Origin of the sequence: Natronococcus occultus SP4 (genome assembly GCF_000328685.1) — an archaeon.
GTDB lineage: Archaea > Halobacteriota > Halobacteria > Halobacteriales > Natrialbaceae > Natronococcus > Natronococcus occultus.
The window spans coordinates 334,199-389,250 of record NC_019974.1; the positions used below are offsets into that span (position 1 = coordinate 334,199).

54 protein-coding genes and 1 tRNA gene (2 of these 55 running past the window's edge) are annotated in these 55,052 nt (G+C 67.1%); 28 read left to right on the plus strand and 27 right to left on the minus strand.

The window, feature by feature from the left end; genetic code table 11:
* Positions 1-83: the 3' end of a peptide-methionine (S)-S-oxide reductase MsrA gene (locus NATOC_RS01605; RefSeq protein WP_015319664.1), read on the plus strand. Its footprint begins 583 nt before the window's first position; the window shows 83 of its 666 coding nt (coding positions 584-666); its start codon lies beyond the left edge, outside the window; its stop codon occupies positions 81-83.
* A gap of 60 nt (positions 84-143) precedes the next feature.
* Positions 144-821 (plus strand): DUF502 domain-containing protein, encoded by a 678-nt coding sequence (locus NATOC_RS01610; RefSeq protein WP_015319665.1) that lies wholly within the window; start codon positions 144-146, stop codon positions 819-821.
* A gap of 28 nt (positions 822-849) precedes the next feature.
* On the opposite strand, the gene NATOC_RS01615 is transcribed toward NATOC_RS01610, so the two are convergent.
* Complete coding sequence (locus tag NATOC_RS01615) at positions 850-1,191, minus strand: hypothetical protein (protein ID WP_015319666.1); 342 nt, start codon at positions 1,189-1,191, stop codon at positions 850-852.
* 419 nt (positions 1,192-1,610) lie between these two features.
* Here NATOC_RS01615 and rdfA point away from each other — a divergent pair, with 419 nt between their 5' ends.
* Together rdfA and NATOC_RS01625 are read left to right on the plus strand one after the other, a co-directional pair.
* Complete coding sequence (gene rdfA, locus NATOC_RS01620) at positions 1,611-2,231, plus strand: rod-determining factor RdfA (protein ID WP_015319667.1); 621 nt, start codon at positions 1,611-1,613, stop codon at positions 2,229-2,231.
* A 66-nt stretch (positions 2,232-2,297) separates the two neighbouring features.
* On the plus strand, positions 2,298-4,262 hold the full coding sequence (locus NATOC_RS01625; protein ID WP_015319668.1) for an archaea-specific SMC-related protein: 1,965 nt from the start codon (positions 2,298-2,300) through the stop codon (positions 4,260-4,262).
* Positions 4,263-4,305: 43 nt separating this feature from the next.
* Here the strand turns inward: NATOC_RS01625 and NATOC_RS01630 are convergent, their stop codons facing one another.
* Complete coding sequence (locus NATOC_RS01630; RefSeq protein WP_015319669.1) at positions 4,306-5,475, minus strand: acyl-CoA dehydrogenase family protein; 1,170 nt, start codon at positions 5,473-5,475, stop codon at positions 4,306-4,308.
* 171 nt (positions 5,476-5,646) lie between these two features.
* On the opposite strand from NATOC_RS01630, the gene NATOC_RS01635 reads away from it, so the two are divergent.
* The 4 genes from NATOC_RS01635 to NATOC_RS01650 all read left to right on the plus strand — a co-directional run bounded on the left by NATOC_RS01635 (position 5,647) and on the right by NATOC_RS01650 (position 12,196).
* Positions 5,647-6,786, plus strand: coding sequence for an acyl-CoA dehydrogenase family protein (locus NATOC_RS01635; RefSeq protein WP_015319670.1), 1,140 nt, complete (start codon positions 5,647-5,649; stop codon positions 6,784-6,786).
* A 631-nt stretch (positions 6,787-7,417) separates the two neighbouring features.
* Positions 7,418-10,495, plus strand: coding sequence for an FAD-binding and (Fe-S)-binding domain-containing protein (locus NATOC_RS01640; RefSeq protein ID WP_015319671.1), 3,078 nt, complete (start codon positions 7,418-7,420; stop codon positions 10,493-10,495).
* Positions 10,496-10,550: 55 nt separating this feature from the next.
* Complete coding sequence (locus NATOC_RS01645; protein WP_015319672.1) at positions 10,551-10,985, plus strand: universal stress protein; 435 nt, start codon at positions 10,551-10,553, stop codon at positions 10,983-10,985.
* A 143-nt stretch (positions 10,986-11,128) separates the two neighbouring features.
* The gene (locus tag NATOC_RS01650; protein WP_015319673.1) at positions 11,129-12,196 is read left to right on the plus strand and encodes an anthranilate phosphoribosyltransferase; all 1,068 of its coding nucleotides are present in this window, start codon (positions 11,129-11,131) and stop codon (positions 12,194-12,196) included.
* Between the two features lie 56 nt (positions 12,197-12,252).
* On the opposite strand, the gene NATOC_RS01655 is transcribed toward NATOC_RS01650, so the two are convergent.
* Positions 12,253-13,764, minus strand: coding sequence for a hypothetical protein (locus tag NATOC_RS01655; protein WP_015319674.1), 1,512 nt, complete (start codon positions 13,762-13,764; stop codon positions 12,253-12,255).
* A gap of 194 nt (positions 13,765-13,958) precedes the next feature.
* Between NATOC_RS01655 and NATOC_RS01660 the strand changes: the two genes are divergently transcribed.
* Together NATOC_RS01660 and NATOC_RS01665 are read left to right on the plus strand one after the other, a co-directional pair.
* Positions 13,959-14,720 carry an SDR family NAD(P)-dependent oxidoreductase gene (locus NATOC_RS01660; protein ID WP_015319675.1) on the plus strand — a complete coding sequence of 254 codons (762 nt, stop codon included), beginning with the start codon at positions 13,959-13,961 and terminating at the stop codon, positions 14,718-14,720.
* 104 nt (positions 14,721-14,824) lie between these two features.
* On the plus strand, positions 14,825-15,325 hold the full coding sequence (locus NATOC_RS01665) for a small multi-drug export protein (protein ID WP_015319676.1): 501 nt from the start codon (positions 14,825-14,827) through the stop codon (positions 15,323-15,325).
* A gap of 3 nt (positions 15,326-15,328) precedes the next feature.
* On the opposite strand, the gene NATOC_RS01670 is transcribed toward NATOC_RS01665, so the two are convergent.
* Positions 15,329-16,300 carry a succinylglutamate desuccinylase/aspartoacylase family protein gene (locus NATOC_RS01670; RefSeq protein ID WP_015319677.1) on the minus strand — a complete coding sequence of 324 codons (972 nt, stop codon included), beginning with the start codon at positions 16,298-16,300 and terminating at the stop codon, positions 15,329-15,331.
* Positions 16,301-16,399: 99 nt separating this feature from the next.
* Between NATOC_RS01670 and NATOC_RS01675 the strand changes: the two genes are divergently transcribed.
* The 4 genes from NATOC_RS01675 to NATOC_RS01690 all read left to right on the plus strand — a co-directional run bounded on the left by NATOC_RS01675 (position 16,400) and on the right by NATOC_RS01690 (position 20,584).
* Complete coding sequence (locus NATOC_RS01675; protein WP_015319678.1) at positions 16,400-16,918, plus strand: peptidylprolyl isomerase; 519 nt, start codon at positions 16,400-16,402, stop codon at positions 16,916-16,918.
* Between the two features lie 168 nt (positions 16,919-17,086).
* Positions 17,087-19,150 carry a bifunctional metallophosphatase/5'-nucleotidase gene (locus NATOC_RS01680; protein WP_015319679.1) on the plus strand — a complete coding sequence of 688 codons (2,064 nt, stop codon included), beginning with the start codon at positions 17,087-17,089 and terminating at the stop codon, positions 19,148-19,150.
* 74 nt (positions 19,151-19,224) lie between these two features.
* The gene (locus NATOC_RS01685) at positions 19,225-20,178 is read left to right on the plus strand and encodes an oxidoreductase (RefSeq protein ID WP_015319680.1); all 954 of its coding nucleotides are present in this window, start codon (positions 19,225-19,227) and stop codon (positions 20,176-20,178) included.
* Positions 20,179-20,242: 64 nt separating this feature from the next.
* Positions 20,243-20,584 (plus strand): hypothetical protein, encoded by a 342-nt coding sequence (locus tag NATOC_RS01690; RefSeq protein ID WP_015319681.1) that lies wholly within the window; start codon positions 20,243-20,245, stop codon positions 20,582-20,584.
* 60 nt (positions 20,585-20,644) lie between these two features.
* Here the strand turns inward: NATOC_RS01690 and NATOC_RS01695 are convergent, their stop codons facing one another.
* Positions 20,645-21,172, minus strand: a complete 528-nt coding sequence (locus tag NATOC_RS01695) for an OsmC family protein (RefSeq protein ID WP_015319682.1) — start codon at positions 21,170-21,172, stop codon at positions 20,645-20,647.
* Between the two features lie 157 nt (positions 21,173-21,329).
* Between NATOC_RS01695 and NATOC_RS01700 the strand changes: the two genes are divergently transcribed.
* Positions 21,330-21,413: transfer RNA gene (locus NATOC_RS01700), tRNA-Leu, on the plus strand.
* A gap of 382 nt (positions 21,414-21,795) precedes the next feature.
* Here the strand turns inward: NATOC_RS01700 and NATOC_RS01705 are convergent.
* From NATOC_RS01705 to NATOC_RS01755, 11 genes are all read right to left on the minus strand, one after another.
* Positions 21,796-24,870: a PAS domain-containing sensor histidine kinase gene (locus NATOC_RS01705; RefSeq protein WP_015319683.1), complete on the minus strand. Its 3,075-nt coding sequence runs from the start codon at positions 24,868-24,870 to the stop codon at positions 21,796-21,798.
* Between the two features lie 242 nt (positions 24,871-25,112).
* On the minus strand, positions 25,113-25,781 hold the full coding sequence (locus NATOC_RS01710; RefSeq protein ID WP_015319684.1) for an RNA 2'-phosphotransferase: 669 nt from the start codon (positions 25,779-25,781) through the stop codon (positions 25,113-25,115).
* A 53-nt stretch (positions 25,782-25,834) separates the two neighbouring features.
* Entirely contained in the window at positions 25,835-26,650 is an 816-nt protein-coding gene (gene nadC / locus NATOC_RS01715; protein WP_015319685.1) for a carboxylating nicotinate-nucleotide diphosphorylase, read from the minus strand.
* Complete coding sequence (locus tag NATOC_RS01720) at positions 26,647-28,212, minus strand: L-aspartate oxidase (RefSeq protein ID WP_015319686.1); 1,566 nt, start codon at positions 28,210-28,212, stop codon at positions 26,647-26,649. Before NATOC_RS01720 ends, nadC begins: the two co-directional genes overlap by 4 nt.
* Positions 28,213-28,218: 6 nt before the next feature.
* Positions 28,219-29,352, minus strand: coding sequence for a quinolinate synthase NadA (gene nadA / locus NATOC_RS01725; RefSeq protein WP_049888620.1), 1,134 nt, complete (start codon positions 29,350-29,352; stop codon positions 28,219-28,221).
* Between the two features lie 323 nt (positions 29,353-29,675).
* Entirely contained in the window at positions 29,676-30,131 is a 456-nt protein-coding gene (locus NATOC_RS01730) for a DUF2267 domain-containing protein (protein WP_015319688.1), read from the minus strand.
* Positions 30,132-30,201: 70 nt separating this feature from the next.
* Positions 30,202-31,176 carry an LLM class flavin-dependent oxidoreductase gene (locus NATOC_RS01735; RefSeq protein ID WP_015319689.1) on the minus strand — a complete coding sequence of 325 codons (975 nt, stop codon included), beginning with the start codon at positions 31,174-31,176 and terminating at the stop codon, positions 30,202-30,204.
* Between the two features lie 82 nt (positions 31,177-31,258).
* A complete protein-coding gene (locus NATOC_RS01740) occupies positions 31,259-32,020 on the minus strand; it encodes a GIDE domain-containing protein (RefSeq protein ID WP_015319690.1) in 762 nt (253 codons plus the stop codon).
* Between the two features lie 67 nt (positions 32,021-32,087).
* Positions 32,088-33,311: an ABC transporter permease gene (locus NATOC_RS01745; protein WP_015319691.1), complete on the minus strand. Its 1,224-nt coding sequence runs from the start codon at positions 33,309-33,311 to the stop codon at positions 32,088-32,090.
* On the minus strand, positions 33,308-34,093 hold the full coding sequence (locus NATOC_RS01750) for an ABC transporter ATP-binding protein (RefSeq protein ID WP_015319692.1): 786 nt from the start codon (positions 34,091-34,093) through the stop codon (positions 33,308-33,310). Before NATOC_RS01750 ends, NATOC_RS01745 begins: the two co-directional genes overlap by 4 nt.
* A gap of 145 nt (positions 34,094-34,238) precedes the next feature.
* Positions 34,239-35,813, minus strand: a complete 1,575-nt coding sequence (locus NATOC_RS01755; protein WP_015319693.1) for an amidohydrolase — start codon at positions 35,811-35,813, stop codon at positions 34,239-34,241.
* A gap of 116 nt (positions 35,814-35,929) precedes the next feature.
* Here NATOC_RS01755 and NATOC_RS01760 point away from each other — a divergent pair, with 116 nt between their 5' ends.
* The 3 genes from NATOC_RS01760 (at position 35,930) to NATOC_RS01770 (ending at position 38,370) form a co-directional block, all read left to right on the plus strand.
* On the plus strand, positions 35,930-36,334 hold the full coding sequence (locus NATOC_RS01760; protein ID WP_015319694.1) for a hypothetical protein: 405 nt from the start codon (positions 35,930-35,932) through the stop codon (positions 36,332-36,334).
* Positions 36,335-36,376: 42 nt separating this feature from the next.
* Positions 36,377-37,591, plus strand: a complete 1,215-nt coding sequence (gene hmgA, locus NATOC_RS01765) for a hydroxymethylglutaryl-CoA reductase (NADPH) (protein ID WP_015319695.1) — start codon at positions 36,377-36,379, stop codon at positions 37,589-37,591.
* Between the two features lie 98 nt (positions 37,592-37,689).
* Entirely contained in the window at positions 37,690-38,370 is a 681-nt protein-coding gene (locus NATOC_RS01770; RefSeq protein WP_015319696.1) for a potassium channel family protein, read from the plus strand.
* 24 nt (positions 38,371-38,394) lie between these two features.
* Here NATOC_RS01770 and NATOC_RS01775 read toward each other — a convergent pair whose 3' ends face one another.
* The gene (locus NATOC_RS01775; protein ID WP_015319697.1) at positions 38,395-38,745 is read right to left on the minus strand and encodes a hypothetical protein; all 351 of its coding nucleotides are present in this window, start codon (positions 38,743-38,745) and stop codon (positions 38,395-38,397) included.
* Between the two features lie 75 nt (positions 38,746-38,820).
* Positions 38,821-39,345: a DUF5817 family protein gene (locus tag NATOC_RS01780; RefSeq protein ID WP_015319698.1), complete on the minus strand. Its 525-nt coding sequence runs from the start codon at positions 39,343-39,345 to the stop codon at positions 38,821-38,823.
* A gap of 105 nt (positions 39,346-39,450) precedes the next feature.
* On the opposite strand from NATOC_RS01780, the gene NATOC_RS01785 reads away from it, so the two are divergent.
* Both NATOC_RS01785 and NATOC_RS01790 read left to right on the plus strand, forming a co-directional pair.
* Positions 39,451-39,789, plus strand: coding sequence for a cupin domain-containing protein (locus tag NATOC_RS01785; protein ID WP_015319699.1), 339 nt, complete (start codon positions 39,451-39,453; stop codon positions 39,787-39,789).
* 161 nt (positions 39,790-39,950) lie between these two features.
* Positions 39,951-41,330 (plus strand): NRAMP family divalent metal transporter, encoded by a 1,380-nt coding sequence (locus NATOC_RS01790; RefSeq protein WP_015319700.1) that lies wholly within the window; start codon positions 39,951-39,953, stop codon positions 41,328-41,330.
* Positions 41,331-41,348: 18 nt separating this feature from the next.
* On the opposite strand, the gene NATOC_RS01795 is transcribed toward NATOC_RS01790, so the two are convergent.
* The 5 genes from NATOC_RS01795 to NATOC_RS01815 all read right to left on the minus strand — a co-directional run bounded on the left by NATOC_RS01795 (position 41,349) and on the right by NATOC_RS01815 (position 46,384).
* Positions 41,349-41,777 (minus strand): GNAT family N-acetyltransferase, encoded by a 429-nt coding sequence (locus NATOC_RS01795; RefSeq protein ID WP_015319701.1) that lies wholly within the window; start codon positions 41,775-41,777, stop codon positions 41,349-41,351.
* A gap of 82 nt (positions 41,778-41,859) precedes the next feature.
* Positions 41,860-42,930, minus strand: coding sequence for a polysaccharide deacetylase family protein (locus NATOC_RS01800; RefSeq protein ID WP_015319702.1), 1,071 nt, complete (start codon positions 42,928-42,930; stop codon positions 41,860-41,862).
* Positions 42,931-43,148: 218 nt separating this feature from the next.
* Positions 43,149-44,225, minus strand: coding sequence for a polysaccharide deacetylase family protein (locus NATOC_RS01805; protein ID WP_015319703.1), 1,077 nt, complete (start codon positions 44,223-44,225; stop codon positions 43,149-43,151).
* A 420-nt stretch (positions 44,226-44,645) separates the two neighbouring features.
* Positions 44,646-45,908 carry an isocitrate dehydrogenase (NADP(+)) gene (gene icd / locus NATOC_RS01810; RefSeq protein WP_015319704.1) on the minus strand — a complete coding sequence of 421 codons (1,263 nt, stop codon included), beginning with the start codon at positions 45,906-45,908 and terminating at the stop codon, positions 44,646-44,648.
* Between the two features lie 200 nt (positions 45,909-46,108).
* Positions 46,109-46,384: a hypothetical protein gene (locus tag NATOC_RS01815; protein ID WP_015319705.1), complete on the minus strand. Its 276-nt coding sequence runs from the start codon at positions 46,382-46,384 to the stop codon at positions 46,109-46,111.
* Positions 46,385-46,477: 93 nt separating this feature from the next.
* Between NATOC_RS01815 and NATOC_RS01820 the strand changes: the two genes are divergently transcribed.
* From NATOC_RS01820 to map, 3 genes are read left to right on the plus strand one after another with little or no spacing between them, the layout of a single operon-like run.
* Positions 46,478-47,398 carry an isoaspartyl peptidase/L-asparaginase gene (locus NATOC_RS01820; RefSeq protein WP_015319706.1) on the plus strand — a complete coding sequence of 307 codons (921 nt, stop codon included), beginning with the start codon at positions 46,478-46,480 and terminating at the stop codon, positions 47,396-47,398.
* Positions 47,395-47,565 carry a hypothetical protein gene (locus NATOC_RS21665; protein ID WP_157224578.1) on the plus strand — a complete coding sequence of 57 codons (171 nt, stop codon included), beginning with the start codon at positions 47,395-47,397 and terminating at the stop codon, positions 47,563-47,565. Before NATOC_RS01820 ends, NATOC_RS21665 begins: the two co-directional genes overlap by 4 nt.
* 41 nt (positions 47,566-47,606) lie before the next feature.
* Entirely contained in the window at positions 47,607-48,503 is an 897-nt protein-coding gene (gene map / locus NATOC_RS01825) for a type II methionyl aminopeptidase (RefSeq protein ID WP_015319707.1), read from the plus strand.
* Between the two features lie 3 nt (positions 48,504-48,506).
* Here map and NATOC_RS01830 read toward each other — a convergent pair whose 3' ends face one another.
* Positions 48,507-48,707 (minus strand): DUF7835 family putative zinc beta-ribbon protein, encoded by a 201-nt coding sequence (locus NATOC_RS01830; RefSeq protein ID WP_015319708.1) that lies wholly within the window; start codon positions 48,705-48,707, stop codon positions 48,507-48,509.
* Positions 48,708-48,960: 253 nt separating this feature from the next.
* On the opposite strand from NATOC_RS01830, the gene NATOC_RS01835 reads away from it, so the two are divergent.
* From NATOC_RS01835 to NATOC_RS01845, 3 genes are all read left to right on the plus strand, one after another.
* Complete coding sequence (locus tag NATOC_RS01835; protein WP_015319709.1) at positions 48,961-49,497, plus strand: HIT family protein; 537 nt, start codon at positions 48,961-48,963, stop codon at positions 49,495-49,497.
* Between the two features lie 78 nt (positions 49,498-49,575).
* A complete protein-coding gene (locus tag NATOC_RS01840) occupies positions 49,576-50,451 on the plus strand; it encodes a mechanosensitive ion channel family protein (RefSeq protein WP_086009771.1) in 876 nt (291 codons plus the stop codon).
* Between the two features lie 105 nt (positions 50,452-50,556).
* Positions 50,557-50,967: a cupin domain-containing protein gene (locus NATOC_RS01845; protein WP_015319711.1), complete on the plus strand. Its 411-nt coding sequence runs from the start codon at positions 50,557-50,559 to the stop codon at positions 50,965-50,967.
* Between the two features lie 23 nt (positions 50,968-50,990).
* Here the strand turns inward: NATOC_RS01845 and NATOC_RS01850 are convergent, their stop codons facing one another.
* Positions 50,991-51,227, minus strand: coding sequence for a glutathione S-transferase N-terminal domain-containing protein (locus NATOC_RS01850; RefSeq protein WP_015319712.1), 237 nt, complete (start codon positions 51,225-51,227; stop codon positions 50,991-50,993).
* A gap of 260 nt (positions 51,228-51,487) precedes the next feature.
* Here NATOC_RS01850 and NATOC_RS01855 point away from each other — a divergent pair, with 260 nt between their 5' ends.
* On the plus strand, positions 51,488-51,892 hold the full coding sequence (locus NATOC_RS01855) for a hypothetical protein (RefSeq protein ID WP_015319713.1): 405 nt from the start codon (positions 51,488-51,490) through the stop codon (positions 51,890-51,892).
* A gap of 49 nt (positions 51,893-51,941) precedes the next feature.
* On the opposite strand, the gene NATOC_RS01860 is transcribed toward NATOC_RS01855, so the two are convergent.
* Entirely contained in the window at positions 51,942-53,204 is a 1,263-nt protein-coding gene (locus tag NATOC_RS01860) for a tRNA (N(6)-L-threonylcarbamoyladenosine(37)-C(2))-methylthiotransferase (RefSeq protein WP_015319714.1), read from the minus strand.
* Between the two features lie 148 nt (positions 53,205-53,352).
* Between NATOC_RS01860 and NATOC_RS01865 the strand changes: the two genes are divergently transcribed.
* Complete coding sequence (locus NATOC_RS01865) at positions 53,353-54,402, plus strand: SDR family oxidoreductase (RefSeq protein ID WP_015319715.1); 1,050 nt, start codon at positions 53,353-53,355, stop codon at positions 54,400-54,402.
* 88 nt (positions 54,403-54,490) lie between these two features.
* Here NATOC_RS01865 and NATOC_RS01870 read toward each other — a convergent pair whose 3' ends face one another.
* Positions 54,491-55,052 carry the 3' portion of an AI-2E family transporter gene (locus tag NATOC_RS01870; protein WP_015319716.1) on the minus strand. The gene runs 458 nt beyond the window's last position, so only the last 562 of its 1,020 coding nucleotides appear in the window; its start codon lies off the right edge, out of view — the gene reads right to left on this strand; it ends in the stop codon at positions 54,491-54,493.

Below are 55,052 nucleotides of genomic sequence, written 5' to 3' on the forward strand. Positions count from 1 at the left end.
GTGATCGGAGCCGATACGACGCGTTGCTGGCCGCTCTCGATCTCCCGGCGCCGCTCGTCGCTGAACTCCAGCGGTGGCGCTGAATCCGTTGCCCTCGAAGCCGATCTAAACCTATTCATAGGGTGAGGCGTCTACCCGTGTGTGTGGAACGAACGGATCCGAGTTCGTGGCAGCGGGATTTCGGACGAGGACTCGTCGTCATCGTTCCGATTCTCATCACGGCGTTTCTGCTCTACGTGCTCTACTCGTTCGTCTCGACGTTCGTACCGACGATGATGCTCGACGGGGCAGCGCTCGAGCCGTTCCTCCCTGGCGTCGGCGATCGCGCCCGCGAAATCGTGGCGGGGCTGTTGCGGATCGTCGTCGTGCTCTCGATCGGCTGTGCGCTGATGTACCTGCTGGGCTACCTCGCCCGAACGACGGCCGGAGAGCTGTTCGAGGCCTGGCTCGATCGAGCTGCGAACCGCGTTCCGGGGCTGCGGCTCGTTTACAACGCCTCGAAGACGACGACCGAGGTGACGGTCGGCTCCGAGTCAGTGCAGGGACCGGTCAAACTCGAGATCTGGCGCGGAATCCGGATGACTGCGTTCAAGACCGGCCAACAGGCCGCAGACGAGCGGGTCCTGCTGTTCCTGCCGACAGCCCCGAACATCTCGACCGGGTTCGTCCTCGAGGTCGATCCCGAGGACGTCACCGAACTCGAGGAAAGCACCGAGTCGGCGCTGACGCGGATCATCAGCGCCGGGTTCGGCGGGGAGGAGGAAGCCGAGACCGGCCGCCACGGGGATGGAAGCCGGTCGAAGCGCCGTCCGGACCCCTAACGCGATCGGTCACCGGCGACGTCGACCGTCAGGGTCGTCCGGTGCTCTCGGGCTTTTCGGGGAGGTGTCGGTACTGCGCCAGTTCTCCGTCCTCGACGAGGACGAGGAGCACGTCCCGCTCTGTGACCTCGTCGAACTCGGCGACGTCGACGACGAGCTGATCGACCACCCGGTTGTCTTCCTCGAGCAGGAGCACGACGTGGCGCCCGTCCACGATACGGTCGACGACGCCGACGTACTGCTCGACGCCTTCGTTTGCGGTGGAAGTCGATCGCGCGCCGACAGTGTTCGCTCCGACGATCGAGGCAGCCGTGAGTCCGCCCATCGCTTTGAGTGCGGTTCGTCGTGACAGGGATCGGTCAACTGTCATACCCCGGTTGGCCGCGGTTTCGTATATAAGTTCACGGACCGTCGTGAACGGGATCCGAGGCGAGACGAACCGATTCGAGCACCTTTGATTACCTATATATGTTTGAAGTGATATTATTCACTTACGCTCGGATACTCTATATCAGGATGGGTATCGGGAAGGAGAAGAATCAACCGAATATATTTATTGTGGCTTTTTTCCACCAATACCATCGGAATTGAGCTTATTTTCGTTGTATACTACTTGGACTGCCAGCAACAATTCGCTCGCAACATACACCTGGTATAACCATCAGACTGGATACTATCATACCCAACTGATATTTACTGACCTTCGCCCGAGGGTGATTACGGACATACTTATGTAAATAGTGGCCGCTCTCGGAACCCTTTTTGCCGGGTACGCCTATCGCTGTAGCAATGGCTGACCGTAAGACGGAGCGGGACGAGACGTGTTGCAAGCTCGGACGGGTCGCCGAGAAGTACGAGCTCACCGGACTCGACGAGGACCTCGTCGCCTCCTGGACCGGCGAGGGCGACGAACAGTACAGTACGCGAGAACTCGCGACGATCGTCAACCAGCGCGTCCTCGAGGCGGCCTTCGAGACGGCCGGCGTCTCGTACAAGGACGGCGAGATCGAGAACACCTACCGGCTGCTCAGCGACGACGACGTTACGAGCGGGACGCGAGTCCAGACGCGCAACGAACTCGAGCGCGACGGCATCCCCGTCGAGGACGTCGAGTCGGACTTCGTCTCCCACCAGACCGTCTACAACCACCTCACCAAGTGTCTCGAGGCCGAACTTGCGACCCCGAGCGCCGAGGAGCGTCTCGAGCGTGCCGAGGAGAAGCTGGGCGCGCTCCAGAACCGGACCGAAGCGGTAACGGGCGATACGATCGCACAGCTTCGTCGCAACGACGCCCTCGAGATCGGTGCGTACGACGTCCTCGTTTCCGTGACGGTGACCTGCGAGGAGTGCCAACAGCAGTATACGGTGCGCGAACTTCTCGAGGAACGTACCTGCGGCTGTTCGGGCTGACGAAGGAACCGACAGCTGGGAGGTGAATGGACAATACCTATCTGTCCGGCCGCGCTATCCGGCTGTATGAAGACGAGCCAGAACGTATCGGAGCGGGAGACCCCGGACCGGGCGACGCTTTCGGTGAGCAACATCGGCGGGATCGAGGAGACGACCGTCTCGTTCCAGCAGGGAATCACCGTCCTCTCCGGCCGAAACGCGACCAACAGAACGTCACTACTCCAGGGGATCATGGCTGCGCTCGGCAGCGACCGGGCAAGTCTCAAGGCCGACGCGACAGAAGGCGAAGCCGTCCTCGAGTTCGGTGACGAGCGCTACCGTCAAACTCTCCACCGTCGAAACGGAACCGTCGTCACCGACGGCGACCCCTACCTCGAGGACCCGGAGATCGCGGATCTGTTCGCGTTCCTGCTCGAGTCCAACGAGGCTCGCCGAGCCGTTGCCCGCGGCGACGAGCTTCGTGATCTCATTATGCGACCCGTCGACACCGAGGCGATCAAGGCGGAGATCCAGCAGCTCGAGCAGCGAAAGCAACGCATCGACGACGAGCTCGCCGAGCTCGACGAACTCGAGAACCGATTGCCCGATCTCGAGGCGAAACGGAAGCGAGTCAGCGACGAGATCGACTCGCTTCGCGAGGAGCTCGAGGACGCCGAGGAACGGCTCGAGGAAACGAACGTCGACGTCGAGACGCGCCGCGAGGAGCGCTCCGAACTCGAGACGAAACTCGACGAACTGCGCGAGACGCGGTCGGAGCTCGAGCGCACCCGGGACCGGATCGACACCGAGCGCGAGAGTATCGAGGCCCTCGAGGACGAACGTGAGGAGGTCGAGGCCCAGCTCGAGGAGCTCTCGACGGGTGAGGACGTTGATCTCGGCCGCCTGGAGGCCGAGATCGACTCCCTGCAGGCCCAGAAGGACGACCTCAACGAGGAGATCTCGCAGCTCCAGCGGACGATCCAGTTTAACGAGCGGCTGCTCGAGGAGGCCGGGGAGTTCCTCGGGACCGACGACCACCGGACCGACGGTGACATCACCGATCAGCTGCTGGCCGACGACGATTCGGAGACGGTCACCTGCTGGACCTGTGGCTCGTCGGTCGCCACCGATCAGATCGAGACCACGCTCGACCAGCTCCGGTCGGTCCACCAGGACCGACTCGAGGAGCGGTCGTCGATCGACGACGAACTCGACGAGAAGCGGGCGACCCGCACGGAAATCGAGGAGAACCGGACCGAGTACGAGCAGGCGAACCGCCGTCTCGACTCGATCGACGACGAGATCGAGCGCCGACGGGACCGCATCGAGGAGCTCACCGACGAGCGCGAGTCGCTGACCGAGGAGGTCGACGACCTCGAAACCGAGATCGACGACCTCGAGAGCGACGGCTCCGAGGACATCCTCGAACAGCACCGCGAGGTCAACCAGCTCGAGTTCGAGCTCGAGCGCAAGGAACGCAAGCGCGACGAGATCGAGGATGAGATCGCCGAGATTGAGGAGCGGCTCGATGAGCGCGACGGGCTCGAGAGCCGCCGCGAGGAGACGACCGAGGAGCTAACCGACCTGCGGACCCGGATCGACCGCATCGAGGAAGACGCCGTCGAGGCGTTCAACGAACACATGGAGAACCTCCTCGAGACGCTCGGCTACGGGAATCTCGACCGGATCTGGATCGACCGTACGACCCGGGAGATTCGAGAAGGACGCCGAAAGGTCACCCAGTCATCGTTCGACCTGAAGATCGTCCGCAGCACCGACGACGGTGCGGCCTACGAGGACGCGATCGAACACTTAAGCGAGAGCGAACGTGAGGTGACGGGGCTGGTCTTCGCGCTGGCGGGCTATCTCGTCCACGACGTCTACGAGACGGTGCCGTTCATGCTGCTTGACTCCCTCGAGGCGATCGACGCCGAGCGGATCACGGCGCTGGTCGAGTACTTCGAGTCGTACGCTCCCTACCTCGTCGTCGCCCTGCTCGACGAGGACGCCGAACAGCTCGCACAGAGCCACGACGTCGTTTCCGAGATCTAGCCTCGGCCGTCGTCGGAAACGGGGACGACGTCCCCGCGGATCGTCACTGCTGTGTGAACGCCTGCAAGCCCGTCAGCTCCTCGCCGAGGACGAGCGTGTGGATGTCGTGGGTCCCCTCGTAGGTGTAGACGGTTTCCATATTTGCCATGTGGCGCATCGGCGAGTAGTCGGTCGTGATCCCGTTCCCGCCCAGTATCTCGCGGGCGACCTTCGACTGTTCGCGGGCCGTCCGGACGTTGTTGCGCTTTGCCATCGAGACGTGCTGGGGGCGCATCTCGCCGCGTTCCTTGAGGTCGGCCAGGCGGTAGGCCAGCAGCTGGGCCAGGGTGATCTGGGTGGCCATCTCGGCGAGCTTCTCCTGCTGGAGCTGGAACCGTCCGATCGGGCCGCCGAACTGCTCGCGCTCGGTGGCGTAGGCACGGGCCTCCTCGAAACAGTCGCGGGCGGCCCCGACCGCGCCCCAGGCGATCCCGTACCGGGCCTGCGTGAGACAGGAGAGTGGCCCTTTCATCCCCGAGACGCCGGGCAGGACGTTCTCCTCGGGGACGTGTACGTCGTTCAGTCCGATCTCGCCGGTAATCGAGGCCCGCAGGGAGAGCTTCTCGGTGATTTTGTTCGTCGAAACGCCGTCCCGATCGGTCTCGACCAGGAACCCACGGACCGGGGCGTCCTCGCTCGAGCGATCGCGCGCCCAGACGACGGCGACGTCGGCGATCGGCGAGTTCGTGATCCAGGTCTTCGAGCCGTTCAGGACGTAGCCGTCGCCGTCTCGCTCCGCGTGTGTCTCCATCGCGGAGGGGTTCGATCCGTGCTCCGGTTCGGTCAGGCCGAAACAGCCCACGGCCTCGCCCTCCCCCAGCGCGGGCAGCCACTCCTCCTTCTGGGCCTCGCTCCCGTAGGCGCGGATCGGGTACATCACGAGCGCCCCCTGGACCGAGGCCATCGAGCGCAGTCCCGAGTCGCCCGCCTCGAGCTCCTGCATGAGGAGTCCGTACGCCGTCTCGGAGACGTTCGGCGAGCCGTACCCCTCGAGGTTCGGCGCGTAGAAGCCGAGCTCTCCCATCTTCGGGATCAGCTCCGTCGGGAAGGTTCCGTCCTCGAAGTGGTCGCCGATGTCGGGTTTGACGTGTTCCGCGACGAACTCCCGGGCCGTATCCCGGATCATTCGTTCCTCCTGATCGAGATCGGCCTCGAGCTGCACGAAATCCAGCATATCCGTTACTACGCGAACACCGCATTAGGTATTGCGGTACGCATGCTATCCCATACCAGGACAAGGATGGTAATTGCCCACTGGAATTACATCGGTCAAAATAACACTCCAGAACCGTACGATGGTTACTATAGGCGAAGATATTTTGTACGAGGATTGCGAGAACAGGGTATGGCATTCGCCCTGTCCGACGAGCACCGTGCGATTCGGGACGCCGTCCGTGAGTTCGGCGCAAACGAGATCGAACCGGTCGCCGAGGAGTACGACCGAAACGGCACCTACCCCGAGGAGATCCGCCGCGAGGCCGCGGCGTACGACTTCGTTGCACCGGGGATCCCCACCGAGTACGACGGCGCCGGGATGGACAAGCTCGCGTCGACGATCGTCACCGAGGAGCTGTGGCGAGCCGATCCCGGTATCGGCTCGGCGGTCGGCTCCGCCGGGTTCGGGACTGACATGATCCTCGAGTTCGGCGACGAGTGGATGAAAGCGGAGTGGCTCCCGAAGATCGCCAGCGGCGAGACCGCGTCCTGTTCGATGATCTCCGAACCCGCACACGGGTCGGACGTCGCCGGGATCGAGACGGTTGCCGAGAAGGATGGCACTGAGTACGTGCTCAACGGGAACAAGATGTGGATCACCAACGGCACCGTCGCCGACGTCGGCGTTCTGATGGCCAAGACCAGTCCCGGCGAGAGCCACCGCGGCATCACCGCCTTCCTCGTCGAGATGGACGCCGACGGGATCCGAACGGAGAAGATCGACAACAAGCTCGGGATCCGGGCGTCGGACCTTGCAGAAGTCGTCGTCGACGACGTCCGCGTCCCCGAGGACAACGTCATCGGCGAGGTCGATCAGGGGTTCTACCAGCTGATGGAGTTTTTCGCCTCCGGGCGCACCAGCGTCGCCGCCCAGGCCGTCGGCGCCGCCCAGGGCGCGCTGGACGCGGCGCTCGACTACGCCTCCGAGCGCGAACAGTTCGGACAGCGGATCGGCGAGTTCCAGGCGATCCGGCACAAGCTCGCGGAGATGGCGACGAACGTCGAGGCCGCCCGGTCGCTGACCTATCGCGCCGCGACGCAGGTCGAGGACGGCAACCAGGAGATCGCCGCCAGGTTCTCGAGCATGGCGAAGCTGTTCGCCTCCGAGCACGCCGTCGACGTCGCCGACGAGGCCGTCCAGGTCCACGGCGGTGCCGGCTACGTCACCGACTACCCCGCAGAGCGGTACTACCGCGACGCCCGCATCACGAAGATCTACGAGGGAACCAGCGAGATCCAGAAGAACGTCATCGCCGACCGCCTGCTGTAGGCGTCCTCGCCGCGAGGACTCGATCTGAATGGGTTCGGAACGTCCTCGACGGCGATCGTGATTCGTTTCCAGTGGTTCGAGGTAGAATCCCGATACTATATCATCGGTTGAAAGACAGCTAATACAAACGTTACTTCTCTTCACCTATACTGTATAAGATACTTCTTCTCCGCGTGAACCAGCGGAAATCAGAGCTTCGATATTCGGTTCTTCACATCCTGACAATCGAGTCAACTACTCGGAACGGCGCTCGATTCGTCGACCGGAGATCAGCTAACACCTCTATTTCTTTTCACATACTTTATCAGGTAATTCAACACTACTAAGTGGTATCGGGGAGTCGAGAGTTCCGATCGAACTGCGGGCTCGCGCTCGACCGAACTCTCGACGTCCTCGCGGGGGGTGTCGTCGCCGAGGACGTCCCGGCTGATCCGTCGCGATCCCGTTCCAGGGTCCCGCGGGCGAAACACCGTCCTCTAGCCCAGCAACTATATGTGGGGTCCACTCATGGACGGATGATGGCCGTTCGATCCTCCCTCGAGCGCGGCGGTGACCGCCCCCGTACGGTTCTGGGCGGTCGGTCGGGTATCGCGACAGGAACGCCCAGTGCGGACGAGCCCCGGATCGCGCTATGACGACGACGCCACCCTCCCGGCCGGATCCGGCCGACGATCCGAGAGCCGACTACGACTACCGGAGCGACGACGTCGATCGGCCGGCGCTGGTCGAGGATATCGGTCGGCTGATCGAGGGCGACGTCCGTGCGGACTCCTACTCCCGGGAGCTGTACGCGACCGACGCGAGCATCTACGAGGTCACGCCCGTCGCAGTCGTCTTCCCGCACTCGACCGCGGACGTCGCGGCTACCGTCGAGTACTGCGCCGAGCGGGGGATCCCGGTGTTACCCCGCGGCGGCGGAACGAGCCTCGCGGGCCAGACGGTCAACGAGGCCGTCGTCCTGGATTTCACGCTGTCCATGGACGGCGTCGTCGACGTCGACCCCGACGCCCGCCGGGCGACCGCCCAGCCCGGGATCTACCTCGAGACGCTCAACGAGACCCTCGAGCCCCACGACCTGAAGTTCGCGCCCGACCCCGCCTGGGGCGACAAGAGCGCCCTCGGGGGCGCGATCGGGAACAACTCCACGGGTGCTCACTCCCTGCAGTACGGCAAAACGGACGCCTACGTCGAGTCCTGTGAGGTCGTCCTTGCCGACGGCACCCGCACGCGGTTCGGCGAGGTCGCCCTCGAGGACCTGCCCGAGCTGGCGGCCGGCGACGACCTCGAGGCGGCGATCTACGCCGAGGTCGCGCGGATCCTCGAGGAGCGGGGCGAGCTGATCGAGGACACGTACCCCGACCTCAAGCGCAACGTCTCCGGCTACAACCTGGACTGGTTACTCGAGGACGCCCGCGGCGCCGAGCGCGGTATCGGCGAACCCGACGCCGAGGGCGGGACGGTGAACCTCGCGAAGCTGCTCTGTGGCAGCGAGGGGACCCTCGCGATCGTCACCGAGGCGACCGTCTCACTCGAGCCGATCCCCGCCGAGAAGAGCATGGCCCTGCTCGCCTACGACAGCGTCCTCGACGCGATGGACGACGTGGCGGCGATCGTTGACCACGACGCGGCCGCGGTCGAGGTCATCGACGACGTGCTGATCGACCTCGCGCGGGGTACCGCCGAGTTCGCCCCCGTCACCGAGATGTTGCCGGAGGGAACCGGCGCCGTCCTCATCGTCGAGTTCTACGCCGAGGACGCGGCCGACGGCGAACGCCGGGTCGCGAACCTGCTGGCCGACCGCTGTCCGTCGGTCGATCCCGTCGGCGAGGTCGATCCGCCCGAGGAGCGGGTTGTCACCGACGAGGCGGTCCACGCGTTCGACGCGATCGAGGCCCACGACGCCGAGAGCCGGAGCCAGATCTGGAAGCTGCGCAAGTCCGGACTCCCGATCTTGCTCTCGCGGACGACCGACGAGAAGCACATCGCGTTCCTCGAGGACACCGCGGTCCCGCCCGAGAACCTCCCGGCGTTCGTCGCGGACTTCCAGGCGGTGCTGGAGGATCACGACACTTACGCCAGCTTCTACGCCCACGCGGGGCCCGGCGTCCTCCACATCCGCCCGCTGATCGACACGAAGACTGAGGCGGGGCTCGAGGAGATGGCGTCGATCGCCGACGCGGTGACGGACCTCGTCGTCGAGTACGACGGCTCGGTCTCGGGCGAGCACGGCGACGGCCGCGCCCGAACGCAGTGGAACCGCAAGCTGTACGGCGAGGAGCTGTGGGAGACCTTCCAGGAGCTGAAGACGGCGTTCGATCCCGACTGGCTGCTCAATCCCGGCCAGGTCGTCTTCCGCGATGAGGATCCGACCGATATGACCGAGCACCACCGGTTCGGCCCCGACTACTCGTTCGAACCGGGGTTCGAACCTACCCTCGAGTGGGACAACGACAACGGCTTCCAGGGGATGGTCGAACTCTGTCACGGCTGTGGCGGCTGTCGGGGCGAGCAGTCTACGACGGGCGGCGTGATGTGTCCGACCTACCGGGCGAGCGAGGAGGAGATTACGAGCACCCGCGGGCGGGCGAACGCGCTCCGACAGGCGATGAGCGGCGACCTCGACCCTGACGAGGCCTTCTCCGACGAGTTCGTCGAGGAGGTGATGGACCTCTGTATCGGCTGCAAGGGGTGTGCGATCGACTGTCCGAGCGAGGTCGACATGGCGAAACTCAAAGCGGAGGTGACCCACGAGTACCACCAGCGCAACGGCTCGTCGCTGCGGGATCGTCTCTTCGCGAACGTCGCCACCCTCTCGCGGTGGGGGTCGAAGCTCCCGCTGCTCTCGACGGCGGCCCCGAAGCTCCCGGGCGCCCGAATGCTCCTGGAGGCGACCATCGGGATCGACGCCGATCGGCCGCTACCGTCGTTCCGTCCGATGACGTTTCGGGACTGGTTCGAGGAGCGAGGCGGCACGCGCGTTCCCGAGCGCGGCGCCGACCGGAAGGCGATCATCTACCCCGATCCCTACACCAACTACAGCCATCCCGAGGCGGGGAAAGCCGCCGTGCGGGTCCTCGAAGCCGCGGGCGTCCCCGTCAAGGTGCCCGACGAGCTCGACGACACGGGTCGGCCCGCGTTCTCGAAGGGCTTCCTCGAGCAGGCCGAGGCGACCGCTCGCGAGAACGTCCGGTCGCTGGCGCCGCTCGTCGAGGACGGCTGGGACGTCGTCGTAATCGAGCCCTCCGACGCGGTGATGCTCCAGTCGGACTACCTCGATCTGCTCTCCGACGAGGAGGCCCGAACGCTCGCGAACGCGAGCTACGGGATCTGCGAGTATCTCGACACGTTCCGGCTCGACGACCGGCTTGCCTTCGATGGCGTCGAGGCGTCGCTGACCTACCACGGCCACTGCCACCAGAAGGCGACGGCCAAGGACCACCACGCGGTCGGCGTCCTCCGGCGGGCCGGCTACGCCGTCGACCCGCTCGACTCGGGCTGTTGTGGGATGGCCGGCAGCTTCGGTTACGAGGCCGAACACGGCTCGCTGAGCGACGCGATCGCGTCGATCCTCTACGACCAGGTCGAGGCGAGCCCCGGCGAGCGGGTGGTCGCACCTGGCGCCTCCTGTCGCACCCAGCTGCAGAACCGCGACGGCGACGTCGAGGAGCCGCCGACACCGATCGAACTCGTCGACGCCGCGCTCGAGTAGTTCGGTCGACAGTCGAGGACATCGATTTATTGTCTCGTTGCTCGTAGGGACGCCCATGACATCCACCGTCCTCGTTCCGATCGACGACTCGGAGCGGTCGAGCGACGCTCTCGAGCACGCTCTCGAGACGCATCCGGACGCGACGATCACGGCGATACACGTCGTCGATCCGCGGAAGTTCTACACTGGAACCGGAATCGAGGGGAGCATCACGGCAGACTACGAGCGGATCCGGGAGGGGTACGAACAGCAGGCGCAGGCGCTGCTCGAGGACGCCCGCGAAGCGGCCACCGAGCACGGCGTCGAGATCGAGACGGAGTACGTCACCGGCGCGGTCGCCCGGTCGATCGTCGACTACACGGCCGACCACGACGTCGACCAGATCGTCATGGGGAGCCACGGCCGCTCGGGTGCGAGCCGGATCCTGCTCGGTAGCGTCGCCGAGGCCGTCGCCCGTCGTTCTCCGGTACCCGTCACGATCGTCCGCTGAGGGGGGTTCTCGGTGTCGTTCCACACCCACATGGGGACGTCGTGACCGACAGGCGGTCGTCCCGCGTCGCCCGATGTCGGAGACGGTCCCGCAAAAGCGCCGGAAACGGGAGCCTTTTGCGCTCGCTTTGCCAACGACGACCTATGACTCAGACATCCGGCACGTTCGGCGAGTGGCCGCTCAAGCGGCTGCTGACCGAGGTCGTCGGTTCGGGGCCGAAGTCGGCCGACGATATGAGCCGCGACCAGGCCCGCGAAGCCCTGCAGCGGATCCTCGCGGGCGAGCCCGAGGAGACGACGCTGGGCGCGTTCTGGCTGGCGAACCGCTGGAAGCGAAACACGCCCGCGGAGCTGGCGGCCTACACCGACGTCATGCGCGAGGAGTCGGTCGTCACCGCCGCGCCCGACGCCGACCCGGTCGACTGCGGCGCGAACTACGACGGCAAACACACCTCCGCGCTGCTGGGCGTCGGCGCCGGCGTCGTCGCCGCCGCGGCCGGAACGCCCGTCGTCGTCCACTCCGGGGACGGGGTGCCGACTCAGAAGGAAACGGCGTACAAACACGTCCTCGACGAACTGGGCATTCGGACCGAACTCGAGCCCGAGGAAAGCGCCGCGATGGCCGACGAGACCGGGTTCGGCTTCTACTACCAGCCCGCGTTCAACCCCGGGATCGACGCCCTCTTCGAGCGACGCGACGAGATGGGCGTCCGCACGTTCGTCAACACGATCGAGACGGTCGCCAACCCCGCCGAGGCCGACGTCCACCTCGGCTCGTTCTACCACCTCGCGTTCGCGAAGAAGCTGTCCGACCTGATCGAAGGAAGCGAGCAACTCGACTTCTCGCGGGCGATCTTCTTCCAGGGGATGGAAGGCTACGACGATATCCGTCCCGGCTACACGAAGGTCGCCGAGTGGAACGCAGGCGAGGACCTGACCGACTACGAGATCGAGACCGCCGAGTACGGCATGGAGATAGAAAGCGAGGACCTCGCGGTCGGCGACGTCCGGGCCGACTCCGCGGCGATCACCGAGGACGTCCTGGCCGGCGAACGCGACGACCAGTTCGCCGACGCTGTCGCCCTCAACGGCGCGTTCCGCATGTACGCCCGCCAGGACGTCGCGACTCTCGAGGAGGGCCTCGAAGCGGCCCGCGACGCGATCGCCGACGGCAGCGCCGCGGCGGTGCTCGAAGAGCTGCGCGAGTACTGACGGCTATCAGCCCATCGGACAGCTTTTGTGAGGCCCCGTGGCCTGACGGATCGAGATCAGGACCACTCCACGATCGGCTCCCCGGCGCCCGACCGCCGGACGTACTCGGTTTGCATCTCGTGGACGGCGTCCTCGAAGTCGGCGCCGCCGTCGAGGTGGTCGCGAACGCGGGCCAGCTTCCACCGGCTCGGCGTCGTCCGATCGGTCCAGCGGGCCTCGATCGGGGCGAGGAACGTCTCGACCGTCTCCGGAGGGACGCCCTGCTCGCGGAGGCCGCGGCGGGCGAACGCGAAGAGTTCGTCGTAGATCACGTCCGGATCGGTCGTCCGATCGCCGTCGGCGGTGATCCACGCGAGGTCGGCGTCGAGTCCGTCCTCGACCGCGCCGTAGAAGCTCCGTTCGGTCGCCTCCCGGTCGAGCGTTGCGAGGGGATGGTCGGCCGCACACAGCCCGCGAACGAGTCCGGCGACCAGACACTGGAAGCCGACGTTCTCCGCGATCGTCGGCTGCGCGGGGAGCGGCCGGTATTCGATGCGGATCGATCGGGCGTCGCCCCCGCTGACTGGCTGGCCGCCGATGACGGCGCGGAGCCACCGCCAGTACGTCCCTCGCTTGTGGTCGAGTTCCCAGTACTCGTCGGCGAACGTCTCGCGATCGTCGTCTTCGAGCCACTCGCGGAGGAAGGGCGCACAGGTCGGGTCGGCGACGAGCCGATCGACGGTGTCGGCGGCGTCCGTGATCTCATCGGGGACGCGAACCTTCTCCCAGGCCCGGTTGATCGACTGTTCGAACACCGGAATCCGGAGTTCGTGAAACGTCTCGTCGAGTAAGCGAGACGGGTCGTCGGGATCGTACAGGTCGACGGGTAGGAGCGGCGAGTTCGTCGCCAGCGCGAGCACCGGCCCCAGGGTCCCGCGAGCGGTGTTGTAGTAGCGGGGAAACCGATCCGCGGACGGGATCTGGACGTGGGGCTGGATCGAACTCGTGAGCGACTCGAACAGGATCGACGGGAACTCCCGATCGACGCCCGGCACGGAGAGCGCGAGTCGATCCGCACTCCTCCGAACGTGGTTGTCGATCGCGTAGTACCGCGGCGACGGCGTCATGTTCTCGGCGATCGTCACCCCGTCGCGATCGCGGACGGCTGTGAGGTAGGCCGCCGTTCCCTCCCGTGGTGGGATTGCCCACATCCCGTCTAGGACGAGTTGCGTTCCCTCGCGTTCGGCTGCCGCTCGTCCGCGCCGACAGTCGCGACGGAGCTGGGCCGCCTGTGCGGCGATGCCGTCGCCGTCGAAGGGGTTCGGATCGGTGTTGAATTCGACGTTGTGCACCCCGAGTTCCTTCTCGCAGGGCCCCTCGAAGACGGGCTTCGGCACGCGGGCGAGTCGACCGTCGTCGTCGACCGCGTAGGCCTCGAGTTCGAGTCCGATTCCGAAGCCGGGGCTGTCGAGTCCCCCGTCGCGAAGGACCTCGGTGAGCCGATCGCCTTGCTCGTCGACGCGGCGGGCGAACTCACCCCGCGTCGCATCCCGGAGCGATCGATCGACGAGCTCGACGTACTCGTCCATTACCGGAACGAAGCCACTCCAGTCGCTTAGAACTGTGGTGTGGGGTGTCGTGGTCGCCGGGAGCAATAGAGGGGACCCCTCGCTCGGGACACATCTTACCAGTGTTCGGCTCAAGAGTATTTTCCCAAACACATTCCTCTCCCACCGTCGAAATAATGAACGAATTTATGTGGAGCCCGTTCGATTGGGGAGGTATGCGACTCGAAGACGAGACGGCGCTGATCACCGGTGCGGCCTCGGGGATCGGACGCGCGACGGCCGAACGCTTCGCCGACGAGGGGGCCCGGGTTATCGTCACCGATATCGACAGCAACGGCGGGGAGGCGGTCGCCGACGAGCTCGCGGACAAGGGAGCGACGGCGGAGTTTCACGAGCTGGACGTCACCGACGGCGAGGAGTTCCACGCGGTCGTCGACGCCGTCGCCGAGGAGTACGGTCTCGACATCGTCGTCAACAACGCCGGCACGGGCCACCCGTCCTCGCGGCTCGAGGACACCGACGACTCGATTCGGGACTTCGTCATCGACGTCAACATCAAGGGCGTCTGGAACGGCTGCCACGCGGCTCTGCCGCATATGAAAGAACAGGGCCACGGTTCGATCGTCAACGTCGGCTCGCTGGCGAGCATCCTCGGGCTGCCCAAGCAGGCGGCCTACTCGCTGAGCAAGGGCGCCGTATTGAACCTCACGCGGGCGCTCGCCGCCGAGGCGGGCCCCTACGGGGTGCGTGCGAATACGGTCTGTCCGGGCTTTACCGATACGTCGCTGCTCGAGCAGTATCTGGCGACGGAGGACGATCCCGAGGCGGCCCGGGAAGCGATGGCCAAGGAGTACCCGCTCAAGCGCCTCGGCAACCCCGAGGAGATCGCCGACGCGATTCTCTTTCTGGCCAGCGACGAAGCCTCGTTCGTCAGCGGCCACGGGTTGGTCGTCGACGGCGGGTTCTCGACCTGCTGAGCTCCGAACCGAAATCGATATCTTTCCCGTTCGCGTCCCTCATACCCGTATCGAGCGTCTGCGACCCATTGTGCGGTCGGGCAGCCGCGCTCGGAGGAGCCATCATGTCACAGGCGATAGCGTTCGTCGACGCCGCAGGCGCACTCGAGGAGACGGGTGGTATTCTCCGGTACGTCCTTGTGTTCCTGCTCGCGATGGTCCCGGCGGTCGAACCGTTCGTCGTGATCCCGGCCGCGATCGGACTCGGACTCGATCCCGTCGCGACGGGGGCCGCTGCGTTCGCCGGCAGCGTTACCGCCGTCTGTCTGATCGTGTGCTTCCAGGAGTGGCTCGTCCGCTGGTGGCGACGTCGATTCGGGGGCGCCGAGGACGCCGACGACGGCCGAACCGGGCGGGCGCGGCGCGCGTGGGAGCGCTACGGCCTCGCGGGCTTCTCGGTTCTCGGCCCGATCCTGGCCGGGATCCACTTCGCAGCGCTGCTGGCCGCGACGATCGACGGCCGACCGCGACGGGTCGTCGCGTGGCTCGCGGTCGGGCTCGGTGCCTGGACGGTTGTCCTCGTCGGCGGCTCGGTCGCCGGACTCTCCGTCCTCGGGCTCTCGTAGCCGTCACTCCTCGCGGATCAGGGCGACGCTCGCGAGCTTGTCGCCGGCTGCGACGGTCGACTCGCGAGTGAGCGTGTAGAGCAGCCCCTCGCGGCCCACGGTCGCCGACTGGAGGGGCTCGTATGTAGTCGGATCGTACACGGTTCCCAGCGGGTCGCCCTCGGCGACCGGCTGGCCGATCTCGAGGCCCGGCTCCGGACGGAACAGCCCCGACTCGTCGGTGACGACCTGGCCGAGGTGGTTCCTGGCGAGGGTCCGCTCGCGCTCGGGTACCTCGCCCGGGAGCATCCCGAGGTACCGACAGGTGTCGAGCAGCCCGTCAACGCCGGTCTCGACGGCGTCCTCCAGGATCTGTTTGTTGTGGGCGAGCTCGGGCGTGATCGAGGGAATCCCCTCGTTGGCGGCCGCAACCCGGAGCTTCCCGGCGAATCCGCGGCGGTGCCACTCGTCGCTCGCGTCGTCGTCGGCCTCCTCCGAGAGCAGGAGGTCGGTGCCGAACGCCTCGGCCAGCGCCCGTGACTCCTCGTCGTCCTCGAGGAAGACGACGTGGGGCAGCATGTCCGGACTCCCGGTGTGGAGATCGACGACGGCGTCGGCGCCGTCGACGTACTCCCAGAGGCGAGCCGCCATGCGCTGGTGGAGACTTCCGTCGGCGTCGCCGGGCCACACCCGGTTCATGTTCGGGTTGACGCTGTCGATGATCTCCGGGGTCGTGTACGAGACCCGATCGAAGGTAAGCGGGTTCGCGACGGGAACGGCGACGATCCGTCCCGACAGCGAGTCGAGCGGGAGCCGTTCGTGGAACCGTCGCAGCGTCTCGGTGCCGTTGATCTCGCGGCCGTGCTGGGCGGCCTGGACGTACAGCGTCGGGCCGTCCTCGGCCCCGTCGTAGGTGTGGACCGTCGTCGTGATCTCGACGCCCGATGGCAGCCGCGCGAGGGTCACGTCCTCGCTTGTGTGCGTTCCGGCGGTCATAGCCGTTCCGTACCACGTCCGCCGGTATGTACCTGCGGCAGGCGGTGACACCGTTCCGAGACCACTACCGTTTTCACCCGTCCGGCCGTCGGCCGAGATATGGGCAACGTTACTGCGACCCTGCACACGAGCAAGGGCGACATCGACGTCGAACTCTACGACGAGCGCGCGCCGCGGACCGTCGACAACTTCGTCGGACTTGCGACGGGCGGCCAGGAGTGGACCGATCCCGAGACCGGCGAGGACGTCGAGGGCGAGCCGCTGTACGACGACGTGCTCTTTCACCGGATCATCGAGGACTTCATGATCCAGACCGGCGACCCGACGGGGACGGGCCGGGGTGGTCCCGGCTACCAGTTCGACGACGAGTTCCACGAGGAGCTGCGCCACGACGACGAGGGCATCCTCTCGATGGCCAACTCCGGGCCGGACACCAACGGCTCGCAGTTTTTCATCACGCTGGACGCCCAGCCCCACCTCGACGACCGCCACGCCGTCTTCGGGAAGGTAACCGACGGGATGGACGTCGTCCGCGAGATCGGCAACGTCGAGACCGACGCCAACGACCGACCCCGCGAGGACGTCCTCCTCGAGTCGGTCTCGGTCGACTACGAGTAGCGTCCGGGCGACCGCTCGAGGTCGTTTCGTTCGGTTTTCGGGTAGTTTTGCACCGGATAGCGTTCGGTGTACCGTCCTGGTGCGTTGTGGTATCGGCCCTCTCGGGTTGGAGGGGCTGTTCCGGAAGTATGGGAACTTCTTTCACGGATGATTTTCAATCATCGATCGATGTCTTCCGACCAGTCCGACTGCGGGCGGCGAACGGCCGTCCGATCGAGGCAGGGCGAACCGGCGACCGAACGGAGTCAGGTGTATGCGGTCGAGGACGACGGTGAGCTCCGTCCGAAAGAACCCGCGGAGATCGACGCCGAATGTGGCTGTGGTCGAACCCACACGCGCCGCACGTTCATGGGTGCGACCGCGGCTGCGGCCGGCGCGCTGACGCTCGGCTCGCAGGTCTCGGGCGTCGCGGCCGAGGAACCCGAGGGCGATACCGTAACGATCGTTCACGATCTCCACACCCACAGCGAGATCGGCGAACCCGGCGAGCCCAACATCGCCCGCTACTGGAACGTCGTCCAGGACCAGCTCGCCGATCGCGACGACGCGGTCTTCCTCGCGAACGGGGACGAGCTCGGCTCCTCGACGATCTCGTTTTTCACCGAGGGTGCCCACAAGATCGACTTCATGAACGACATGGAGCTGACGGCTGCGGGGGTCGGCAACCACGACTTCGACTACGGCGTCGACGTCGCCGAGCAGCGGTTCGCCGATAGCGAGTTCCCCTGGCTGAACTCCGCGCTGTACACCCCCGACGGCGACCTCTTTCCGGAGACCGAGCGGTACACCACCCTCGAGATCGGCGACCTCACGGTCGGGCTCTTCAACGTCGTCCTGCGGAACTTCCACGGGATCACCGACTACCCCGAGGAGTACGAGCAGCGAGATCCCGTCGAGACGGCCCGGGAGATGACCCAGCTGCTTCGGGAGGAGGAAGACGCCGACGTCGTCGTCTGTTCGTCTCACACCCCCCACGAGACCCACTTCGAGCTCGCCGAGGAGGTCGACGGGCTCGACGCCATCTTCGGCTCTCACTCCCACTACACGATGGACGCCGCGGAGGAACACGCGGGCACCGTCATCAGCGAGGTCGGCTACGCCTACTTCCACCTCGGCGTGATGACGCTGGACGCCGAGGGGAACCTCGTCAGCTGGGAGCGCATCGATCTGGACGAGGACGTCGAACCCGACTCGAAGTTCAAGGCGCGCGTCGAGGCCCAGTACGAGGAGCTCGAGGACGAACTCGAGGAGACGATCGGCGAGACGGCCGTCGAACTCGACACCTCCGGCTCGATCACCTACGGCCGCGAGGCTCGGATCGGCAACCTCATCACCGACACGATGCTCGATGCCCACCCCGACGCCGAGGTCGCCTTCCAGAACGGTGGCGGGATCCGGACGAACACCACCTACGGTCCGGGCGAGCTCACCGCGGGCGACGTTCTGAGCATCCTTCCGTTCGGCAACGAGATCGTCGTCTTCGAGGCCACCGGCGCGGAGATCGAACAGGTCCTCGAGAACCGCATCGACACGCTCCCGGACAACGCCTTCGGCGCCCAGCAGGGCCAGCAGGTCGCGGGGCTCCAGTACGAGTGGCGCGGTCACGAGGAGCCGGAGGTCCTCGACGTCTTCGTCGACGGCGAGCCTCTCGAGAACGACGAGACGTACGTCGTCTCGACGACCGACTACCTGAAAGACACCGCGGACGCCTACGCGCCGTTCCGCGACGCCGACCTCATCTGGGAGTCAGGGACGGCGCTCGGCCCGGCGCTGATGGAGTACGTCGAGACCAACAGCCCCGTCGAGCCCGAGCTCGAGAACCGCATCCTGCGGGTCGACGCGGACCTCGGACCGCAGCTGGGCGTCCGTCGCGAGGACGACCGAACGCTGCTCTGTTTCGAGGCGCCCGAACACGCCGTCGCGGTCGCCGACGCCGAGACGTTCGTCGGCGTCACGGCGGACGCCGACACGGACGTTCCGGCGCCCGAGACCGTCGAGCTCGAGGACGACCGTCTCTGGATCGGGTACGACACCGGCGAGCTCCAGTCGTTCCTCGGCCGGAGCGACGCCGCGGAGCTGCGGCTCTTCGGGGAGTTCGAGCCCGACGACGACGGCTACGGCTATACCGGTACCGACGGCGAGCTCCTCGAGTTACCCGTCGCGGCCGTCTACGACCGCTTCACGCTGAAGGCGACGCTTGACGCGTCCTCGGCGTCGCTGCAGCCGAACTGACGGAGCGGGGTCGGCCTCCCCCGACCGAACGATGCAACGACCACGCTTAGGGCATCGGCCTCCCTGGCAGTCGTATGAGCTGGACGGCTGCGGACGTTCCCGACCAGAGCGGTCGAACGATCGTCGTAACGGGCGCAAACAGCGGGATCGGGCTCGAGGCGACCCGCGAGCTCGCGCGCGAGGGGGCGACGGTGATCATGGCCTGCCGGAGCGTCGAGCGAGGGGAGCGGGCAGCCCGCGACGTCCGGCGCAACGCGCCCGACGCCGAGCTCCGCGTCGAGGAGTGTGATCTGGGCGATCTCGAGTCGGTCCGGGCGTTCGCCGACCGGCTGGATGCGGAGATCGACGTACTGATCAACAACGCGGGTGTGATGGCGATTCCGCGAAGCGAGACTGCCGACGGGTTCGAGACCCAGTTCGGCGTCAACCACCTCGGCCACTTCGCGCTCACCGGCCTGCTGCTCGAGCGCCTGGCGACCGACGGCGGGGACGCCGCGCGGGTCGTCACGGTTTCAAGCGGCGTCCACGAGCAGGGCGAGATCGAGTTCGACGATCTTCAGGGCGAGGACTCCTACAACAAGTGGGAGGCCTACGCCCAGTCGAAGCTGGCGAACGTCCTGTTTGCCTACGAGCTCGAACGACGGTTCCTGACGGCCGGGCTGAACGCCGACAGTATGGCGGTCCACCCGGGCTATGCGGATACGGCTCTGCAGTTTCGCGGTCCCGAACAGCAGGAGAGTCGCCTCCGACTGGCGGCGATGAAGCTCCTGAACGGGCTCGTCGCCCAGTCGGCCGAGATGGGTGCACTGCCGACGCTGTACGCCGCGACCGCCCCCGAAGCCAAGGGCGGCGCCTACTACGGGCCGGGCGGACTCGCGAACATGCGTGGCTCCCCCGAGCGCCAGGCCTCCTCCGATCGGTCCTACGACGAGGAGACTGCCCGCCGGCTGTGGGCGATCTCGCGGGAGCTGACGGGCGTCAGCTACGATCTGCCGCGTCCGAAGGCCGACGTCCCGACGTCGGACTGACGGCGTCGGGTCGTCGCCTGCGCCGACCGTAACGCGAAAGGCGACGGGGCCGAACCAGTAGATCATGAGCGACGACGAGGGGATCGAACGCGCGAGCGACGTCGGCTCCGCGGACGCGCCACCGGTCGAGGAGAAACCCTACAAGATCATCTTCGAGGCGAACAAGTGCTTCGGCGCAGGCAAGTGCGCCGAGGTCAGCGACAACTGGGAGCTGTCGATCACCTCCGGGGTCGCCCAGCCGAGGGCCTACTTCTTCGGCGAGGACGACCTCGAGCACAACGTCCGGGCCGCGGAGATCTGCCCGGCGAAGAAGGGTGACGGCTGCATCCACGTGATCGATCGTCGCACCGACGAGGAGATCGCCCCGGATCCCCACGGCGACGGTACGCTGAGCGTCGACTGGTAGAGAGACGCCGGCGCTCGCGTCCTCGTCCCGACCGCGAAGCGACCTGGGGCGGACGGTTCCTCAGTCCGCTCCGTCGCCGTCCGTTCGGAAGGTCCACTCGGTCTCGAGGGCCGACGGCTCCGCGAGGGTCTGGTAAACCACGCAGTAGCGTTCGGTGTACTGCTGTAGCGCGGCCCGCGTCTCCTCGTCGACGTCCCCCTCGACGGTCACCTCGAGGCGGATGTCCTGGAATCCGACCGGGACGTCCTCGGCGACGCCCATCGTCCCTCGCAGATCGAGGTCGCCGCTGGCCTCGACACCGACGTCGACGTCGAGCCCGAAGTTCTCCGCGACGGCCTGTGCGGTGAGCTGCGAGCACGCCGCCAGCGCGCCCAGCAGCAGATCACCCGAACAGGCTCCGGTACCGGGGCCACCGGCGCCCTCGTGGAGTTCGGCCTCGTGGATCGCCCGCCCGATGTCGACGCTGCAGGCCCGGCTGTCGTCCCCTTCCTCTCCGGTCGCGGTCAGCGTGACCCGGGCTGCCTCGGGATTTTCTTCGTACTCGGCTTTCAGCGGCTCCTGTTCCTCCTGCAAGTTACTCTCACTCATGGCTCTACAGTGATCGGCAGCACTGAAAAAACTACACCCGCTCGGAACGATCGCGGGGACGCCGTCGGCGATCGTCGACGGACGTCCTCGCTCCCCCGTCGACCGAACACCGAAACGCACATCCCAGCACGACGATTACCATCGGGTGCATTCCTGCGCGAGGGTAGCCAAGCAGGCCAACGGCGGTGGGCTTAAGACCCGCTCCCGTAGGGGTCCGAGGGTTCAAATCCCTTCCCTCGCATGCTACCGCGACCATCCGTGAGCGGTAGCTGCGAGACGAGGGAGTTGAACGAGAGAAATTCGGATCACTCGATCCCGGGACGGTTCCGACACCGTACCAGTAGATAGTAGCGCGATTTCTTTATTCAGCCTCACACCTGAAACTGAAACAGGCAAATCGGGAACTACGTGTGCCCACGTACCTTTTTCCGCCTCGGGATTCCTCACTGCGTTCGGAACCGCTCGGCGCAAAAATCTACGCTAAAAAGGCCGCTCGCTCCCGATGGTCGCTCGCGGGTGCTGCGCTTGTAGCGCTACCGCAGCGGTACCGCCTCCACCTGTACGTGGCGCGATTTTCACACTCCACGCTGAATAAAGAAACCGTATTACCAACTACTGGTACGCTACGACTCGTCGACCGCCGGGAGCGTAACGGAGAACGTCGTCCCCTCGCCGGGCTCGGAGTCGACGCGGATCTCGCCGCCGTGGCGCTCGACGATCCGCTGACAGACCGCCAGCCCGATCCCCATCCCCTCGTGTTCGCCGCGGCCGTGAAGCCGCTGAAACACCTCGAAAATTCGGTCCTGGTCGTCGGGATCGATACCGAGCCCCTCGTCGTGGACCGAGACCGTCCACCACTCGCCTCGTCGCTCCGCGTCGACGCGAATCACCGGTGGCTCGTCGCCGCTGTACTCGATCGCGTTCGACAGCAGGTTCTGGAACACCTGTCGCAACTGGTCCGGGTCGCCGTTCACGCGGGGCAGCCGGTCGACCGTCACGTCCGCGTCGCTTTCCTCGATCCGGAGCTGGAGGTCCGCGAGGACGCCCTCGACGACCGTCTCGAGGTCGGTCGGCTCGAAGGGGTTCCCCTTGGTCTCGACGCGGGAGTACTCGAGCAGGCCGTCGATCATGTTCCGCATCCGGTCTGCGCCGTCGATGGCGAACTCCAGAAACTCCTCGCCGTCCGCGTCGAGGGCGTCGCCGTAGCGGTCCTCGATCAGCCGGAGGTAGCTCGAAACCATCCGCAGTGGCTCCTGGAGGTCGTGGGAGGCTGCGTACGCGAAGTCTTCGAGCCGTTCGTTCGAGGTCTCGAGTCGGTCGACCGTCTCTTCGAGTCGCCGCTGGTACTCCCGGCGCTCGGTGATGTCGGTGAGCGTGACGACGGCCCGATCCACGTCGCCGCGTTCGTCCCTGACGGGCATCCCGTGTTCCATGATGATCCGTCGTTCGCCGTCGAACGTCCGAATCTCGTAGACGTTCGGCTCCGTCACCTCCTCGCCCCGGAGGACTTGCGACATGGTCCACTCATCGGGCTCGACCGGCTTCCCGGAGTCCGCCCAGACGGCGGCGTACTTCTCGTACTCGTCGACGGAGTCGGCGTCGAAAACGTCCCCGCCCCAGATCTCCCTGGCCGCGGCGTTGGCCCTGACCAGCGACCCGTCCGCGTCCGCGACTACGGCGCCGACGGGCAACACTCGAAACAGCGTCTCGAGTTGCCTGCGTTGTGTCTCGGCCTCGAGTTCGGCCCGTTTGCGCTCCGTGATGTCGGTGAGCGCGCCGGGGAACGTCTCGGCCTCACCCGCCTCGTCGCACTCGACGTGGCCGCGGGCGAAGACCCAGCGGATCTCGCCGTCGGCGTCGCGAACGCGGTACTCCGCCTCGTACTCGCCGCAGCGCTCAAGAGCGTCCTCGATCCGTGCGGCGACGCGGTCGCGATCGTCCTCGTGGATCGACGACAGCACCCGTTCGAGGGGGAACCCCTCTCGTGCCCGCTCCGGATCGAGTCCGAACGTTCGCGCGAAGGAGGCGCCGGCAACGAACGTGTCCTCGGCGACGTTCCACTCCCAGGTCCCGACCGCACCGGCCTCGGTCGCGGCCTCGAGCTGTTCCTTGGTGTCCTCCAGGTACTGCTCGCGTTCCTTGCGATCGGTGACGTCCCGAAAGTAGACCGAGATTCCGGTTTCGGAGGGGTAGAGGTTCGCTTCGACCCAGAACCCGAGCGTGTCGTAGTAGACCTCGTAACTGGTCGCCTCCTGGGTCTCCTGTGCCGTATGGAACGCCGTCCAGACTTCGTCGATCTCGGCGGCGGACGGAAAGACGTCCCAGAGGCGTTCGCCGAGCAGGTCTTCTTCGGGGTGCTGGAGGAGCTCCTCGGCGCGGTCGTTGACGTGAGTGAACCGGAACTCCTCGTCGACCGCGTAGAACGCGTCGGTGATCCTGCTGAAAACGTCCTCGAGTTCGTTCTCGAGTCGTTGCTCGCGCCGGCGTCGCTCGGTCATGTCCTTGGTCACCTTCAGGTAGCCCCGGTGGGTGCCGTCGGCGTCCCGAATCGGCGTGATGGTGACGTTTGCCCAGAACTGCGACCCGTCCGCGCGGACGCGCCACCCCTCGTCCTCGAGCGATCCGCGCTCGGTCGCCCGCTCGAGGTTCCGCTCCGGAACGCCCGCCGCACGGTCCTCGGGCGTGTAGAAGACCGAGAACGACTCGCCGAGAATCTCCTCGCGGTCGTACTCCTTGATCCGCTCGGCGCCCGTGTTCCAGCTGATGACGCGACCGTCCGGATCCAGCCGGAAGATCGCGTACTCCTCGACCGTATCGACCAGTGACCGGAACTCCTCTCTGCTCTCTCGGAGGGCGCTCTCCGAGCGCTTTCTGTCGGTGATATCGTAGTAGAGCTCGATCCGTCCTCCGGCGTATCGACCCGACTCGATCGGTTTGCTGTAGTGTTCGAGCCACCGGCCGTCGCGGTCGTCGCCGGGTTCGACCTGACATTCGAACCGTTCGACGTAGCTGTTGTCCTCGTAGGTGGCCAACACCGTTTCCGCGAACCGCTCCGGGTTCTCGAATCTGCGTTTTACCGTTTCGTCCACCAGCGCTCGTTTATCGCGCCCGACGATGGCGTCTCGATCCAGCCCGAAGTACTGCTCGACGGTCTCGTCCGCCCATGCGACTTCGAACCCGTCGTCGAGGACGAACACGCCGATATCGGCCTCGTCGAGGACGTCAGTGACGGACCCCGACGGCACGGTCGGCGATTCGAACGTGTCCAGCCGCCGTTTCGAGTCGGTGCGATCCCGCACCACGCCGATCGTCCCCCGAAGCTCGCCGTCCTCGACGAGCGGGGTGATCCGGAGCTCGCACGGAACGGTTTCGCCGCCGGCGGCTCGAAGACCCAGCTCGAACGCTTCGGTCTCCTCGCTCTCCCCGTCGAGCCGAGACGCCACCGCGTTCTCGACGGCGGAAACGTCGTCGTCGGCCATGATCAGCGAGACGTGTTCGTCGAGCAGTTCCTCCCGTTCGTACCCCGTTGTTTCGACGATAGTATCGTTCACCGCGACGAAGTTCCCGTCCGAATCGAGTTGATAAACGCCGTCGTCGATCGCGCTGATCAGCGTCCGATACTGTCGAAGCGCCGCGTCGTCGTCGTCCGTCCGCCAGAACCTCCCGTCCCCCTCGTTGAAACCCGCTCGCGTACCCATGTCCGGGGAATTGATACTGGAACGGATAAGTTTCCTGCCGGCCGTCGAGAGCGGTTCACGAGCCCCGAAGCGCCGATCGGACGGCCGAGAAAGCCGAGGACGCAGGAGCGGTCGTAGCCGGCCATCGCGCACCGATCCCCTCCTCGTGGACGGGGTGTCCGTGGGAGCTCGGACGAGAGACGGCGCGCAGTTCGATGGCGCCGATGAGCCCCGACACGCCTACAACGGTGGTCGGCCCGTCGTCAGCGATCGCCGCTCCCGTCCGACGCCCCGTCGGCTTCCTTGAGGTACGCCGGCGGCACCCGGTCGGTCGTGTACGTCTCGCGACCGCGTTTCGTAATCCGGTGGCCGTCCGCGAGCAGCCCCGCGGCGTCGACGACGAGGACGACGGGATCGCTCGCGTGGCGGCTCCCGACGCGGCGGGCGGCCCCGGGGCTCTCCGAGAGGTGGACGTGCTGGCGGGACATCGGCCGGAGCCCCGACTCGCGGATCGACGCGAGATTCTCCGGAGCGGTGCCGTGGTAGAGCTCGTTGGGTACCGGCGCGTCGGTCGGCTCGAGGTCGACGTCGACGGAGTGGCCGTAGGCCGCGCGGACGCGGTCGCCGTCGGTTCGCTCGAACCGCCCCTTCGGATCGGTCGCGATCACGGCCGCGACGTGGGCGGATCCCGCCCAGTCGTACGTCCGCTCGACGGCGTCGACCAGCGCCTCGAGGCTCGCCCACCCTCGCTCGTCGAGCTCGAGGCCGGCGTCCTCGGGAAAGTGCCGCAGGGCGCCGCTCGTGTACTTCGAGAGGCGACGCCGTCGATCCCCCGAGAGCAGCTCCGTCCCGCGGGCACCACAGCGCGGACACGTGCCGTCGTCGGTCGCGAACGGGCCGTGCTCCTCGCAGGTGCGAACTGGCTCCGTCACGAGAGAGCGATGGATGCTCGAGGACAAAAAGGCCGTGCGCGGAGCTGCGCGCTCTACGGTTCGCCGGTTCGGAAGGACAGATCCAGCGCGGGCGCCGAGTGGGTCAGCGACCCCATCGAGATCACGTCGACGCCAGTCGCGGCGTACTCGGGGACGTCCTCGAGCCCGATACCGCCGCTGGCCTCCGTCAGCGCGTCGGTCTCGGCGAGCAGCTCGACCCCCGTCCGGGTCTCCGCGGGCGTCATGTTGTCGAGCAGGACGACGTCCGCACCGGCCTCTACGGCCCGGGGGGCGTCCCCCGGCGATTCGACCTCGACCTCGATCTGCGTCGCGAACGACGCCCGCTCCCGGAACCGCGAGACGGCGTCCTCGAGACCCAGCTCGGCGACGTGGTTGTCCTTGACCATCACCATATGGGTGCAGTCGAGGCGGTGGGTGTCGCCGCCGCCGGCGACGACGGCTCGCTTCTCGAGGCCCCGCAGGCCGGGCGTCGTCTTTCTGGTGGCAGCGATCCGGACGCCGTCCGACTCGGTTCGCGCCTCCTCGATCGCCCTGCGGGTTCGGGCCGCGATGCCCGAGGCGTGTCCGACCAGGTTCACGGCGACGCGCTCGCCCCGGAGGACCTCGCGTGTGGCCCCCTCGACGCGGAGGACCTCGTCGCCGGGCTCGATCGGCGCGCCGGGCTCGCACGCCTCGAGGACGTCGACCCCGAGGTAGTCGAAGACCGCGCGGGCGGCCTCGAGCCCCGCGACGATCCCCCGTTCTTTCGCGACGAGACGCCCGGTTGTCTCGCCGGGGACCTGGTTCGTGACGTCGTGGTGGCCGACGTCCTCGCGGAGCCAGCGCTCGACCTGCGCGTCGGTGATCATCGGGGTGCCTCCGGCTCGGCGGTCGGTGCGTCCTCGCGGACGAGGTGGTGACAGCCTCGCGATTCCCCGTTCTCGCCCGCAGCCCGCGCGATCAACAGTGCGGTGACGCAGGCGTTCCGGAGCTCGTAGAGTTCGCGGGAGGTCCGGGTGCGGGTGTAGGCGTCGACCTCGCCCTTGAGCCGTCGGAGGACGGCGCTCGCGCGGGCGATCCCGTCGGGATCGCGCTCGAGGCCGAGCTCGTCGCCCATCGTCCGCTGCAGCCGTGCGAACTTCTCGGCGGCGAAGCGCTCGGGGAGTGCGGGGTCGCTGTCCCGGAGGGTGGGTGCCTCGACGGCCGCGGGTTCGGCGTGCTCCGCGGTTCCACCGCGTCGCGTCAGGGTGCAACGCAGCTCGCTCCCGGCGTCCTCGCCCGCCCGGAGCCCCCAGACCAGCCCCTCGAGCAGGCTCGTGCTCGCCAGGCGGTTCGCGCCGTGGACGCCCGTCCGAGCGCACTCGCCGACGGCGTACAGTCCCTCGATGCTCGTTCGCCCGTGGTGGTCGACGTCGATCCCGCCACAGAGGAAGTGCTCGCAGGGCGCGACCGGGATCTCGTCGCCGTCGATCCCGCGGTCGCGACAGCTCTCGGCGATGCCGGGGAACTCGTCCTCGAAACCGCCCTCAAGCGTCCGTACGTCCAGGAGGACCTCGCCGGTCTCCTCGCGTTCGGTTTCGACCGCGCGGGCGACGACGTCCCGGGGCGCGAGTTCGGCGTCGGGGTGGTAGTCGTCCATGAACCGGTCGCCGTCCCCGTTCCGAAGGACGGCGCCCTCGCCGCGCAGCGCCTCCGAGAGGAGGAACGGGTCGTCGCCGGCATACGCGGTCGGATGGAACTGCACGTACTCCAGGTCCGCGACGTCGGCGCCCGCGAGCGCAGCCATCGCGATCCCGTCGCCGGTAGCTCCCTCGGGGTTCGTCGAGCGCGGGTAGAGCGCGCCGATCCCGCCCGTCGCCAGCACCGTCGCCCCGGCGTAGACGGGGTGGCCCGTCGCGTCCTCGTCGGTGAGGACGCCGCGGACGCGGCCCTCGTGGGCAATCAGCTCGAGGACGGCGGTGTCCTGTCGAACCTCGACGCGCTCGTGGTCGTCGAGGTAGTTCAGGAACGGGTGCAGGATGTGAGTCCCCGTCGCGGCGTCGACGTGGAGGATGCGTCGCTCGGAGTGGGCCGCCTCGCGTGCGTAGTCGAACGCGCCGTCCGCGCGCTCGTCGAAGCCGATTCCGAGCGTCTCGAGGAGGACGTCCTCGACGGCCGCGTCGGCCTCGTCGACGAGGACGTCGACGGCGTCGGGATCTGCGGTCCCGTCGCTGGCCGCGAGGACGTCGCGTTTCAGCGCCTCCGGGTCGCCGCGAGCGGTCGAGATGCCGCCCTGGGCCCAGTCGGTGCTCGCGTCAGCGGGACGTTCGGCCTTCGTCACCAGCAGGACCTCCGCGTCCTCGCGTGCGGCCTGCAGCGCGGCCGCACAGCCCGCGATGCCGCTGCCGACGACGAGGACGTCGGCGGTGTCGTGAGGTGGTGTCTCGGACATGGTCGATCAGAGCTCCAGCATGCGCTCGAGCGCCAGCTCGGCGAGGTCTTTCTCTTCGGGCGTGACCTCGATCACGTTGCGCTCCCGGCCCGCGACGAGCTCCTCGAGGACCCACGCGAGGTAGTTGGGGTCGATCTGGCGCATGGCGTTGCAGTCCATGCAGGCGTCGCCACACAGCGGGACGACCTCGACCTCGGGGTGCCAGCGCTGCAGGTGGTTCGCGAGGTGGATCTCGGTGCCGATCGCCCACGTCTCGCCGGGATCGGCGTTGGCGACGGTCTCGCGGATCGTCGCCGTCGAGCCGACGACGTCGGCGGCCTCGACGACCTCGCGGCGACACTCGGGGTGGACGACCACGTTTGCCTCCGGTCGGTCCTCGCGAACCTGTTCGACGTGGGCCTCGCTGAACCGCTCGTGAACCTGGCAGTAGCCGTTCCAGAGGATTAGGTCCTTCTCGGCGACCTCCTCAGCGTCCTTTCCCTCGGGGTCCCACGGATCCCACGCGACGGTCTCGTCGGCCATCCCCAGGCGGTGGGCCGTGTTCTCCCCGAGGTGTTTGTCGGGGAGAAAGAGGACCTTGTCGCCGCGCTCGAGGGCCCACTCGAAGGCCTCGTGGGCGTTCGAGGACGTACAGACCAGCCCACCCTGGCTCGCACAGAACGCCTTCAGGTCTGCGTAGGAGTTCATGTACGTGATCGGAACGATCTCGGCGTCGGGCGCGGCCGCCGTGATCTCCTCCCAGGCGGCGTCGACCTGTAGCGCCTCGGCCATTCCGGCCATCGGGCAGGAGGCTTCCATCGACGGGAGGATCACCGTCTGGTCGTCGTCAGTGATGATGTCGGCGCTCTCGGCCATGAACGTCACGCCGCCGAAGACCACGTACTCGGCGTCGGCCGCGGCCGCCTCCCTTGAGAGTCCGTAGGAGTCCCCGACGAAGTCGGCGTGCTCGACGATCTCCCGTCGCTGGTAGTTGTGCCCGAGGACGACGACGTCGTCGCCGAGGATCTCGAGCGCGTCCTCGATCCGCTCCGTTCGCTCGTCCTCTTCGAGTTCGCGATACTCCGACGGAAGCTGTTCGAGATGGTCGTATTTAAACAGACTCAGGTCGGTTTCGAACTCCGTTGTTTCCATTCTTGCCATTCGTATCCCACGTGACTAGTAGCACACACCAACTACTATTGAATAACTTTTTCCTTCGATACTGTAGTCTGTATAGGTACCACTCGCTGGTCGTCTGACGAACGGACGAATCCAGTACGATCAGGCGTACGAAGCGGTCGTTTCGGCCGACAGTCGAGTCGAGAGAACGGCAGTCTCGGTCAGTACGGCGCCTTCGAGAACGAGCGAAGCGGCCGCCGAAGTCGAATCCGACGTCGAGGACGGCGTTCCGCCGTTCGCGCTATCGGAGCGGTCGCGGTCGAGCGCGGATCGCTACCCACCGCGACCGACGGTGGAGCCGTCGGCTACTGCGCCTCCCAGGGCTGGGTCTCGGCGTCGACCAGCTCGAACAACTCCTCGAACTCCTCGGGGAGCTGGCTCTCGACGTTCGCGATCTCGCCGCCGGGGACGACCTCGCTCAACAGCGCGAGGACGGCCTTCGTCCGGGAGGTGGCGTCGGCTCGATCGACGCCCGACGGACGGGAGTAGTCGGTCTCAAGCTCGAGGTCCTCGTAGTTGAGCCGTTCGTGGGCTCGGTCGACGAACGCGTCGAGGTCGTGGCGCTGGCCGTGCTCGACCTGCAGGAGGTAGCGGTCGATCTCCAGGGGGAGCGGGCTCGCGATATCCGTTGCTCCGCCTTCCCCGACGCGCTCGCCGAGGGTCTCGAGGACGGCGCGGGTCGTCCTGACGGCCTCGGCCCGCGTCCCGGCGTCGATACGGTGCTGTACCTCGCCGATGAACTCTGCGTACTCCGTGGCCATGATCGATCGCTCCGTTCGAACCGCGTTCGACGCGGACCAAAACTGCCGGTCCGGACGCTGCTGCCCGCTTTTAGTCCGGCGCGAGCGACTCGATCGTCAGCTCGACGATCTCGTCGGAGGCGGGATCGGGAACCACGACGATCGGGTGGTCGATCCCCGTCTCCGCGACGAGGGACTCGAGGCGATCCCGGGCGTCCTCGGGCGTTCCCGCGACGCCGAGGTCGTCGACCAGCTCGTCGGTAACCGCGTCCGCCGCCTCGCCCCTGTTCCCGCCGCGCCAGGCCTCGGCGATCCGCTCGGCCTCGTCTGGGTACGCCGCGCCGACGGCCCGTCGGTACCCTTCACCGCTGCCGACGTAGTAGGCGATGTGGCCGCGGATCGCGTCCCGGGCCGCGTCACGGTCCTCGCTGACGGCCGCGGGGACGTACGGCGCGACGGCGATCTCGTCGGGATCGCGATCCCGCTCCCGGGCCGCCGTCGCGACTTCCTCGAAGGCGTCCTCGAGCCGCGAGAAGGGGATGTTGTGCGGGATCCAGCCGTCGGCGAGCCGACCGACCACCCGGCGGTTCGCGGGGCCCAGCCCGGCGTGGTAGATCGGCGTCGGCGCCTCGAGCGACGGGAAGTCCTTCGCCGCGAGTAGCTCGCCGTCGTAGTCGACTCGACCCTCTCCCGCGGTGAACGCGCGGACGAGCTCGATCGTCTCGTGGGCGCGCCGCACGGGGCGGTCGAAGTCCTCGCCGTGGAGGTCCTCGATCGACTTCTTCGTGCTCGTGCCGACACCGAGGACGAACCGGCCGTCCGAGACCCGCTGGAGCGAGGCTGCGGTCATCGCGAGGACGGCCGGCGAGCGCGAGTAGACGTTCAGGATCGCCGACGCGATCCCCAGCTCGTCGGTCCGGGTCGCGATCTCGGTCGCCCGGACGACGCCGCTCTCGCCCCACAGCTCGGGCAGCCAGACGTCGTCGTACCCCAGCTCTTCGGCGCGGACGGCGACGTCGGCCTCCGCGAGCTCGTCGGTGCTCGTCGTCAGCAGTCCCGTATCCATGGGCGCTACGACGAGCGGAAGAGACAAAAGCGTCGGTGGCGCCTCGCACTCGAGCGATCGAGGCGATGTCGTCCCGCCGGACTCAGAACAGTGCCGAGGACGCCACCAGCCAGCTGCCGATACCGATCATGAGGAGGCCGCCGACCAGCCAGGGCAGCTGTCGCGTCGCGAGGAGACGGGCGGTTCCGTCCTGGCTGGAATCCGAGACGACGAACGCCGGCGTTCCGTCGCCGTCGCTCACGACCGCGCTAACGTCCCGCATCGTCTCGCGGGCGTCGACGTCGTAGCTCGACTGTCCGAACACGTACGCCTCGCCGCCGGGCTCGAGCCGACGCTCGTGGTACCTGCGGTCGTTTCCGGTCGCGAGCTCGACCACCTTCAGGTCGAGGGAGGTGTTCTCGGATTCGAGGTCGGACTCGTGGGCGAGAAACTCCCTGATCGGTTCGGGTTCGGGCTCGCCGCCGTCGACCTCGATCGTCGTGTCGGTCGACAGCGCCAGCTCGGCGCCCGCGGGCTCGACCCGGACGCTCGCGGTCGCGTCCTCGAGCCGGAACGGCGTCGCCGCCCGTCCCTCGTCGACCGTGTTCCACGAGGAGCTCTTGCCGCTGGACTGGAGCTCCTCGACCTCGTACTCGTAGGCGAGCGCGGCCGTCCCCGTGAGCGGCGCTCGAAGCGGGTCGTCGATCGGGCTCACGGTCCCCGCGAGCTCGACTGGTCCCTCGGCGCGCTCGACCGCGACGACGTCGTCGGTCTCGCCGCGGTAGACGTGGTAGGCGGGCCTGAGCTTCGAAAGCCCGATCGAGAGGACGACGAACCCGCCGAGGACGAGCAGTGGGCCGAGCATACACCGTATCGCGACGAGATGACAATAATACTACCGGTCCGAACGTCGAAACGTCGGCGCGGAGTCGCTACTCGTGGCGCAACGCCTCGATCGGATCCACGCGGGCGCCCCGCCAGGCGGGGTAGAGCCCGGAGACGACCCCGACGCCGATTCCGACGGCGACCGCGATGGCGACCCACTCGAGCGGGTAGACCATCGGCCAGCCGAGCAGCCACACGCCGAGGAAGCCGAAGCCGAGGCCGGCGGCGACGCCGACGACCGCACCGATCACGCCGAGAACGACCGACTCGACCAGAAACAGCTGCATGATATCGCGCTTCGTGGCGCCGACGGCCTTCATAATCCCGATCTCCCGGGTTCGCTCGGTAACGCTGACGATCATGATGTTGGCGATCCCGATCGAACCGACGACGAGCGCGATTCCGGCGACGGCGCCGATGAAGACCGTGAGCTGCCCGACGAGGTCGTCGAACTGCTCGATGGCGTCCTCGACTGTCTGGACGGCGATCTCGTCGTCGTCCCCTTTCAGCTCGGCGGCGTGGGACTCCTCCTCGAGGTAGTTGACGGCGGTCTCCTGAACCGGGTCGACGTCGTCGAGCCCCTCGGCGCCGATCTGCAGGGTCGGGTACGCCCGCTCCTCGTCGCCGTCGGGCGTCTCGACGGTCGTTGTGTAGTGCTCGTCGGCAGGGACGAACACCTGCGGCGGCGTCTGCTCGCCGAGTTCGCTCTCGACGACGCCGGCGACCGTCACGGTCGTCATCTCGCCGTCCTCGAAGGTGAGTTCGAGCTCGTCGCCCGCCGAGAGGTTCGCCTCGAAGGTCTGGCCGGCCTGCTCGTTGACGACCGCCTCGTCCGCGCCGTCGAACGGTCCGCCGTCGACGAACGTCGCGTGCTCGAACCGGTCGGCCGTGGTCGCCTGAGCGTCGACGACGCCGGTCAGTTGTTCGCCGCCGGCTTCCGCCTGCACGACGTCGAGCGACCCCTGTGGCGCGACGTACTCGACTCCCTCCCGTTGCTCGAGCGCCGCGACGTCGCTCTCGGTGTAGATCGGCGTCTCGACCAGCATGACGCCGAACCCGTCCTCCGGCGTGGTCTGCGTCTGGACCGTCATCGCGGGCTCCTGCTCGGCCTCGATGTCGCCGACGACGTCCTCGGAGAACCCACCTCCGAGCACCATGAACGTGATGACGGCGGCGACGCCGATGATAACGCCCAGCGTCGTCAGCGCCGAACGCAGCTTGTGGGCCCGGATCGAGCGCCAGCTGATCCGCAAGCTCTCCCGGAGGTTCATGCCTCTCCCTCTCCCATCGACCGTCGGTTCCCCGCCCCTCCAGTCGCTCGCTCGCGGGCCGTCACCTCACGGGCGTCGCTCAGGTGCTCGAGGTCCTCGATTTCACCGTCGAGCAGGTGGACGACGTGGTCGGCGTACTCGGCGACCGCCCGCTCGTGGGTGACCAGCAGGATCGTCGCGCCCGCCTCGTTGAGATCGACCAGCAGCTCCATGATCTCGACTTCGGTCTCGGTGTCGAGGTTTCCGGTGGGCTCGTCGGCCAGTACCAGCGTCGGCTCGTTCGCCAGCGCCAGCGCGAGGGCGACGCGCTGGCGCTGCCCGCCCGAGAGTTCGCTGGGCTCGTGCCCGAGGCGGTCGCCGAGACCGACTCGCTCGAGCAGGGCCCGCGCCCGCCCGTCTCGATCGGCCTCGGTGCCGTCGTGAAACACCATCGGCAGCCGGACGTTCTCGACGGCGGTCAGCCGCGGCAGCAGATTGACCGTCTGGAAGACGAACCCGATCTCGGTGCCCCGCAGCCGCGCTCGTTCGGTATCGGACAGTTCCCCGACCGAGCGTCCGCCGACCTCGATCCGTCCCTCGTCGGGCGTGTCCAGACAGCCAACGAGGTTCATCAGCGTCGATTTCCCGGAGCCGCTCGGTCCCATAACGGCCGTGAACGAACCCTCGCCCAGCGACAGCGAGACGCTGTCGACGGCGTGAACCGGCTCGGCGAGCTGGTACGTTCGACGGACGCTCTCGGCCGTTACCGCGGCCGCCCCCGGACCAGTGTCGTGTGCCACCATCTGTCATTGCTGGTACACGACTTGTCGTATTAGTCCTTACAACATGATCGTCGTTCGACGTGTTCGACGGCTCCCGACGGAACCGATCGGTTGGCGCGTCGCCGACTCCCGACGGCTCCCGTAGCGGCGTCGTCGGATCGACCCGTCAGCCCTCGAAAACGACCTCGCCGTCGACCATCGTCGTCGCCACGTCGATCTCGTCGATCCACTCCGGCTGTTCCCACGGGGAGTCCTCGAGGACGACCAGATCAGCTCGCGTGCCGACCGCGAGCGTTCCCAGTCGCTCCTCGTCGAAGCCGGCGTAGGCGGCGCCGCGGGTGTAGGCCCGAAGCGCCTCGGTAACCGAGAGCCGCTGGGCCTCGGTCGGCGCGTTCACCGCGTGGTGGATCCCCAGCAGCGGATCCAGCGGCATACAGTCGGATCCGAAGGCGAGCGGGATTCCGTGCTCGAGGACCCGACGAAGGCGGTTCGTCCGGTTCCGTCGCTCCCGGCCGAGCCGCTGGTCGTAGAGGCCGTCCTCGCCGGCCCACTGGTGGAAGTTCGGCTGTATCGAGGCGACGATGCCAGCCTCGGCCATCCGCTCGAGCTGGTCGTCGGTTGCCAGCTCGAGGTGTTCGATGCGGTGGCGCCTGCCCGCGGGATCGTCGGTGGCCGCGAGCGCCGACAGCGCCTCCTCGATCGCCTCGTCGCCGATGGCGTGGGCGGTCACCTGAAAGCCCGCGCCGTCGGCCCGCTCGACGATGTCCGCGAGTTCGTCGGGGGTGATGACCCACTCCCCGTCGTCCCCGGGATCGGGCTCCGCCTCGCTCTCGTCGGGCTCGTAGGGCTCGAACAGCTTCGCCGTCCGCGCGCCGATGCTGCCGTCGGTGTACGTCTTGATCGCACCCGTCTGCACCCGGTCGCTGCCCGCGTTCGTCGCCAGTCCGACCTCGATCGCACTCTCGAGATGGTCGGCCCAGTAGTTGATCCGCACCCGGATCGGCAGCTCGCCCGCGGCTGCGAGGTCGCGGTAGACCTGGGGCGACCGGGAGTTACGAACCATGTCGTGGACGGCCGTCACGCCCGTCGCGGCCGCGCGCTCGAGGCCCGCCGTGACCAGCTCCCGGGTCTCGTCGTAGCCGGGCGCGATGTGCTCGCGAACTCGCTCGGCGGCGTCCTCGACGACGACCCCGGTCGGCTCTCCGCCCGCGCGGCGAACGTCATCCTCGGGAAGTTCGTCCTCGAGTTCCGCGAGGGCAACCGAGTTCAGCGACGCGGCGTGCATGTCGATCCGCAGGGCGACGACCGGTCGGTCCTCGCTTACCTGATCGAGCTGCTCGCGGGTGAGGTAGCCGTGGTCGCCGTCCCACTCGCTCTCGTCGTAGCCGAAGCCCTGGACCCACCCCGACTCCGTCTCCGCGGCCCGCTCGGCGAGCCGATCCAGACAGTCCGCGGCGTCGTCGGCGCCCGAGAGGTCGGCGTGGACCAGGTATCGGCCCGCGTTCTCGACGTGGGTGTGGGCGTCGACAAAGCCCGGGAGGACGACCCGCCCCTCGCAGTCGATCCGCTCGGTCTCGACGCCTTCGAGAAACTCGATTTCGTACGTGTCGCCGACGCGGACGACCTCGCCGTCACGGACGGCCAGAGCCTCCTCGGGGTCGGGTTCGGCCTCCCCGTCGTCCTCGCCCGCGAGCGTGTAGATCCGCGCGTTCGTCACCACCAGATCGGCAGCCTCGCTCATAGGTGAGATCCCACACGCGAGGAGCAAAACGGTAGTGGTCGCGTCCGCGGACGTTCCGCCGCGAGGACGTCGTCTCCGGCCAGAAACTAGTAGGTTCCCCGAAACGAAGGGGCCGTATGCCGAGCCGCGAGAACCGGGCGATCCTGGCTGCGTTCGGACTGTTCGCTCTCGTCCTCGTCGGACTCTCCGTCCTCGAGGGGAGATGGGGGCACGCCGCGACGGAGTCGTCCGTCGTGGGGTTTCTCGTGCTGGTCGGGATCCCGATCGTCCTCCCACAGCTGTACCTCGCACGGACCGACGACGAGATCCCGACCCGGACCCGACTCTGGCTCGTCGCGGGTGTCGCTGGACTGTACGCGCTCCAGGCCGGAAGCGTCGCGGGTCGCTCTCAGGATCTGCTCGTACTGGGAATCGTCGGAGCCACGCTCGCCCTGGCGTTCTGGTACGAGGCCCGCGCGGCCTACCGGGCGTCGGTCAGCGACGAGGACGTGGCCGACGCCTCGAGGGCGGAGTCACGGTGACGATCAGCAATCCTTAGGACCGGGCCGCGTGTTGGCCCCACCATGACAGATCCCGAATCCCTCGCCGACAGGGTCCAGGAGGGGGAGCTTCGCATCCACGAACTCGAAGACGAGGCCGACTTCGACACCGCGGCCGAGGCCCGTCGCCTGCTCGTCGAGCGCGAGACCGACGCCGACCTCGAGGCGGTCGGCGACTACGCGTTCCCTGCCGAGGTCGCCGAGCCGAACATCGAGAACATGATCGGAGCGACCCAGGTTCCGCTGGGTGTCGTCGGTCCCGTCGCCGTCTCTGGCGGCGCCGTCGACGGCGAGCGCTACCTGCCGCTGGCGACCACCGAGGGGGCGCTTTTGGCGTCGGTCAACCGCGGGCTCTCGGCCATCCGCTCGGCGGGCGGCGCCGACGCCCGGGTCACCAAGAACGGAATGACCCGCGCCCCCGTGTTTCGGGTCGACGGCGTCGCCGAGGGCGCCGAGACCGTCGAGTGGGTCGAGGACAACCTCGACGCGCTCCGGGAGGCTGCCGAATCGACGACGAGCCACGGCGAACTGCTCGGGGTCGAACCGTACGTCGTCGGCGACTCGGTCTACCTGCGCTTTGCCTACGACACGAAGGACGCGATGGGGATGAACATGGCCACGATCGCGACCGAGGCGGCCTGTGAGATCGTCGAAAACGAGACGCCGGCTTCGCTGGTCGCGCTCTCGGGGAACCTCTGTTCGGACAAGAAACCCGCGGCGATCAACGCCGTCGAGGGTCGCGGACGGTCGGTGACAGCCGACGTCGTGATCCCCGGCGACCTCGTCGAGGACCGCCTGCACACCACCGCCGAGGCGATCGTCGAGGCCAACACCCGCAAGAACCTCGTCGGCAGCGCGAAGGCCGGCAGTCTGGGCTTCAACGCCCACGCCGCCAACGTCGTCGGCGCGGCCTTCCTCGCGACAGGACAGGACGAGGCCCAGGTCGTCGAGGGCGCGAACGCGATTACGACGATGGACGCCCGGAACGACGGCGACCTCTACGCGTCGGTCTCGCTGGCCTCGCTCGAGGTCGGCACCGTCGGCGGCGGTACCAAGCTCCCCACGCAGTCGGAGGCTCTCGACGTCCTCGGGCTCCGGGGTGGAGGCGACCCCGCGGGCTCGAACGCCGACGCGCTCGCCGAGATCATCGCCGTCGCCGCGCTGGCGGGCGAGCTCTCCTTGCTCGCGGCGCTGGCGTCGAACCACCTCGCGAGCGCCCACGAGGACCTCGGGCGGTAGCCTCGGCCCGATCCAGGCTCGGATTGACCGAAGATCGGAAGTGGTGTGATACCATACCACTAAGGACGCCGAACGCGAAGGGGAATAGAGGTGATCGGATGGCTACAGATCCGTTACGTGTGATCATCGTCGGCGGCGGACGCGTCGGCTACCGCGCGGGTCGACTGCTCGACGGCTACGGCCACGAGGTGGTTGTGATCGAGAAAGACCCGTCCCGGTGCGAGGAGATCGCCGACCAGCTCCCGACCGTGATCGAGGCCGACGCGACGCTGCCGCCGGTGCTCCGGGAGGCCGATCCGGGAGCCAGCGACGTGATCGCCGCGCTCACCGAGGACGGCGCGACGAACCTGGCGGTCTGTTTGGCAGCCCAGCGCATGAACGAGTCGATCTACATGGTTCTTCGGACCGACACCGAGTCCAGACACGAGTACGGCGAACTGGTCGACGGCGTCGTCTACCCCGAGGCGGCCGGCGCGCGGCTCATCGCGAACGAGATCGTCGGCAACGCACCCCGGGTGTTCAACGCCGTGACCGGCGACATCGAGATCGTTCGGGTAGAAGTCGGAGCGGACGCCCCGCTGGCCGGGGAGACCCTCGCCGACGCGACACTTCCCGACGGCTGTCTCGTCATCACCGACGCCGACGCGAGCAACGTCGCCGGAGCCGAGACCGTCCTCGAGCCGGACTGCCAGTACATCGTTGCCGTCGATCCCGACGACTTCGACGCGGTCGTCGAGCTCCTCTCGGGAACGGTCAGAACGGTCGGCGGCGGTCCCTGAAGCACCGATCGGTAGCCGGGCGAACTACTGCGGGAGCGAGCGGTCCCGAGCCCGGACCGTTACGACCGCGACGTAGGCGCCACCGGCGGCGAGCAACAGGTATCCGACAAGCACCTGGAGCCCGCTCGAGGCGACGGCGACGAGCGCCAGTCCGAGCCCCGCGACGCCGTAGGCGGCCGCGAAGTCCCGCCGTCCGTACGCCCCGTGAAGGGCCGCGAGGACGCCGAAGGTCAGCGCGAACGCCCCGATCGCGAGCGTCGTGGTGGCGACGCCGAGGACCGTGTCGCCGACGAACGCCCCGTACGCGAGCGCTGCGACCGCAAGCACCGTTCCGACGCCGATCGCCACCGCCTGCACGTCGACCGTCTCGTCCATTGTCGTTTCGTACCGACTGTGGGTGCAAAGAACTGCCGTTCGAGAGTCGTCGGCTTCCCGAGCGCGGCGCCGCGCTCAGAGTCGGCGGTACCGACCGCGGCTCTCGCTGACCTCGCCGCGCCTGGTCAGCTTCGCGAGGGCGTCCTCGACGTAGCCCGCCGATACCCCGTGCTCGCTCGCGTAGTCGACGACCTCGTCCTCGGTCGGCCGATCGAGTTCCTCGAGGGCCCGCTCGACGATCTCTTTCTTGCTGCCGCTGTCGGTCGAGCCGCGGGGGTCGCGTTCGCCCGCGGCCGCGAGTTCGTCGGCGTCCAGCCCCGACTCCTCGAGGTACGTCTCGTCGTCGACGACGCCGTCGGCGACCTCCCGTCCGAGCTCCGCGAAGGAATCCAGCTTCGCGAAGGCCTCGCCTTCCTCCTGGCGGTTGGCAAGCATCGAAGCCCGAACGTCGCGGGCGTGGTTCGGGTCCTCGGTCTCGACGAACTTCTTGCGTCTCTCGTAGGCTTTCCGGGAACCGCAACGAGGACACTGGATCGTCTCGGAGCGGCCCTCGATCATCCAGAGGTGCGAACACTCGCTGCAGCCGACGACGGCGTACATGCTAGCTCGAGGTGGGGCGTCCCCGTAGTTCAAGCTTCGGCACGCGCGGCGAACGTGGTCGCCGAGGCGTACTACTATTAACACCGCCGTCGCCTCTCGAGACGTATGGAACGCGTTTCCCTCTCCGATACCGACTCCTCGGAGGCAGCCGACGGCGTTCACCTCGCGATCATGGCCGGCGCCGAGGAGATGAACGTCCAGCACTTCGAGATCGAACCCGGCGCGACCGTCGAAGAACACAGCCACCCCCACGAGCAGACGGGCTTTATCTACGAGGGTGAGCTGACTTTCCACAGCGACGGCGAGGAGCTCGTCTGTGGCCCGGGCGATTCGTACGCGATCCCCGGGGAGCAGTCCCATGCCGCCGAGAACCGCGGCGACGAGACGGTCCGGGGCGTCGACGTCTTCAGCCCGCCTCGCGAGAGTCCGGCCTGGCAGGACTGACGGACTGAGGCGGTTTCTCGAGGCGGTCCGCGAGCGGAGCGGTCGCTGTCTCGTCCACCAGCGACGGCACTCTCTACCGACCATAATAACCAAACCATTTAGATTATTAATCCACTGGAGAATACCACGCAGTTTTATCCCCCTCGCTGCAAGGGCAAGCGATGGGTACCGAGACGCGATCGCCGGATCGATGGAGCGTCGCACGCGTGACGGACTACCTCGGACGGCTGGGACCGACCTGGCTCGCGGGCGCGATCGCCGCGGGGCCGGCGACGATGGTCAGCCTGCTCGTCGCGGGCGCGAGCTTCGGCTACACCCTGCTGTGGGTCGTCGTGCTCTCGGCGATCCTGGGAACCGTCGGCCAGTATCTCGCGATGCGACTCGGCCTGCTCACCGAGGCGGGGATCGTCGCCGTCGTCGAGGACCATCTCGGCCCGTTCTGGGCCTGGGTGCTCGTGATCGACGCCGTCCTCGCGGCGGGGCTCGCACAGCTGGCGATCATGAAGACGCTGGCAGACGTCAGCGCAACGATCGTCGGCACGGCCGGCGTCGCCGCGCTGGCCGATCCCCGGCTGTGGGGCGTCATCTGGGCGATAATTCTCGCGCTGGGACTTGCGGGCGGCGGCTACAGGGTGGCCGAACTCGGCGCGAAGCTGCTGGTATCGCTCGTGGTGCTGGCGTTCGTCGCCTCGGCTTTCGTCGTCCCGATCGATCCCGCCGAGGCTGCGACCGGGCTCGTCCCCTCGATGCCGGCTGGCGTCGGCGGGGCGGTCGTCGCCGCGGGGGTGTTGGGCGGCGCCGTCCACATCACGCTGCTGACGATGCAGAGCTACACGATGCGCGCTCGAGGGTGGACCGAGCGCGACCGCGGAATCGCGCGTTTCGACGTCGTGAGCTCGATGCTCGTCGCCTTCGGGATCTTCAGCCTCGCGGTCTTTCTCGTCGCGGCGAGCGTGCTACCGGGGGTCGTCGATCCCGCGACGCTCGACGAGATCCAGGCCGCCCAGGCGCTGGGACCGATCGCGGGCGAGTACGCGACCTGGCTGTTCCTGTTGGGGCTGTGGGGCGCCGCAGTTTCGACGCTCGGCGGAAACACGATCGTGCCGCCGTACCTGCTGGCCGACAAGCTCGGCTGGGAGCAGTCCGTCGATGACCCGCGCTACCGGGTCACACTCGTCGTCGTCGCGCTCGCCTCGGCGATCGGCGCCTTCCTCGGGGGCGCCTTTTTCGACCTCCTCGTGCTCGTGCTCGCGTTCGGCCTCGTCGGGACCCCGTTCGCGCTCGCGGTGATCCTCGCCCTACTGAACGATCCCGACGCCGTCGGCGAGACCAACTCCGTTCTCGAGAACCTCGGCGGGCTCGTCCTCTTTACGGTCGCGGTCGTGCTGGCGGGCGAGTTCGTCCTCGAGGAGCTTCCGGCGGCGGCCACAGGGGATCCGACCGCGCTGTTCGTCGTCGCCTTCGCCGCGGCGATGGCGCTCGCGGTCGTCGGCCTCGTCGGAACCACGGTTCGGGGGCGATACCGCAGCCGATCGGGGTAGCGACAGCGCCGTTCGTCGCTACAGCATTTTCCGCATCTTCACGTGCGGGATACCCGCCTCCTCGAACGCCTCGCCGTACTGCTCGTACTCCAGGTCCGTATAGAAGTCGGCCGCGTGGATCTGGGAGTGGAGTTTCAGCTCGTCGAACCCGTCTGCTCGAGCCCGCCGCTCGAGGACGGCCATCAGCTTCCGACCGATCCCCTCGCCCCGCCGTGGTTCGAGGACGGCCACCCGCTCGACCTTGCCGACGCCGTCCTCGAGGTCGCGCAGTCGTGCGGCGCCGACCGCCTCGTCGCCGTCGTAGGCGACGACGTGGACGGCATCGGAGTCGTGTTCGTCGTACTCGAGGTCCTCGTCGACGCCCTGTTCCTCGACGAACACCGCGTGGCGAACGGCGAGGGCGTCCTCGCGCTCGGCGTCGGAGTCGACGACGCGGGTCTCGATCATGGGAGGCGGATACGTCGACGCGACTCGAGAGCGTTACGATACGGACGATTCGTCCGACTCCGGCCGCAGAACGCGGCTGCGACTACAGCTTCCCGACCTCGGCGAGCGCCTCTTCCATCGTGACGATCGCGAGGTCGTGCTCAAGGGCCGATTCGATCGTGTAGCGCAGTCGGTCCTCGGTGAGGGTGTCGAACTGCGAGTGGCCGCCGACGATCGCGAGGACGTCCTCGTCCGCGGCAGTCTCCATGAACGCGTCGACGTCGTCCTCGCTTGCCTTGTCTGTCTCGACGTACATCCGCTGCATCGTCGTCGGATCGAGCCCCTCGAGCTCGTTGTGGCCCCCGCCGTAGCGGTGGTTCGCGACCGCGTCGTGGTGGTCGCGGACGAGCTCCTCGATCACACCGTGGTAGCGCCCGTAGGTGTAGACGAACCCAGTGACGTCCAGTCCCCACGCTTCGAGCTGCGCGTCGGTCTTCTGGAGGACGTCCCGCATGAGCGCCTCGGGATACCTGACGTAGCCCGACGCGTCGACGTCCTCGGCGATCGGATCGGCAAGCTCGACGTACTCCCCGACCGAATCGCTCCCGCTGCCGGCGACCGTCGCGGTCGTTTCGCTCTTGTCGTCGAAGATCACGAGGGGATCGTCCGCGATGGCACCGTGACGGTTGGCTTCGACGTAGAGGCGCTCGTCGCCCGTGTGGGCGGGCTCGGTCAGGCGAATGCGGCCGAGCGAGCGGTGGTAGTAGGTGTGGGACATGACTCCCCAGCCGTTGGCCTGCATCTCCCGGAGCTGTCCGGGATCGAGGTAGGCGTCGTCCGTTCCCATCAGTCCCGGACAGGCCGCGACGCAGCCGGGGACGTCGTACTCCCGGTGAACGTCGTAACTGAGTGTGTAGTCTTCGATCGGGCTGTCGTCGTACGTAAAGACGAGCATGCCCTCGCTGTCGGCGATTTCGCTCGACCGCTCGTCCGTCTCGGAGTCGGGCTCGGCGCGCTCGCTTTTGGCGGTCGGCTCCCGAGAGCGGTCCTCGCGGCTCGCGTTTCGATCGGCGTCGTTCGCGGGGTCGTCCTCCGACGCCGAGAGTCCGTACGTCGTGGCGACGCCCCCGGCGAGCGCGAGGCCAGTCGCCGACAACAGATTCCGTCGTCGCATCTATCGACCACCGCCGCTCGATTCCCGTCGGCCGCCACCCGACGACCAGTTATTTCGATAGCTACCAGAGTTGTTTCTTAGTCCCAACACCATGTATTTAATATCGATACTTTGAGTTATCTACCGGTATAAGCTTTTATTCAGTTCGGATTGTGAGCCACGCGTTCGATACCGATCGGCGGTTCGGTCGTTCGCTTGTCGGCGTCGATCGCGCCGCCCTATCGACGCTCGAGTTCGGCGAGCGCCTCCTCCATCGTGACGATCGCGAGGTCGTGCTCGAGGGCCGATTCGATCGTGTAACGGACGCGCTGCTCGGTGAGAGTGTCGTACTGGGTGTGAGCGCCGACGATCGCGAGGACGTCCTCGTCCGCGGCAGTCTCCATGAACGCGTCGACGTCGTCCTCGGTGGCCCTGTCGGTCTCGACGTACCGCCGTCGCATCGCCGTCGGATCGAGCCCCTCGAGCTCGTTGTGGCCCCCGCCGTAGCGGTGGTTCGCGACCGCCTCGTAGCGATCGCGGACGACCTCCTCGGCGACGCCGTGGTACCGGCCGTACGGGTAGACAAAGCCCGTGACGTCCAGTCCCCACGCTTCGAGCTGCGCGTCGGTCTTCCGGAGGACGTCTCGGATGAACGACTCGGGGTGCCTGACGTAGCCCGACTCGTCGACGTCCTCGGATAGCGGCGCCTCGAGCTCGACGTACTGCCCGCTCGAGTCACTGCCCCGTCCTGCGACCGTCGCGGCCGTCTCACCCTCGTCGTCGAAGACCACGAGCGGATCGCCCTCGATGGCGCCGTGACGGTTGGCCTCGACGGAGAGACGATCGTCGCCCGCGTGAGCAGGCCCGGCCAGGCCGATTCGGCCGAGCGAGCGGTGACGGTAGGTGTGTGACATGACTCCCCAGCCGTCGGCCTGCATCTCCCGGAGCTGGTCCGGGTCGAGGTAGTCGTCACGCCGTTTCATGTACCCCGGACAGGCCGCCGTGCAGCCGGGGACGTCGTACTCGCTGTGGACCTCGTAGGCGAGCGTGTAGTCCTCGATCGGACTGTCGTCGTACGTGAAGACGACCATCCCCTTGCTGTCCGCGAGGATCGACTCTCCGTTCTCTGGCTCGGTCTCGTCGGCGCTCCCGTCCTCGTCGGACGGCTCCGAGCCGTCGTCGTCGCGTTCGGTATCGACCGCCTCCCGGTCTCGCTCGTCCCGAGCCAGCTCCTCGGAGCTTCGCCCGGAGAACCAGTACGCGGCGCCACTCGCGGCGGACGCGCCGCCGAGAACGAGAACCCGTCGTCGTCGCATCTATTGCACCACCCCGGTCGGCTGTCGGCGAACTCGACCGTCGGCGGTCCCGCAACCGTCCGCGGGAGCGGCGTCCTCGGTCCGTCCGTCCCCAGTCGTACGCCGGTCGTCGCTGTACCTCCCCACTAAGTGTGTGTCCGCTAACATCACGCACCCGGATCAGTTCACCGTTCCGGACTACTTGGTAACTCGACACCTACCGACGGTTCGACTTTGCGAATTGGCTTACTATTGGATAAACAACAGTTGTGGGGTCGTGAACTCCGTTGCACCGCGTCGTCGTCCGCGCTGACGCCGAACCCGTCGCTCGCGTCGCGAAGTCGGAACCGCCGCGTCAAAAAATCCGGAGGCGTCACGGGCGTCCCGCGACGTTTCTGATATCGTCAGACCGCTACGCGTTCTGACTGCTCGAAAAACTGTCTAGGACAGTTTTTCGATGTTCTCGACGACCTCGTCGGCGAACTCGCTGGTGGCGAGCTTCTCGGCGTCCTCGAGCTGGCGCTCGAGGTCGTAGGTGACCTTACCCGAGGAGATGGTCTCCTCGACGGCGTCGCGCACGAGATCCGCGGCGTCGTCCCAGCCGAGATACTCGAGCATCATGCGGCCCGAGAGGATCATCGCGGTCGGGTTGACCTTGTCCTGGCCCTCGTACTTGGGCGCGGAGCCGTGGACGGGCTCGGCCAGCAGGCGACCGTCGCCGAAGTTGGCGCCGGGCGCGATGCCGAGACCGCCGATCTGGGCACCACAGGCGTCGGAGATGTAGTCCCCGTTGAGGTTCATCGTCGCCAGCACGTCGTAGTTGTCCGTCCGAGTCAGCACCTGCTGGAGCATGTTGTCCGCGATTCGGTCGTTGACGACCAGCGTGTCCTCGGGAGCCTCGCCGTCCTGCTCCTCCCAGAGGGTGTCCTCGGTGATGACCTCGTCGCCGTACTCCTCTTCGGCGACCTCGTAGCCCCAGTCGCGGAACTGGCCCTCGGTGAACTTCATGATGTTGCCCTTGTGAACCAGCGTGACCGAGTCGCGGTCGTGCTCGAGGGCGTAGTCGATGGCGCGACGGACGAGTCGCTTGGTGCCAAACTCCGTGATCGGCTTGACGCCGATGCCGACGGGGCCGTCGTGGATGACGTCGTCGAAGCCCATGTCCTCCTCGACGAACTCCTTGACTTCCTCGACCTCGTCGGTGCCTTCCTCCCACTCGATGCCGGCGTAGACGTCCTCCGTGTTCTCACGGAAGGTGACCATGTCCATCTCCTCGGGGTTCGAGACCGGCGAGGGAACGCCGTCGAGGTGGTAGGTCGGACGAACGTTCGCGTACAGATCGAGCAGCTTGCGCAGACCGACGTTCAGCGAGCGGAAGCCGGCGCCGACGGGCGTCGTCAGCGGGCCCTTGATCGCGACGCGGTGTTCCTTGATTGCCTCGACGGTCTCGTCGGGGAGGTTCTCGTCGTACTTCTCGCGGGCGGACTCGCCGGCGTAGACGCGCATCCAGTTGATCTCGCGGCCGGTCTTCTCGGCAGCGGCCTCGAGGACCTTCTGGGCGGCCGGGCCGACGTCGCTGCCGACGCCGTCGCCGTAGATGATCGGGATGATCGGGTTGTCGGGGACCTCCAGCTCGTCGTCGGTTCCCTCCTTCAGCGTGATCTTCTCCCCATCCTCGGGGACCTCGATCTTGTCGTAGCTCATTTCGTCTGTACCGTGCTCCGATGGGGGTAAAAGGTCTCCCATTTCCATCGATATTGCGTCGGATTTCCGCCAGTGGGGGCGGCGTCCCCACCAATCGTGGAAAAATCCGTCCGTAGACCTCTCACACCGCTAAAACACCGTTTCGATCGTTACATACCTGTTCGTCGGCTGTCGAACCCGGCTGCGACGGACAGCGACCGCTACGCGCGGTCGACGGGACCGGCGTTCCAGTAGCGGGCGAGGAGGGCGGCGCCGACGACCACGAGGACGAACCCGCCGACGCCGAGCACCAGCCGTCCCCCCGTCGCGGCCCACCCCGTCCTGACGGCACTCCAGAGTCCCGCGAGCAGCGTGACCCCGAAAACGAGCGACGCGACGCCGTAGCGGTACGGACTCGCGTCGCCGGCGATCAGCCGACCGACGGCGACCGCGGTCATCACCGCACAGAACCCGACCAGCAGGAGCGACGACGTCATTCCCGCCGTTGGTACTCAGTCCCTGCTGGTAAGTGTAGGTGGTTTTGCGCCCGTCGCGAAACGATTACCGTGATCGCCTCACCAACGGACGGTATGCAGGTGCTCGTACACGGCGGTGCCGGCAGCACGCCACAGGAACCTGACGCGCGACAGGCGGTGCTCGACGAGGCCGCGGCGAGCGGCCGGGAGCAGAGCGACCCCGTCGAGGCGGTTACGGCCGCGATCGGCGTCCTCGAGTCCTCGCCACGGTTCAACGCGGGGGTCGGCAGCGCCGTCCAGAGCGACGGCGAGATCCGTACCGACGCGGGGATCATGACCAACGAACGGGACGTCGGTGCGGCCTGTTCGATGCCTGGCGTCGAGCGGGCCGTCGCGGTCGCCCGGCTTGTGATGGAGGAGACGCCCCACGGCTTCGTCTCGGGCGATTACGCCGTCTCGCTGGCCGAGGACTACGGGATCGAGACGGGCGTCGACCTCTGGGCCGAGCGCACACGCGAGCGGTGGGCCGACCTCGAACCGCCCGAGGACGGGCCGCGAAGCGAACTCGAGTGGATCCGCGAACGGTACGGTCGGACGGACCCCGACGGGCGCGACGAGGACGGAGCGAACGATGCCGACACCGCCGACCTGGATCACGACACCGTCGGCGCGGTCGCCATCGACGGCGAGGACCTCGCTGCGGCGACCTCGACGGGCGGGCGCTGGCTCGCGCTCGCGGGCCGCGTCGGGGACGTCCCGCAGGTCGGCTCGGGGTTTTACTGCTGTCCGTCCGCGGCGGTGAGCGCGACCGGTGCCGGCGAGGACATCGCGCGCGTGACGCTCTCGCGGCGCGTTGCCGGGCACGTCGAACGCGGGCTCGACGCCGACGCCGCTGCGGAGTTAGGAATCGAGGAGTTCGCCGAACTCACCGGGTCGACCGCCGGCGTCATCGCGATCGACGCACGAGGGCAGCTCGGATCGGCATACAACAGCGACGGGATGCAGACGGCGCGGGCGACCGACCGATCGACGTGACGCCCGAGGACGTCGTCCCCGCCGGGTGTCCGTCCTCGGGACGGCACGTCGTCCGTGACCGGTGTGGCGTCTCTCACGCCGAGCGAATCGAGGCCGTCGACGGGGAAAACGTCGACGGCCGTTTCGGCGGGAAACGAGTCGTGACTGCGACCGGACGGGAGCGCTGAGAGACGGAACCTCTTTTTGCCGACCGGTATAACTCCGTTACATGGCCGAATCCGAGGTGGACTTCGAGTCCGAGAAGTACGAGAAGCTCCGCGAAGCCGGAGAGATCCTCTCGCAGGTGCGCGCAGAGACCGCAGACCGCGTCGAGGTCGGCGCGAGCCACCTCGAGATCGCCGAGTACGCCGAGGACCGTATCCGGGAACTGGGCGGGCAGCCGGCGTTTCCGGTCAACATCTCGATCGACGAGGAGGCCGCCCACGCGACCCCCTCGATCGACGACGAGTCGACGTTCGGCGAGGAGATGATCAACCTCGACATCGGCGTCTGCATCGACGGCTGGCTCGCCGACACCGCGATCACGGTCGATCACTCGGGGAACCCCGAGCTCGCCGAGGCGCCCGAACAGGCGCTGGAGGCGGCGATCGACATCATCGAGCCCGGCGTCGAGACCGGCGAGATCGGTGCCGAGATCGAGGACGTCATCGACGGCTACGGCTACAATCCGGTCGTCAACCTCACTGGACACGGGCTGGGCCACTGGGAGCAACACACCACGCCGACGATCCCGAACCGTGCGGTTTCCCAGGGGACGACGCTGGAAGTCGGTGACGTCGTCGCGATCGAGCCGTTCGCGACCGACGGCGGCGGGAAAGTCACCGAGGGTGCAAGCGAGGAGATCTTCGCTCTCGAACGGGAGGGGTCGGTCCGGAACCGGCAGGCCCGCGAGGCCCTAGAACAGATCACCGAGGAGTTCCGGACGCTGCCGTTCGCGACCCGCTGGCTCGAGACGAGCCGTCCGGAGATGGCGCTGCGCCGGCTCAAGCGAAACGATATCGTCCACGGCTATCCGGTGTTGAAGGAGGACGACGGCTGTCTGGTGAGCCAGAAAGAACACACGGTCATCGTCACCGAGGACGGCTGTGAAGTGACCACGGCCTAACCGCTAGGCGTTGTTCATCCGCTGGCTCGTCCGCGTGCCACAGCGCTTGCACTCGGCGACGCGGTAGGGCTCCCGGGAGAACTGCGCGTTCTCCTCCTTGCGGCTCTCGGTTCGGAGCTGGACCGACACCTCGTGTGGCGTCTCGAGGTCGCAGTCCTCGCAGTGCTCGGTCAGCCCGTTAAACGAGTCGTCTGTCGTTGCCATTACGCTGCTATTCTCGTGGTACCATCTTAAACCTCTGTATCGTTTCGAGAAGTATACTGACGTGTTCGATACGGTGATTGTTCTCGAGGAAGCGACGGAGATAGCTCAATAGCGTCCGTCAGCGAAGCGCTACTTCGGTCGCCTGCAACAGATTGGGGGGTGTCATACAACCGTCGAACTGTGGTTCGGTTCTCGAACGCCCGCGTCGCCGTCGTCCGATCCGCCTATAGGCATCCCTCGAGTGCACCGAGGTATGAGGCAAGTGTTCGCACCGTGGCGGATCGAGTGGGTCAGACGCGACGAGGAGAATCCCGACGACACCTGCGTGTTCTGTGCGTTCCCCGAGGACGACGCCGACCGGGAGAACCTGGTCGTCGCACGAAGCGAGCACGCGTTCGTCCTGCTGAACAACTACCCGTACAACCCCGGTCACGCGATGGTCATCCCCTACGCGCACACCGGAGCGTACGGCGAGCTCGACGACGAACAGCTGCTCGATCACGCCCGGCTGAAACAGCGCACTTTCGACGCCCTCGAGACGGCCCTCGGCCCGGACGGGTTCAACGCCGGGCTCAACCTCGGCGACGGCGCGGGCGGGTCGATCGACGATCACCTCCACACCCACGTCGTCCCGCGCTGGGAGGGCGACACCAACTTCATGCCGGTCATCGGCGACACCTCCGTGATTGTCGAGGCACTCGAAGACACCTACGACCGCGTTCACGAGGCCTTCGCCGACCAGGAGGGCGCCACGGTTCCCGAGGACGGGGGCGCCGTCCTCGTCGAGTGAGCCGTGACGCTGCCGACCGCCACATCGTCGCGAGTGCCGGCCGAACTCTTGTCCGGATCGGAATCGAACCCGAACTCCGTGCCCGAGCTGAGTTCGATCGAGGAGTTACTCGGCGCGTACCTCTCGCTGCTCGATAACTTCGCGACGTTTCTGGTGACGTTTGCGCTGATCTACGTCGTCGGACGGTTCGTCGTGCTGCCGGTTCTCCGGCTCGGACTGGAGTACCGGGAGACCGAGCGCACCCTTCGGGAGGGGATCGAGCGAGTCGCCGCGTTCGGCGTGGTCGTCGCCGCCCTGGTGGCGGGTCTCTCGCTGGCCGGCCTCGACTTCATCCTCGAGCGCGCCGCGATCCTCGTCGCTGCCTTCACCGTCGCGCTCGGGTTCGCGGCCCAGAACGTGGTCGGCAACCTCGTCAGCGGTGTCTTCATCGTCACCGATCCGACCTTCAACATCGGCGACTGGATTCGCTGGAACGACAAGGAGGGCGTGATCAAAGACATCAGATTCCGCTCGACGCGGGTTCGAACCTTCGACAACGAAGTGATCGCGGTGCCGAACTCCGAACTGACCGCGAACGCTGTCACGAATACCGTTCTCAACGGCCGGCTCCGGCTTACAGTTCCGATCCAGGTCGACTACGGCGACGACCTCGAGACCGTCGTTCGGATCCTCTCGGAGGTGGCGGCCGACAGACCCGACGTCCTCGAGCATCCGGAACCGGTCGTGCGGGTCACGGACCTCGGCGAGACCGTCGAGGTCGTCGCCTCGATGTGGATCGCCGAGCCCGACCGAGCCACCTACGGCCGTATCAGGTCGGAGTACGCCCGCGAGATCGTCGATCGACTCGAGGACGCCGGGATAGATCTCGGACGAGGGGGACCCCAGGAGATCGCGGGTGAGATCGGCGTCGTTTCGAAGTCGGCGGCTCCCGACGAGAGCGCGATCGATCGGTAACGTCCTCGAGGTCCGTGGCGAAGCGTCCCGTCTCCCGCGGGGGAACGGGGAGCGGACCGCTCGACCGGACGCTTTTTCCCTCTCGTCGCCTCGACGTAGGACGCTATGGAGTACGAGGTGGTACACACCGACGACGTCCCGCTGACCGACCTCTCGGAGATCGACGAGGTGCCCTCGGACCTACAGATGCGGGCGATCGACGACTTCCTCCCGAGCGAGCACGTCCAACTCAAGCTCTGGTACTTCGAGCCCGGCGAGGAGATCGAGTACCACGCCCACGCCGAGCAGGAGGAGCTGTACTTCGCCCTCGAGGGAGAGTTCGAGCTAACGTTCGGCCGCGACGGGGAGACTGAGCGCCGCGAGGTCGCGGCCGGCGCGTTCTGGCTCGCCAGACCCGAGGTCGGCCACGGCCACCGCAACGTCGGCGACGAGGAGGGGATCGTCCTCGCGGTCGGCGCGCCGAACGTCGACGATCCCGGACGGGATCCAGGCGAGTTCGACGGCGAGGACGAGTAACGGACGGCGCCTCGATCGGCGAGTCAGGCGTAGTTGGCCTCGAGAAACTCCAGGATGCGTTCGGACTCGGCCATCGTCACGCCGTAGGCCTCGTCGACGAGGACGGGAACCCCGCGCTGGCCCGAGACTCGTTTTACCTCGTCGCGCTCGGAGTGGAGCGCCTCGACCCGGACACTCTCGTAGTCGACGCCGAGTTCGTCGAGCCGGTCGGCGACGGTCTCGCAGTACGGACAGCCCTCGAGCCGGTAGAGTTCGAGCATCGGCTACGGGTACGGACGGAAGTGAGAAAAGTGTCAGTGTATAGCGGAAGCCCACGACTTCAGTCGTGGGAGGACGTCACACGTCGGCACAGAATTACCGAGATAGTCTCTTTGAACCCTCGAACGGAGTAATTGATAAAATCCAGAGCTCTCATCTTCCGTTCCCATCGATCCGCGGAGTGTCCCTGACTGTAGGACGTGTCCGGCCCGAGAATATGTTAGATAGCAATGATTATGTTGGTAGAAAATAACCGTTCAGTATGGAAGCCGATAGTACAGCGTCCGAGGGGGGCGTCACGAAGGGGACGAGTTCGACGGGGAGTACCATCGAAATCGAGACAGAGTACAAAGCCGTTCTTCTCACCGCCGTCGGTGCTATCGTCGGTGCCTTTCTCCCATGGTATTCCGTCCTGGGTGCAACCGTGTTCGGATTCGAGGGGGACGGGGCGATCTCTCTCATTGCCGGGATCGTCGTTCTCGGATACGCCTGGTATTCGGACGCCGAGAAAAGAGCGATGATGCTCGGTATCGGTGGAGGGATTCTGATCACGATAATCGCATTGTTCCACGTGACAGGACTCTCGGCGCTGGGGGTTTACTTGACCCTGCTCGCCGGAATCGGAATGCTCATCGCCAGCGCGAGCGGCTATCGAAAACTCTCGTAACCCTGTTCGAACGAGACCGAACGGCTCGGTGTGGAGTCGTCCGACACGTCTACGCCTCCGAAACCGGCTTGCCGAAGGCGTACATCGTCTCGTGGGCCGTGACCTCGAGGTCGACGAAGTCGCCCGGCTCGAGGCCGTGGTCGCTGGCGTTTTGCACGATGAGCTGGCGGTAGGCGGAGTCGCGACACTTCACCGAGTCGGCGGTTCCGTGCTCGACGACGAGGACGTCCTCGCGGACCTCGCCGACCATTGACTCGTAGGCCTCGCCGACGAGCTCCCGCTTGGCTGCGCTCATCTCCTTCGAGCGCTCCTTCTTGATCGTCCCGCCCAGACCCTTCATCTTGGCGGCGTCGGTGCCCGGCCGCTTCGAGAAGCGGGTGACGTTGATCTTCTCGGGTCGCGTTTCGCGAAGCAGCGCCATCGACTGCTCGTGGTCGCGGTCGGTTTCGGTCGGGAAGCCGACGATGAAGTCCGTCGACAGCGTCCAGTAGTCGAGCTGGTCGTCGAAGGTCTCGACGACCTCGAGATACTCCTCGACCTGGTGCTGGCGGCGCATATCGCCGAGCACGTCGTCGCTACCCGACTGCACGGGGGCGTGCAGGAAGTCGTACAGCTCGTCGTACTCGGCGAAAACCGAAGCGAGCTCCTCGCGGATGCCGTGGACGCCCTTCGGGTTGGCCATCCCCACGCGAACCCGGAACTCGCCCTCGAGCTCGCAGATCTCCTCGAGGAGCCGGTGGAGCTTGCGTTCGCCCTCGTCCCAGCCGTAGACGCCGGTGTCCTGGCCCGTGATGCGGATCTCCTTCGCGCCGGCGTGGAGCAAGGCCTCGGCCTTGCGGACGTTCTCCTCGATCGGTGGGGAGTCGATCTTCCCCGTCGCGCGCTTGGTGATACAGTACGAGCAGTCGGACATACAGCCCCGCGCGATCGGGAGGATGCCGACGACGCCATCCAGAATCGGCTCGGCGTCGGGGGTCGTCGTCGGACACTCGCCGTTGGTGACCGCCTCGGGGACCTCGTCCCAGTGGAGCACCCGTCCGTCGACGTCGGCCGCGGCGAACTCCTCGCCCTGGGCCAGCGCCATACAGCCCGTGATGTAGAGATCCGCCGTCTCGTCGGCCAGCTCCTCGGCCCGTCGGAGCATGTTGCGCTCGGTCTTCTCGACGACGGTGCAGGTGTTGAGAATAGCGACGTCGGCCTCGTCGGGGCCGTCGACCCGGTGGTGGCCCGCGTCGCGGAGCCGTCGCTCGATCTCGCGGCTCTCGCCGCGATTCGACGTGCAGCCGTACGTCTCGATGTGATACCGGGCCATCGTCGTTACCACCGTTCGGATCCCGCGAGCCAAAAGCCCGACGGATCGGGACCGTTCCCGTCGGTCCGCGACGCGGTGCTCGCGTAGTCTGGTCCACGCGCATACAGGCCCCGAGCGCAAACCCATCGTTCCCGTTGGAACGGTACCGATGCTTCAGCGATTCACCAACGAACGGAACGCCGAAACCGAGCCGAAACCGCTCTCGGAACAGGTCGTCGTGATCACCGGCGCGTCCTCGGGGATCGGGCTGACGACCGCGCGGATGGCCGCGGACCGCGGCGCGCGGGTCGTCCTGGCGGCCCGCAGCGAGGACGCCCTCCGGGAGGCCGTCGAGGGAATCGAGGACGATGATGGCGACGCCACCTTCGTCGTCGCCGACGTCGGCGACCGCGAGGATGTCCGCGAGATCGCCCGCGTCGCCGAGGAGACCTACGGCGGCGTCGACACCTGGATCAACGGCGCGGCGGTCTCGATCTACGGCCGCCTCGAGGAGATTCCCGTCGAGCGGATGCGCGAGCAGTTCGACACCAACGTCTGGGGGCTGCTATACGGCTCGCTCGAGGCCCTCGACGTCCTCGAGGACGGCGGGACGATCATCAACGTCGGCAGCATCGTCTCCGATCGGTCGATCATGCTCCAGGGCAGCTACTCGGCGTCGAAGCAGGCGGTCAAGGCCTTCACCGACGCCCTGCGGATGGAACTCGAGGACGAGGGGCGGCCGATCAACGTCACCCTCGTCAAGCCGGGCGCGATCGACACGCCGTACCCCCGGAACGCGGAGAACTACATGGACGAGGCGGCGACGGTGCCGGCGCCGGTGTACGCGCCCGACACGGTCGCGCGGGCGCTGCTCCACGCGGCGGAACACCCGCAGCGGGAGGTCACCGTCGGCGGCGGGGGCAAGCAGTTCACGATGCTCGGCAAGTACACACCGGAGCTGATGGATACGTTGATGAAGGCCGTCTTCGGCCCCCAGCAGCGAAAGGACGAGCCGCCGCGGCCGGACGCCGAGAGCGGACTCGGAGAGCCGGCCGGCGAACTCGAGGAACGCGGCGACTACGAGGGGTACGTCGCCGAGTCGAGTCTCTACACCAGGCTGCGACAGCGCGGACGGTCGCCGAGCAGCGCGGCGTTCGGTCTGGGCCTCGTCGGAATCGCGTACGCGGGGTACAGATCCCTTCGTGGCGGGAATCAGTAGCGAGTTCGACCGCGAGTTTCCACAGGACGAAAAACCAGTAGCGAGCGCGACCGCGGTCGCCCGTGTAGTCGCCGAGACCGGACGTTGCCTACGCCGTTTCCGACTCCTCCTCGAGCCGATCGTAGTGCTCGTCGAGGACGTTGACGGCGGCAATGAACGCGCCGACGACGACGGGACCGAAGAACACGCCCATGATGCCGAAGGCGTAGATCCCCCCGAGGACGCCGAGGATGATCACGGCCGGGCTGATCTCGGCGTAGCGGTCGACGACGACCGGGCGGAGGTAGTCGTCGGCGATCCCGACGACGATCGCGCTGTAGACCGCGAGCGCCACGGCGAGAACGGGCTCGCCGGTCGCGAAGAGGTAGATCGAGGCCGGGACCCAGACGAACGGCGCCCCGATCAGCGGCACAAGCGAGAGGATCACCATAATGAACGTCCAGAACGCCGCGTTGGGGATACCGACCGCGAACAGCCCGAGGCCCGCGATGACCCCCTCGATGACCGCGATCAGGACGTGGCCGGCCAGCACCGCCCAGGTGACCTCGTTGAGATCGCCGTAGAGGTCGTCCTGGACCTCGTCGGGCAGCGGCGTTCGATCACGGATCCAGGCCATGAGGGCGTCCCCGCTTTTGAGCAGGTAAAACAGC

Coding starts and splice junctions, on each gene's coding strand:
- NATOC_RS01665 (WP_015319676.1), top strand. CDS start 14,825: ATGTCACAGGCGATAGCGTTCGTCGACGCCGCAGGCGCACTCGAGGAG.
- NATOC_RS01740 (WP_015319690.1), bottom strand. CDS start 32,020: ATGCTCGGCCCACTGCTCGTCCTCGGCGGGTTCGTCGTCCTCTCGATC.
- NATOC_RS01660 (WP_015319675.1), top strand. CDS start 13,959: ATGCGACTCGAAGACGAGACGGCGCTGATCACCGGTGCGGCCTCGGGG.
- NATOC_RS01800 (WP_015319702.1), bottom strand. CDS start 42,930: ATGCGACGACGGAATCTGTTGTCGGCGACTGGCCTCGCGCTCGCCGGG.
- NATOC_RS01745 (WP_015319691.1), bottom strand. CDS start 33,311: ATGAACCTCCGGGAGAGCTTGCGGATCAGCTGGCGCTCGATCCGGGCC.
- nadC (WP_015319685.1), bottom strand. CDS start 26,650: ATGATCACCGACGCGCAGGTCGAGCGCTGGCTCCGCGAGGACGTCGGC.
- NATOC_RS01735 (WP_015319689.1), bottom strand. CDS start 31,176: ATGGATACGGGACTGCTGACGACGAGCACCGACGAGCTCGCGGAGGCC.
- hmgA (WP_015319695.1), top strand. CDS start 36,377: ATGACAGATCCCGAATCCCTCGCCGACAGGGTCCAGGAGGGGGAGCTT.
- NATOC_RS01820 (WP_015319706.1), top strand. CDS start 46,478: ATGCAGGTGCTCGTACACGGCGGTGCCGGCAGCACGCCACAGGAACCT.
- NATOC_RS01830 (WP_015319708.1), bottom strand. CDS start 48,707: ATGGCAACGACAGACGACTCGTTTAACGGGCTGACCGAGCACTGCGAG.
- NATOC_RS01625 (WP_015319668.1), top strand. CDS start 2,298: ATGAAGACGAGCCAGAACGTATCGGAGCGGGAGACCCCGGACCGGGCG.
- NATOC_RS01645 (WP_015319672.1), top strand. CDS start 10,551: ATGACATCCACCGTCCTCGTTCCGATCGACGACTCGGAGCGGTCGAGC.
- NATOC_RS01790 (WP_015319700.1), top strand. CDS start 39,951: ATGGGTACCGAGACGCGATCGCCGGATCGATGGAGCGTCGCACGCGTG.
- NATOC_RS01615 (WP_015319666.1), bottom strand. CDS start 1,191: ATGACAGTTGACCGATCCCTGTCACGACGAACCGCACTCAAAGCGATG.
- NATOC_RS01720 (WP_015319686.1), bottom strand. CDS start 28,212: ATGTCCGAGACACCACCTCACGACACCGCCGACGTCCTCGTCGTCGGC.
- nadA (WP_049888620.1), bottom strand. CDS start 29,352: ATGGCAAGAATGGAAACAACGGAGTTCGAAACCGACCTGAGTCTGTTT.
- NATOC_RS01850 (WP_015319712.1), bottom strand. CDS start 51,227: ATGCTCGAACTCTACCGGCTCGAGGGCTGTCCGTACTGCGAGACCGTC.
- NATOC_RS01685 (WP_015319680.1), top strand. CDS start 19,225: ATGAGCTGGACGGCTGCGGACGTTCCCGACCAGAGCGGTCGAACGATC.
- NATOC_RS01630 (WP_015319669.1), bottom strand. CDS start 5,475: ATGCTGGATTTCGTGCAGCTCGAGGCCGATCTCGATCAGGAGGAACGA.
- NATOC_RS01670 (WP_015319677.1), bottom strand. CDS start 16,300: ATGACCGCCGGAACGCACACAAGCGAGGACGTGACCCTCGCGCGGCTG.
- NATOC_RS01635 (WP_015319670.1), top strand. CDS start 5,647: ATGGCATTCGCCCTGTCCGACGAGCACCGTGCGATTCGGGACGCCGTC.
- NATOC_RS01755 (WP_015319693.1), bottom strand. CDS start 35,813: ATGAGCGAGGCTGCCGATCTGGTGGTGACGAACGCGCGGATCTACACG.
- NATOC_RS01780 (WP_015319698.1), bottom strand. CDS start 39,345: ATGTACGCCGTCGTCGGCTGCAGCGAGTGTTCGCACCTCTGGATGATC.
- icd (WP_015319704.1), bottom strand. CDS start 45,908: ATGAGCTACGACAAGATCGAGGTCCCCGAGGATGGGGAGAAGATCACG.
- NATOC_RS01675 (WP_015319678.1), top strand. CDS start 16,400: ATGGGCAACGTTACTGCGACCCTGCACACGAGCAAGGGCGACATCGAC.
- NATOC_RS01865 (WP_015319715.1), top strand. CDS start 53,353: ATGCTTCAGCGATTCACCAACGAACGGAACGCCGAAACCGAGCCGAAA.
- NATOC_RS01750 (WP_015319692.1), bottom strand. CDS start 34,093: ATGGTGGCACACGACACTGGTCCGGGGGCGGCCGCGGTAACGGCCGAG.
- NATOC_RS01795 (WP_015319701.1), bottom strand. CDS start 41,777: ATGATCGAGACCCGCGTCGTCGACTCCGACGCCGAGCGCGAGGACGCC.
- NATOC_RS01835 (WP_015319709.1), top strand. CDS start 48,961: ATGAGGCAAGTGTTCGCACCGTGGCGGATCGAGTGGGTCAGACGCGAC.
- NATOC_RS01760 (WP_015319694.1), top strand. CDS start 35,930: ATGCCGAGCCGCGAGAACCGGGCGATCCTGGCTGCGTTCGGACTGTTC.
- NATOC_RS01650 (WP_015319673.1), top strand. CDS start 11,129: ATGACTCAGACATCCGGCACGTTCGGCGAGTGGCCGCTCAAGCGGCTG.
- NATOC_RS01640 (WP_015319671.1), top strand. CDS start 7,418: ATGACGACGACGCCACCCTCCCGGCCGGATCCGGCCGACGATCCGAGA.
- NATOC_RS01855 (WP_015319713.1), top strand. CDS start 51,488: ATGGAAGCCGATAGTACAGCGTCCGAGGGGGGCGTCACGAAGGGGACG.
- NATOC_RS01695 (WP_015319682.1), bottom strand. CDS start 21,172: ATGAGTGAGAGTAACTTGCAGGAGGAACAGGAGCCGCTGAAAGCCGAG.
- rdfA (WP_015319667.1), top strand. CDS start 1,611: ATGGCTGACCGTAAGACGGAGCGGGACGAGACGTGTTGCAAGCTCGGA.
- NATOC_RS01785 (WP_015319699.1), top strand. CDS start 39,451: ATGGAACGCGTTTCCCTCTCCGATACCGACTCCTCGGAGGCAGCCGAC.
- NATOC_RS01655 (WP_015319674.1), bottom strand. CDS start 13,764: ATGGACGAGTACGTCGAGCTCGTCGATCGATCGCTCCGGGATGCGACG.
- map (WP_015319707.1), top strand. CDS start 47,607: ATGGCCGAATCCGAGGTGGACTTCGAGTCCGAGAAGTACGAGAAGCTC.
- NATOC_RS01815 (WP_015319705.1), bottom strand. CDS start 46,384: ATGACGTCGTCGCTCCTGCTGGTCGGGTTCTGTGCGGTGATGACCGCG.
- NATOC_RS01860 (WP_015319714.1), bottom strand. CDS start 53,204: ATGGCCCGGTATCACATCGAGACGTACGGCTGCACGTCGAATCGCGGC.
- NATOC_RS01775 (WP_015319697.1), bottom strand. CDS start 38,745: ATGGACGAGACGGTCGACGTGCAGGCGGTGGCGATCGGCGTCGGAACG.
- NATOC_RS01730 (WP_015319688.1), bottom strand. CDS start 30,131: ATGGCCACGGAGTACGCAGAGTTCATCGGCGAGGTACAGCACCGTATC.
- NATOC_RS01705 (WP_015319683.1), bottom strand. CDS start 24,870: ATGGGTACGCGAGCGGGTTTCAACGAGGGGGACGGGAGGTTCTGGCGG.
- NATOC_RS01690 (WP_015319681.1), top strand. CDS start 20,243: ATGAGCGACGACGAGGGGATCGAACGCGCGAGCGACGTCGGCTCCGCG.
- NATOC_RS01770 (WP_015319696.1), top strand. CDS start 37,690: ATGGCTACAGATCCGTTACGTGTGATCATCGTCGGCGGCGGACGCGTC.
- NATOC_RS01845 (WP_015319711.1), top strand. CDS start 50,557: ATGGAGTACGAGGTGGTACACACCGACGACGTCCCGCTGACCGACCTC.
- NATOC_RS01805 (WP_015319703.1), bottom strand. CDS start 44,225: ATGCGACGACGACGGGTTCTCGTTCTCGGCGGCGCGTCCGCCGCGAGT.
- NATOC_RS01680 (WP_015319679.1), top strand. CDS start 17,087: ATGTCTTCCGACCAGTCCGACTGCGGGCGGCGAACGGCCGTCCGATCG.